The 56,361-nt window shown below is 62.4% G+C and carries 50 protein-coding genes, 1 tRNA gene and 3 pseudogenes (2 of these 54 running past the window's edge); 26 read left to right on the top strand and 28 right to left on the bottom strand.

Going from position 1 to position 56,361, the window contains the following annotated elements; all coding sequences use genetic code 11:
• From RPS27_RS21415 to RPS27_RS21405, 3 genes are all read right to left on the bottom strand, one after another.
• Window positions 1-84, bottom strand: partial view of a hypothetical protein gene (locus RPS27_RS21415; RefSeq protein ID WP_313754274.1) — the start only. The gene continues 336 nt to the left of window position 1, outside the view; the window shows 84 of its 420 coding nt (coding positions 1-84); its start codon is at window positions 82-84; the stop codon falls past the left edge of the window.
• An 88-nt stretch (window positions 85-172) separates the two neighbouring features.
• On the bottom strand, window positions 173-511 hold the full coding sequence (locus tag RPS27_RS21410) for a DUF1236 domain-containing protein (protein ID WP_313754273.1): 339 nt from the start codon (window positions 509-511) through the stop codon (window positions 173-175).
• A 132-nt stretch (window positions 512-643) separates the two neighbouring features.
• Window positions 644-2,023 (bottom strand): carbohydrate porin, encoded by a 1,380-nt coding sequence (locus RPS27_RS21405; protein WP_313754272.1) that lies wholly within the window; start codon window positions 2,021-2,023, stop codon window positions 644-646.
• A 166-nt stretch (window positions 2,024-2,189) separates the two neighbouring features.
• On the opposite strand from RPS27_RS21405, the gene RPS27_RS21400 reads away from it, so the two are divergent.
• Complete coding sequence (locus RPS27_RS21400) at window positions 2,190-3,488, top strand: Nramp family divalent metal transporter (RefSeq protein WP_313754271.1); 1,299 nt, start codon at window positions 2,190-2,192, stop codon at window positions 3,486-3,488.
• 210 nt (window positions 3,489-3,698) lie between these two features.
• On the opposite strand, the gene RPS27_RS21395 is transcribed toward RPS27_RS21400, so the two are convergent.
• Window positions 3,699-5,519, bottom strand: coding sequence for a caspase family protein (locus tag RPS27_RS21395; protein ID WP_313754270.1), 1,821 nt, complete (start codon window positions 5,517-5,519; stop codon window positions 3,699-3,701).
• Window positions 5,520-5,883: 364 nt separating this feature from the next.
• On the opposite strand from RPS27_RS21395, the gene RPS27_RS21390 reads away from it, so the two are divergent.
• Together RPS27_RS21390 and RPS27_RS21385 are read left to right on the top strand one after the other, a co-directional pair.
• On the top strand, window positions 5,884-6,096 hold the full coding sequence (locus tag RPS27_RS21390) for a hypothetical protein (RefSeq protein ID WP_313754269.1): 213 nt from the start codon (window positions 5,884-5,886) through the stop codon (window positions 6,094-6,096).
• A gap of 788 nt (window positions 6,097-6,884) precedes the next feature.
• Window positions 6,885-8,642: an adenylate/guanylate cyclase domain-containing protein gene (locus RPS27_RS21385; RefSeq protein ID WP_313754268.1), complete on the top strand. Its 1,758-nt coding sequence runs from the start codon at window positions 6,885-6,887 to the stop codon at window positions 8,640-8,642.
• Window positions 8,643-9,491: 849 nt separating this feature from the next.
• Here RPS27_RS21385 and RPS27_RS21380 read toward each other — a convergent pair.
• A complete protein-coding gene (locus RPS27_RS21380) occupies window positions 9,492-9,668 on the bottom strand; it encodes a hypothetical protein (RefSeq protein WP_313754267.1) in 177 nt (58 codons plus the stop codon).
• 349 nt (window positions 9,669-10,017) lie between these two features.
• A complete protein-coding gene (locus RPS27_RS21375) occupies window positions 10,018-10,476 on the bottom strand; it encodes a cupin domain-containing protein (protein ID WP_313754266.1) in 459 nt (152 codons plus the stop codon).
• 98 nt (window positions 10,477-10,574) lie between these two features.
• Here RPS27_RS21375 and RPS27_RS21370 point away from each other — a divergent pair, with 98 nt between their 5' ends.
• The 4 genes and pseudogenes from RPS27_RS21370 to RPS27_RS21355 form a co-directional block, all read left to right on the top strand.
• Window positions 10,575-12,125 carry a winged helix-turn-helix domain-containing protein gene (locus tag RPS27_RS21370; protein WP_313754562.1) on the top strand — a complete coding sequence of 517 codons (1,551 nt, stop codon included), beginning with the start codon at window positions 10,575-10,577 and terminating at the stop codon, window positions 12,123-12,125.
• Between the two features lie 720 nt (window positions 12,126-12,845).
• On the top strand, window positions 12,846-13,052 hold the full coding sequence (locus tag RPS27_RS21365) for a GDCCVxC domain-containing (seleno)protein (protein WP_106948334.1): 207 nt from the start codon (window positions 12,846-12,848) through the stop codon (window positions 13,050-13,052).
• A gap of 417 nt (window positions 13,053-13,469) precedes the next feature.
• On the top strand, window positions 13,470-13,781 hold the full coding sequence (locus tag RPS27_RS21360) for a hypothetical protein (protein WP_313754265.1): 312 nt from the start codon (window positions 13,470-13,472) through the stop codon (window positions 13,779-13,781).
• A gap of 89 nt (window positions 13,782-13,870) precedes the next feature.
• A pseudogene (locus RPS27_RS21355) lies at window positions 13,871-14,325 on the top strand (ABC transporter substrate-binding protein); the annotation flags it as partial.
• 136 nt (window positions 14,326-14,461) lie between these two features.
• Here RPS27_RS21355 and RPS27_RS21350 read toward each other — a convergent pair.
• Window positions 14,462-14,655, bottom strand: a pseudogene (locus tag RPS27_RS21350) (CsbD family protein).
• 159 nt (window positions 14,656-14,814) lie between these two features.
• Between RPS27_RS21350 and RPS27_RS21345 the strand changes: the two are divergent.
• Window positions 14,815-15,231 carry a hypothetical protein gene (locus tag RPS27_RS21345; protein ID WP_313754264.1) on the top strand — a complete coding sequence of 139 codons (417 nt, stop codon included), beginning with the start codon at window positions 14,815-14,817 and terminating at the stop codon, window positions 15,229-15,231.
• A 512-nt stretch (window positions 15,232-15,743) separates the two neighbouring features.
• Here RPS27_RS21345 and RPS27_RS21340 read toward each other — a convergent pair.
• From RPS27_RS21340 to RPS27_RS21315, 6 genes and pseudogenes are all read right to left on the bottom strand, one after another.
• On the bottom strand, window positions 15,744-17,618 hold the full coding sequence (locus tag RPS27_RS21340) for an alpha-amylase family glycosyl hydrolase (RefSeq protein WP_313754263.1): 1,875 nt from the start codon (window positions 17,616-17,618) through the stop codon (window positions 15,744-15,746).
• Window positions 17,615-20,083: a family 16 glycoside hydrolase gene (locus tag RPS27_RS21335; protein ID WP_313754262.1), complete on the bottom strand. Its 2,469-nt coding sequence runs from the start codon at window positions 20,081-20,083 to the stop codon at window positions 17,615-17,617. Before RPS27_RS21335 ends, RPS27_RS21340 begins: the two co-directional genes overlap by 4 nt.
• Window positions 20,084-20,258: 175 nt before the next feature.
• A pseudogene (locus RPS27_RS21330) lies at window positions 20,259-20,758 on the bottom strand (GlcG/HbpS family heme-binding protein).
• Window positions 20,759-20,785: 27 nt separating this feature from the next.
• On the bottom strand, window positions 20,786-21,448 hold the full coding sequence (locus RPS27_RS21325; protein WP_313754261.1) for a hypothetical protein: 663 nt from the start codon (window positions 21,446-21,448) through the stop codon (window positions 20,786-20,788).
• 27 nt (window positions 21,449-21,475) lie between these two features.
• Window positions 21,476-22,378 carry a DUF1259 domain-containing protein gene (locus RPS27_RS21320; protein WP_313754260.1) on the bottom strand — a complete coding sequence of 301 codons (903 nt, stop codon included), beginning with the start codon at window positions 22,376-22,378 and terminating at the stop codon, window positions 21,476-21,478.
• Window positions 22,379-22,393: 15 nt separating this feature from the next.
• Window positions 22,394-22,627 (bottom strand): PepSY domain-containing protein, encoded by a 234-nt coding sequence (locus tag RPS27_RS21315; RefSeq protein ID WP_211380963.1) that lies wholly within the window; start codon window positions 22,625-22,627, stop codon window positions 22,394-22,396.
• A gap of 587 nt (window positions 22,628-23,214) precedes the next feature.
• Here RPS27_RS21315 and RPS27_RS21310 point away from each other — a divergent pair.
• The 3 genes from RPS27_RS21310 to RPS27_RS21300 are packed head-to-tail and all read left to right on the top strand — an operon-like array spanning window position 23,215 to window position 25,652.
• Window positions 23,215-24,249: a Cj0069 family protein gene (locus RPS27_RS21310; RefSeq protein WP_313754259.1), complete on the top strand. Its 1,035-nt coding sequence runs from the start codon at window positions 23,215-23,217 to the stop codon at window positions 24,247-24,249.
• Between the two features lie 3 nt (window positions 24,250-24,252).
• Entirely contained in the window at window positions 24,253-24,849 is a 597-nt protein-coding gene (locus RPS27_RS21305) for an ATP-binding cassette domain-containing protein (protein ID WP_313754258.1), read from the top strand.
• Complete coding sequence (locus tag RPS27_RS21300; RefSeq protein ID WP_313754257.1) at window positions 24,846-25,652, top strand: ABC transporter permease; 807 nt, start codon at window positions 24,846-24,848, stop codon at window positions 25,650-25,652. Before RPS27_RS21305 ends, RPS27_RS21300 begins: the two co-directional genes overlap by 4 nt.
• Window positions 25,653-26,941: 1,289 nt before the next feature.
• Here RPS27_RS21300 and RPS27_RS21295 read toward each other — a convergent pair.
• The 4 genes from RPS27_RS21295 to RPS27_RS21280 all read right to left on the bottom strand — a co-directional run bounded on the left by RPS27_RS21295 (window position 26,942) and on the right by RPS27_RS21280 (window position 31,927).
• Window positions 26,942-27,199: a hypothetical protein gene (locus RPS27_RS21295; RefSeq protein ID WP_313754256.1), complete on the bottom strand. Its 258-nt coding sequence runs from the start codon at window positions 27,197-27,199 to the stop codon at window positions 26,942-26,944.
• A 1,106-nt stretch (window positions 27,200-28,305) separates the two neighbouring features.
• Window positions 28,306-28,584: a hypothetical protein gene (locus RPS27_RS21290; protein ID WP_313754255.1), complete on the bottom strand. Its 279-nt coding sequence runs from the start codon at window positions 28,582-28,584 to the stop codon at window positions 28,306-28,308.
• A gap of 356 nt (window positions 28,585-28,940) precedes the next feature.
• Window positions 28,941-31,256, bottom strand: a complete 2,316-nt coding sequence (locus tag RPS27_RS21285; protein WP_313754254.1) for a hypothetical protein — start codon at window positions 31,254-31,256, stop codon at window positions 28,941-28,943.
• Between the two features lie 302 nt (window positions 31,257-31,558).
• Entirely contained in the window at window positions 31,559-31,927 is a 369-nt protein-coding gene (locus tag RPS27_RS21280; RefSeq protein WP_313754253.1) for a ribbon-helix-helix protein, CopG family, read from the bottom strand.
• Between the two features lie 223 nt (window positions 31,928-32,150).
• Between RPS27_RS21280 and RPS27_RS21275 the strand changes: the two genes are divergently transcribed.
• From RPS27_RS21275 to RPS27_RS21255, 5 genes are all read left to right on the top strand, one after another.
• A complete protein-coding gene (locus tag RPS27_RS21275) occupies window positions 32,151-33,542 on the top strand; it encodes an AAA family ATPase (protein ID WP_313754252.1) in 1,392 nt (463 codons plus the stop codon).
• Window positions 33,542-33,868, top strand: coding sequence for a hypothetical protein (locus tag RPS27_RS21270; RefSeq protein ID WP_313754251.1), 327 nt, complete (start codon window positions 33,542-33,544; stop codon window positions 33,866-33,868). The genes RPS27_RS21275 and RPS27_RS21270 overlap by 1 nt, the downstream gene beginning before the upstream one ends.
• 421 nt (window positions 33,869-34,289) lie before the next feature.
• The gene (locus RPS27_RS21265; protein WP_313754250.1) at window positions 34,290-34,787 is read left to right on the top strand and encodes a hypothetical protein; all 498 of its coding nucleotides are present in this window, start codon (window positions 34,290-34,292) and stop codon (window positions 34,785-34,787) included.
• Between the two features lie 150 nt (window positions 34,788-34,937).
• Window positions 34,938-35,354 (top strand): hypothetical protein, encoded by a 417-nt coding sequence (locus RPS27_RS21260; protein ID WP_313754249.1) that lies wholly within the window; start codon window positions 34,938-34,940, stop codon window positions 35,352-35,354.
• A 29-nt stretch (window positions 35,355-35,383) separates the two neighbouring features.
• On the top strand, window positions 35,384-35,593 hold the full coding sequence (locus RPS27_RS21255; RefSeq protein WP_313754248.1) for a hypothetical protein: 210 nt from the start codon (window positions 35,384-35,386) through the stop codon (window positions 35,591-35,593).
• On the opposite strand, the gene RPS27_RS21250 is transcribed toward RPS27_RS21255, so the two are convergent.
• Window positions 35,586-35,855 (bottom strand): hypothetical protein, encoded by a 270-nt coding sequence (locus RPS27_RS21250; RefSeq protein ID WP_313754247.1) that lies wholly within the window; start codon window positions 35,853-35,855, stop codon window positions 35,586-35,588. The genes RPS27_RS21255 and RPS27_RS21250 overlap by 8 nt on opposite strands.
• Before the next feature lie 238 nt (window positions 35,856-36,093).
• On the opposite strand from RPS27_RS21250, the gene RPS27_RS21245 reads away from it, so the two are divergent.
• Window positions 36,094-36,309, top strand: a complete 216-nt coding sequence (locus tag RPS27_RS21245; protein WP_313754246.1) for a hypothetical protein — start codon at window positions 36,094-36,096, stop codon at window positions 36,307-36,309.
• Here the strand turns inward: RPS27_RS21245 and RPS27_RS21240 are convergent.
• The 3 genes from RPS27_RS21240 to RPS27_RS21230 all read right to left on the bottom strand — a co-directional run bounded on the left by RPS27_RS21240 (window position 36,306) and on the right by RPS27_RS21230 (window position 38,124).
• Window positions 36,306-37,124, bottom strand: coding sequence for a metallophosphoesterase (locus RPS27_RS21240; RefSeq protein ID WP_313754245.1), 819 nt, complete (start codon window positions 37,122-37,124; stop codon window positions 36,306-36,308). The two genes, RPS27_RS21245 and RPS27_RS21240, sit on opposite strands and share 4 nt — an antisense overlap.
• A 141-nt stretch (window positions 37,125-37,265) precedes the next feature.
• A tRNA-Lys gene (locus RPS27_RS21235) sits at window positions 37,266-37,341 on the bottom strand.
• A 180-nt stretch (window positions 37,342-37,521) separates the two neighbouring features.
• A complete protein-coding gene (locus RPS27_RS21230) occupies window positions 37,522-38,124 on the bottom strand; it encodes a Spy/CpxP family protein refolding chaperone (RefSeq protein ID WP_313754244.1) in 603 nt (200 codons plus the stop codon).
• A gap of 26 nt (window positions 38,125-38,150) precedes the next feature.
• Here RPS27_RS21230 and RPS27_RS21225 point away from each other — a divergent pair, with 26 nt between their 5' ends.
• Window positions 38,151-38,354: a hypothetical protein gene (locus tag RPS27_RS21225; protein WP_313754243.1), complete on the top strand. Its 204-nt coding sequence runs from the start codon at window positions 38,151-38,153 to the stop codon at window positions 38,352-38,354.
• 12 nt (window positions 38,355-38,366) lie between these two features.
• On the opposite strand, the gene RPS27_RS21220 is transcribed toward RPS27_RS21225, so the two are convergent.
• From RPS27_RS21220 to RPS27_RS21210, 3 genes are all read right to left on the bottom strand, one after another.
• Complete coding sequence (locus RPS27_RS21220; RefSeq protein ID WP_313754242.1) at window positions 38,367-39,371, bottom strand: TRAP transporter substrate-binding protein; 1,005 nt, start codon at window positions 39,369-39,371, stop codon at window positions 38,367-38,369.
• 240 nt (window positions 39,372-39,611) lie between these two features.
• Window positions 39,612-41,174 (bottom strand): 2-isopropylmalate synthase, encoded by a 1,563-nt coding sequence (locus RPS27_RS21215; protein WP_211416387.1) that lies wholly within the window; start codon window positions 41,172-41,174, stop codon window positions 39,612-39,614.
• Between the two features lie 739 nt (window positions 41,175-41,913).
• The gene (locus RPS27_RS21210) at window positions 41,914-42,177 is read right to left on the bottom strand and encodes a hypothetical protein (RefSeq protein ID WP_313754241.1); all 264 of its coding nucleotides are present in this window, start codon (window positions 42,175-42,177) and stop codon (window positions 41,914-41,916) included.
• 324 nt (window positions 42,178-42,501) lie between these two features.
• On the opposite strand from RPS27_RS21210, the gene RPS27_RS21205 reads away from it, so the two are divergent.
• From RPS27_RS21205 to RPS27_RS21190, 4 genes are all read left to right on the top strand, one after another.
• Window positions 42,502-43,719, top strand: a complete 1,218-nt coding sequence (locus RPS27_RS21205) for an SMP-30/gluconolactonase/LRE family protein (protein ID WP_313754240.1) — start codon at window positions 42,502-42,504, stop codon at window positions 43,717-43,719.
• Window positions 43,720-44,051: 332 nt separating this feature from the next.
• Window positions 44,052-45,233 (top strand): hypothetical protein, encoded by a 1,182-nt coding sequence (locus RPS27_RS21200; protein ID WP_313754239.1) that lies wholly within the window; start codon window positions 44,052-44,054, stop codon window positions 45,231-45,233.
• Window positions 45,234-45,489: 256 nt separating this feature from the next.
• Complete coding sequence (gene uvrA, locus RPS27_RS21195) at window positions 45,490-47,997, top strand: excinuclease ABC subunit UvrA (protein ID WP_313754238.1); 2,508 nt, start codon at window positions 45,490-45,492, stop codon at window positions 47,995-47,997.
• Between the two features lie 166 nt (window positions 47,998-48,163).
• Complete coding sequence (locus tag RPS27_RS21190; RefSeq protein WP_313754237.1) at window positions 48,164-49,474, top strand: ABC transporter substrate-binding protein; 1,311 nt, start codon at window positions 48,164-48,166, stop codon at window positions 49,472-49,474.
• 228 nt (window positions 49,475-49,702) lie between these two features.
• Here the strand turns inward: RPS27_RS21190 and RPS27_RS21185 are convergent, their stop codons facing one another.
• From RPS27_RS21185 to RPS27_RS21175, 3 genes are all read right to left on the bottom strand, one after another.
• The gene (locus RPS27_RS21185) at window positions 49,703-50,872 is read right to left on the bottom strand and encodes a Gfo/Idh/MocA family oxidoreductase (RefSeq protein WP_313754236.1); all 1,170 of its coding nucleotides are present in this window, start codon (window positions 50,870-50,872) and stop codon (window positions 49,703-49,705) included.
• Between the two features lie 45 nt (window positions 50,873-50,917).
• A complete protein-coding gene (locus RPS27_RS21180) occupies window positions 50,918-51,232 on the bottom strand; it encodes a septal ring lytic transglycosylase RlpA family protein (protein WP_313754235.1) in 315 nt (104 codons plus the stop codon).
• A gap of 215 nt (window positions 51,233-51,447) precedes the next feature.
• Window positions 51,448-51,876, bottom strand: a complete 429-nt coding sequence (locus RPS27_RS21175; RefSeq protein WP_313754234.1) for a hypothetical protein — start codon at window positions 51,874-51,876, stop codon at window positions 51,448-51,450.
• A 292-nt stretch (window positions 51,877-52,168) separates the two neighbouring features.
• On the opposite strand from RPS27_RS21175, the gene glgC reads away from it, so the two are divergent.
• From glgC to RPS27_RS21160, 3 genes are read left to right on the top strand one after another with little or no spacing between them, the layout of a single operon-like run.
• Window positions 52,169-53,431, top strand: coding sequence for a glucose-1-phosphate adenylyltransferase (gene glgC, locus RPS27_RS21170; RefSeq protein ID WP_194403801.1), 1,263 nt, complete (start codon window positions 52,169-52,171; stop codon window positions 53,429-53,431).
• Window positions 53,428-54,882 carry a glycogen synthase GlgA gene (gene glgA, locus RPS27_RS21165; RefSeq protein WP_313754233.1) on the top strand — a complete coding sequence of 485 codons (1,455 nt, stop codon included), beginning with the start codon at window positions 53,428-53,430 and terminating at the stop codon, window positions 54,880-54,882. Before glgC ends, glgA begins: the two co-directional genes overlap by 4 nt.
• Before the next feature lie 37 nt (window positions 54,883-54,919).
• Entirely contained in the window at window positions 54,920-55,180 is a 261-nt protein-coding gene (locus RPS27_RS21160) for a SemiSWEET transporter (RefSeq protein WP_211416380.1), read from the top strand.
• Between the two features lie 163 nt (window positions 55,181-55,343).
• On the opposite strand, the gene RPS27_RS21155 is transcribed toward RPS27_RS21160, so the two are convergent.
• Window positions 55,344-56,138, bottom strand: a complete 795-nt coding sequence (locus RPS27_RS21155; RefSeq protein WP_313754232.1) for a class III extradiol ring-cleavage dioxygenase — start codon at window positions 56,136-56,138, stop codon at window positions 55,344-55,346.
• 154 nt (window positions 56,139-56,292) lie between these two features.
• Here RPS27_RS21155 and RPS27_RS21150 point away from each other — a divergent pair, with 154 nt between their 5' ends.
• On the top strand, window positions 56,293-56,361 hold the beginning of the coding sequence (locus RPS27_RS21150) for a hypothetical protein (protein WP_194403805.1). Its footprint extends 111 nt past the window's final position; only the first 69 of its 180 coding nucleotides appear in the window; its start codon is at window positions 56,293-56,295; its stop codon lies off the right edge, out of view.

The following is a 56,361-nucleotide window of genomic DNA, read 5'->3' as shown; positions in this document are numbered from 1 at the left end:
CGGAGCGGGCAGGTACCGATCCGCAGCGAAGAGGAGCGCCAGCAAGAACCCGCCGACGAAGACGAAATAACGAATGATCGGCATGGACGGCCGCTCGCAAATGGGAAATCAAGGTGTCGGCGGGGGCCGGATGGGGTGGCGGGCCGCCACGATCAGCGACCCGCCGGGAAGCTCAGTCGATCTCCTGGACGACCGTGCGGGTCCCCGGATCGACCAGCATCACGCGCTCGCCCGAGTAGACATAGCGGTACTTCGTGAGCGAAGGACCCCAATCGGCGGGCACCGCCTCGAGCTCGACTTCGCGCGGCACGGGCTGGCCGACCACGATCTTCTGCTGCACCGGACGAACCTTGTGCTCGGTGACGTAGGTGCGAATCTTGGTGCGGTATTCCGGCTCGATCTGCACGGCGGCCGCGTGACCGGTGCCGGTGGTGGTGACGACCGTCGACTGCGCCATCGCGCCCGTGGAGATCAGCGCGGCCAGGGCCGTCGTCAGTAGAAGCTTGTTCATGTTGCTCTCCTCGCCGCCATATGCGGCATCCGAGAACCCGGGAATGATGGCAAGGTTCCGGGAAAACGGCAGGATGATTGCTTATTTTTCCCGAAATGATGGCGCGAGCCGTGCGGATAGAGCCATGGTGAATCAGAACTTGATGACCGACCGCAATCCGAGGACGGTCGCGTTCTTCAGATGCCTCCCGGCCGATGTGCCAAGGGGATCTGTGGCGCCGCCACCGGGACGGCGGATGAACTGAAAATTTGGCTGAAGGGTCAGCCCGGGTTGAACTTCGTACTGGTAGACGGCCGTCAGGAGCTCTTCTGAAGTCCGCAGCGGCCAACGCAGCCCGGAGATCGACTGGAAGTCCCGATCAAGTGCCTGCGCGCGACGCGACACATGGGCGTAAGCAGCCGCGATGCCGAACTTGTCGTGGGAACGCGCGTCGGACAGCCCGATGAACTCGAGGCCACCGTCGGCGTAGATATCGATCAGATTGCGATCGGACGGTCCATAGGACCCGCGAGCGAATACGCCGATGCCGCGATCGTCGTCGCGGCCGACGCGAAAGAGCTTCTGTTCGAACACGGCGTAGAGGCCGTAGTCGCCTGCGATGCCGGCAGGCGTTCCCGAACTCGCTGGATCCGCCAGCGAAAGGCCTGTCGTATCGAAGCGAAGGTCCGTGAAGCTGCCGAAATGGCGCCATCCCCCAAGCTTGAGCTTGCCGTCGAGTCCGGGATCACCCTTCTTAGCATTCCACTGCAGTTGCGCTTCGTAGAGAACGAGGGGCGGATCATTCACCCTGAAATTGAAGCCGTAGCGATTGCGCAGCTGCGGGTCGTTGGAGCCCGGGCCAGCCGAGTCGCCGTCAAATACGGCGCCCAGCACCGAGAGATTGTCGCTCAAGTCGGCACGCAGACGTGCTCCCATTGCGGCAAGCGGCGGCGAAGGGCCGCCGCTCGGGAGATTGAGCGACAGACCGGCCGGCCAGCCCAGCGAAGCGTTCGTGAAGACGTCCGTGTACTTGGACGTCATGAATTCCGTATCGGCGGCAAGCTGTCCCGCCCTGAGCGCGATCTTCTCGCCCCATTTCTTTTCGAACCAGGCCTCATAGAGACGGGTCGTCGGCAGCGCTTCGATTCCGCTGACATCCATGAAATTGAACAGCGAACCTCGGGACAGTCCGCCGCCGTCGATCTGAAAGACGTTCGCGTGGAAGGTGACCTGCTTAAGCCCGACCAGCTTCTCGAGGTCGGCATCAAAAGCGAAGTTAATGCGATCCTCGTACACGGCGCTCTGTTTTGCGCCTCCGGACGGGTTGCTCAGAACTTCGCCGATGTAAGTGACCGCAAACTTGACGCCCTGTCTCTCGAAGGGATTGGGCAGCAATCCCAGCGTCGTCTCCTGCACGGTACTTTCGCCGGTATCAGGATCGGCGGGCTTGAGGTCGTCGGTCTTCTTGTCCTCTTGAGCGAGTGCGACGCCACAAAGCAGTGATGCCCCAAGCAAAATCAACAGACGACGCATGTGACCCATCCAACCATGACAGCATGATGCAGGTTTTGGACGTGGTTACAACTTTGCCGTCCATGCCGACTTGGTCTGGTGGTCAAAACTGCACACGCCGAACCAATAGGCCTGCACGGACGTTATGAGTTCCGGAATCGAATCCAAGGCAGCGAGGAGCGACTAAGTGGCGAGGAGGGAAACGCGCAAGAAGCCGGTCGAGAATAAAGATCAGGACAGCTTCTTGCAGCGCCTGGGGCCCGGCCTCATCACGGGCGCTTCCGACGACGATCCATCCGGTATCGGCACCTACAGCCAGGCTGGCGCTCAGCTAGGATTCGGCATTGGCTGGACCATGCTGATCACCTATCCGCTGATGGCCGCGATCCAGGAGATCTCGGGTCGTATCGGACGCGTCACTGGTCACGGCATCGCTGGAAATGTCTGCCGAAATTTCCCCGCGCCCGTTACCTGGTCCATGATCGTGCTGCTCTTCGTCGCCAACACGATCAACGTCGCCGCCGACCTTGGGGCGATGGGCGATGCGCTCAAGCTTCTGATCGGCGGACCTGGCACCCTTTACGTCGTGGTCTTCGGCGCGGTGTCCGTCATAGCGCAGATTTTCTTCAAGTATGAGCGTTATGTAGCGATCCTGAAATGGCTGACGCTCGTTTTGCTCGCTTATGTCATCGCCCTATTCCTCGCAAAGGTGCCTTGGGGCGAGGCGCTGAAAGGACTCCTAATTCCGAAAATCGAATGGAATGGGCCCTTTTTGACGACTTTAGTCGCGATCCTCGGCACGACGATTTCGCCCTATCTGTTCATCTGGCAGTCCTCCCAGGAAGCCGAGGAGCAGCGGATCGATCCCGACAAGAAGCCGCTCAAGCGCGAGCCGGAGAAGGAGGACGAGGAGGTCAAAAGAATTCGGATCGATACGCTCGTCGGCATGGCAGTGTCGAACGTCATCGCCATCGCGATCATCATGACTACGGCGGCAACGTTGCACGCGTCCGGCAAGACCGACATCGAATCGTCGGCCCAAGCGGCAGAAGCCCTAAGGCCTGTCGCGGGGGCAATGGCTGAGTTGATCTTTGCGCTCGGCATCATCGGAACGGGCCTGCTTGCGATCCCGGTGCTCGCCGGATCGACAGCATACGCGATCGGAGAAGGTCGCAAGTGGCCGGTCGGCCTGTCAAGAAAGCCGAAGGAGGCCGTCGCGTTCTATGGTGTACTCGCGCTTTCGGTCGCCCTCGGCGTCGGGCTCAACTTCACGGCGCTCGACCCGATCAAGGCGCTCTATTGGAGCGCAGTTATCAACGGTATACTGGCCGCTCCGATCATGACCGTGATGATGCTGCTGGTACGGCGGAAGTCGGTTATGGGCGATCTGATGATTTCGGGGCCGGTCTATTGGCTAGGCTGGACCGGGACCGTCGCGATGTTCCTGTGCATAGTCGGCATGGCTTGCTCGATGATGTGGTCGTAAAATCGCACCGAGACGTCCGCATAGCGCTACCCTGCCACAAAGGTCTGCCAAATGTCGCCGGCTGCTCCGCTCGCTGGTCCTGTCGATCGACGCCAACGACGGCTCCTGATCTTGTTGGCTGCGGGGTTTGTCGCCGATGTCGACTTTGTACATCGTCCCAGCGCCAACTTTTCATCGGTTGACACGCGGTCCGCTCCGGCCAAGTCGCGATTATCTTCTTCCCGCCATCATCCGTCCGAGGCAAGCGTTGAACGACTGAGTGCTCCCTCCGGCGCCATTCCGGCCATACTCCCATTTTCCGGTCGAGGGATCGCAGCGTCCGCCGATCTCCAGTGCACATCGCTGACTGATGCTGACACATCGGCCGCCACTCGGTGAGCGCCGTTCAGCCGAGTTGGCCGGCGCTGCCTCTTGTCTAGAGGCAAGTGGCCGATCCTGTTTTCGCGTTGGCGTCCCGTTGCGATCCTTTGGCACGCAACTGCCCCTCTCATTCAGGGTCTGTCCATCATCGCATGTGCGCTTCACGCATCGATCGTCGATTGGCTCAAAGCCGCTCTCGCAAACCAGGGGGCAGACGCGCTCCTGCTTTGCCTTGATGGCGTCTAGCAGATCGATGCTCGCAGACCTGACCTCGAACTTGGTCCCCGCAAGCTTGTTGAACTTCGAGACCGCTCGGTGAGCAGCACCATTCCAGTCGTCGTCTGATGGCGCGGTGATGCAGCCTACGCGGCGCAGCTCCGTCAGTACCAGCTTATTGATCTCTTTTGGCGTGTGCGCGGGCTCATTTGTGGCCGGCGCAAGTGCGGCGACGTTCTGCTCGGTCCCGCTGCCGATCTGTTTGTCCTTGGGCACCGCTTCAGCTTTCGCGGCTGTTTTCTCCGCTGCAGCTTCAGCTTCCTTTCGTTGTTGCTCGGCTACGGCCGCTTTCGCCTCCGCTATCTGCTTGGACTTTTCGGCAACTATCCGGGCGTCCTCGGCAGCCTTGGCGGCCGCCGCCGCATTCTCCTGTTCGCTCTTCTTAGCTCGATCAGCCGCGAGTCGGAACTTTTCCTGCTCGGCGAGTCTGGCCGTTTCAGCAGCCGTCACACGCGTCTCCTCTGCCGCGATTCGATCCAACTGGCCCTGAGCGAGGCTGGCGTAAAAGCCATAGGGATACTGCGCCAGGAATGCAGTCCAGACCGCTCGGGTCCCGACCTGGAGCGCCAGCTCATAGTCGCGCCGAACCACATCCTGCGGATTAGCCTGCTGCAGTGTAGACGACGGCTTTGTCGGCACCAACGCAATGTCTTCTCCGCCCAAGGAACCATAGACGTAAGGCTCCTGCTTAAAGCCGGTATTCTTCAAGACGTCATCGCGCACAAATCCAAATGCTTTGCGTAGATCAAGGCCAGGCGTTGGCAGCCGCTCTACGATAGCGGTGGCAAAGGGGCTATTTTTGAAATCTCCGTCCGATGCCGTGGACCCCGCTTTTGCCGCAAAAGCAATCATTGTGTTCGGGCTAGTCGGCTCTACCTTGGCGAGGCCGCGCCCGATTGCGCGAGCAGCAACCGTCCGCTTCATGGATTTAGCAAACGGATTATCACGGCAGGCATCAAGGATGACGAGCCGGAGTTGTTTGGCGGGCTCGACAGCGAACAGCGCACGGTCGAGCGCGACCGCCTCGTCCAAAACGTCGCTATCGGTTTCTAGCGAGGCATCCGTTGGGATCAGATAATTGATCCCGTCGAGCTCGATACCATGACCCGCGTAGTAGATGACGGCGACCTCGGCCTCCCGCGCCCGAGCACCGAAATCGCGGAGGGCTTTCCGCATCTCCATGGCATTTAGGTCGGTCCTGATGTCAACAAACTTGAACCCAGCCTTCTTAAACATGTCGCCGACGAGACTAGCGTCGTTCACGGGATTGGTCAGCCGGGGTACACTCTTGTAGGCGGAGTTGCCAAGCACGAGCGCAACCCGATGCTGCGCCTGAGCGCAACTCAAGCCTACAAAGATGAAGAGAAACGAATAAAACAGTCGAACGAGAACCATTTGCCAACCTAGATCGCGAGGCGGCCAGATTACCACGCCCCGGACAAGCGGGGCTACAGGATGGACACATTTCGACAAACGCTAAGCGACATCCGGATAGTGCTGCTGCTCAACCCTCGACAGCTCAGGCTCGATCGTGGCCGCGTTTTAGGTTCAAGGTCTTTCCGTTCCCCTGTTAAGCCTGCCGCTGGTTTGTGAAATAGCTCATATTGCAAGCTACAAGCGCAGCAGTAAGATCATTTCACGGGGGCTGGCTGCATATTTCACTTAGATCTTTTTCACCCGGATTTTTTGACAAGCGCGGGCCGCAGTCTGCCCCCAGGCTGCGGCCTTGCGTTGTTAGCTTCCAAGTCTCGGAGGTCCCATGGGAACTGAAAAATACGTCATTGTCTATGCTGCTGGTAAACAACTGGACTTGTTGCGAAGCGAGGCTTTTCGGATCGCAAAAGCCGCCAAAGCCGGGTGGTGGACCGACCGAGCCGAGGTCGGGACTAAGTTCTGCTTTGAAGACGCGAAGGCGAAGGACACCTTCGCGCACGCTTGCAACAACTTCGGTATCACCTGCCGAGAAGGCTAATCCAAAAACTGCCCGCCATTGCTCATACGGTAAGCTCTCCGCTTCAATAGCCGGAAGAGTAAAGATCCGATGTGGGACTGCTGGGTTCCAGCCCCTAGGCTATCGGCAGCCGATCAATTGCGGATCAGAGCGCCGGCGCATGAAGTGAAGGTCGTAGGAGTGCCACGAGGACTCTCCTGCGACCGACGCCGCGACGTTTCGCACGATCGGCGCCGCATTAGACCTAAGCACATCGCAGGCCAACCTAACCTGAATCTTAGACTGTCATTAGCGAGAACCGGTTAGTGTTGCTTTTGGGATGGACCGTGGGGACATACGCGGTTCTGCTCAGAGGTTGAGGCCCGCCAGCCCGCCAGCCCCGGCGGGTCTCCCTCATGAATCCATGTTAGCATCCTGCAGTTTCATTTTCGGAACCGGCGAAAAATGACTCGCCGTGCCGGTTTTTCCCGAATAGGCTCTGATCACCGGGGCTGGCCTAATACCCTTACTTAAAAATTTTCACCCGGATTTTTTTACAGGCGTGGGCCGCAGCGAGATGAACCTCCGCTGCGGCCTTCGCGTGTGGGCCCGCTGTAAGAAGCCATTTTGCGCCCTCGATGAAGTCATCCTGAAACGGGCCGGTTCTGTCTCAATAGCGGACCCGTCGTAACAGGGTGGCATGGGCAGCTTGTGACCCGAAGCAGACATTTCCGGCTTTTCCGTGCTGGCAAGGGCCTGTTCCCTATGCTTGATTATGGGCAGTATTGGTGCCGGGGGCCGTCGTGGCGGGCGAGCGGATAGAAAGGCGATTGGCGGCGATCCTGGCGGCAGACGTGGCAGGCTATAGCCGGCTGATGGGAACCGATGAAGTCGGCACTCTAGCAGCACTGAAGGCACACCGACGCGAGGTCATCGATCCCGCCATAGCCAGTCATAGGGGCCGAATCGTCAAGACCACCGGCGACGGCATGTTGGTCGAATTCGCCAGCGCGGTGGATGCCGTCACTTGCGCCATGGCCGTGCAGGCGAAGATGGCCGAGCGGAACGGCAGCTTTGGGACAGCGATCACTTTGCGGATCGGTATCAATATCGGCGATATCATCATCGACAGCGACGACATCTTCGGCGACGGCGTCAATGTGGCGGCGCGAGTTGAGAACGAATGCGAGCCGGGCGGTGTCTGCCTATCGGGTAGCGCCTATGAGCAGGTCTGTAGCAAGACCCCGTTCGCCTTCGACGATTTAGGGGAACGGTCGCTGAAAAACATCGACCGACCAGTCCGGCTCTATGGGGTCCGGTCCGCCGCAGCATCGGCCGCCAGCGCCAAGCTGCAGGCCGAAGCCGTGAAGCCGCTCCCTCTTCCTGACCGGCCCTCAATTGCTGTGCTTCCGTTTCAGAACATGAGCGGCGATCCGGAGCAGGAATACTTCGCTGACGGTATGGTGGAAGATATCATTACCGCCCTGTCGCGTTTCAAATCGTTGTTCGTAATCGCACGGAATTCAAGCTTCACGTACAAGGGCAAATCAGCAAACATTAAGCAGGTGGGGCGTGAGCTTGGCGTTCAGTACGTGCTCGAAGGCAGCGTTCGCAAGGCGGGAAGCCGAGTACGGATTACCGGGCAATTGATAGAAGCGACAACGGGCTCGCATCTGTGGGCAGAGAAATTTGATGGTTTGTTGGATGATGTTTTCGAACTGCAAGATAACGTAGCCACCAGCGTCGTCGGAGCTATCGTACCCCAGCTTATGCTGGCGAGTGCGGAGCTTGTAGCCCGCAAGCCTGCAGAAGGCTGGGACAGTTACGATCATTATTTGCGCGGTCTAGCGCTACTGCATCGGAGAACGTTGGAGACGAACAAAGAAGCGCAGTCTGAATTTGAGACCGCAGTCTCTCTCGACCCGAACTTTGCAGTAGCGTACGTGCAGGCCGCATTTTGTCTCCATAACCGTTACTGGAACTACCAACACGCAATAACCGACGAAGAGCGCAGAAAGGCTGTCGAATTCGCATCCCGCGCTATTGAACTCGCTCCAGCAGACGACGGTGTCTTAGGCATCGCCGCCTATGTAATTGGAAATTTCGAAAATGATGTGGAACGCGGTGTCGCCTTGGCCAATAGGTCCATCGCGCTCAACCGGAATTTCGCAATGGCTTGGTCGATCAAGGGATATCTTCTGGCTCTGATGGGCGAAACTGTTGACGCGCGGGAAGCATTGCACCAAGCGGTTCGTTTCAATCCCCTCGACCCCATGAGCGTAGTTGGCGCCATAAGAAGCCACATAGTGACATCGATTGCACTGCGCGAACATGACGTGGTTGCGAGTTGGACCAGGAAGCTACTTGATCTGAACCCGACAGATTTACATGGGCTTGTGACAATGTACGGCGAGTCGGTGAGGGTTGGGGATACGGCCGAGGCGGAGAAACTTCTTGCCCGAATCAAAGAACTTTATCCTCATTTGCGGAAGGTTCATTTGCGGCAAATGTACATGCGCTATCGGAAGCCTGAGCACCAAGCAGCAGTGGTCGAACGGATTGATCTAGCAGTCGGTATACCTGAATGACTAAACGATGCTCCAAGCCAAACCTGTCCTGTCGCCTTCTGGCCCGGGGTTGACCTCAGCCTAGGCGCGGCGATGTCCGCTTCCGAGAGATCACCCGACCAAGGGCATCCTGGCTGTCGACGGCAGCCTCTGACCCAAAGCGGACCTCTGTTCGGCCTTGTGGATTTTACGGTCCGGTATTTTCCGGACTACTCGACGAGCTCTAAAGCTTATACTTTTGTCGTCTCATTGACTGCTTGAGCTTCCACAAAATTTCATGGCGTTGCCGAAATCATACTCCGGGTTTCACTGCGGTATCCACTATGGTGTGAAACGCATCAGCGTTGATCGATGGCAATACTCGTTCGGCTTGGACGGTGTGACAAGAGCCGGCTCGGTAAGGCCCGACTTGGGCTATTGGCAGTGCGCCGAGGGAAGACGCATATTGATTGCTCTAAACGGAACATGTCGGTTGTCCAGGCTGATGTGGGGCAGGGATCCAAGTGAAAACGCAGCTTCCGGACACACCCGATTTAGACTTACTTCATTCCGAAGTTGCGCATTGCAGACGGCAACTCGAAGATCTCAACGCAATGGTAAATTCGCTATTGGTGGCATGCCCGGCTGATAATTCTGCTTTAGAACAAGCGGCTCGCAGGATGCGAGACATTGCTAAGCGCCTCGCGGACACAACGCAAGCGATTGCTAAAGCATCGAAAGCTTTTCCTAGAAAGGCCAATTGAGAGAAAAGGAATCGTCTGACAGCGTATCGGCGGTGGACCAGACGCGGACTCGCGCTTGCTTCAACCGCCATCTTATGCATGACGCGAGCGAATTAGAAAGTTGGGCCTTGGGCCGGCCAAGTGCGTCCTACCGGCTACTTAATAACGGCTTTTGCACTGCCAGTTTGACCGGTTGCGAAGCCACCGTCTCATTAGAACCGGAAAACTCTGCTTGGGCCGCTTCAGATATCCAAGTTGCGACCCGTGCATCGTAAGCAATGAGACCAACGAAGACGACCAGCACAGTGCCGTAGACAACAGACATTGCTGCGAGTTTCCTTAGCGACGGCTGACCGTCAGGCTTCGTTCGTTCCGGTAGAGACGTTGGCATTGGGAGCGGTCCTTCTGTGTCTCGCGGGAAAGCTCGCTAGACAATAGGCCCTGTTAATGGAGCAAGATGTGCACCAGTTCACATGCTTTCGGGGGCAACGAGCCATGGACTATGCCCGGCCGGTCTGACGACGTCTGTTTTGCAAGTTAAACGTAACATCGCGTTTCGGGTTCGTCAGTTCTGACCATCTCCAGCATCGTGCGCTGCGGCTACTTTTGACCGTAAAGAGAGGTTAGACTAGAAGATTGCGCCATGCGGCTTCTGTATCCTGCCGCGGAACTGCCTAGCCTCTAAGTGCCGTTAGCTGATCTGTGTCAAACCGGGCCCGCAGCTCGCCGATCGTCGTGGGATCAGCCGTGCCGCTGCGCGCTACAATCTCGGACAACTCCTCGAAATATCGCTCGTGCCCCGGGGGCGAGACGGTCATGAGGACACGCGCGATTTTGTTTGAGGCATTTGCAATGTTGTGCGGAACGCCTGGCGGCAGGAACAAGTAGGTGCCAGGCGTGGCATGCACGTGGTCATGATCCACTTGCCATTCGCATTCACCTTCCAAGACATAGAATGTTTCTTCCTGAACGCGATGGACATGCAACCCGGTGGCGAAGCCGGGCGGAATCGTCCAATGAAACATCGAGGTATGTCGGGTATCGTTGCCGGTGACCAGAAAGGCCATGGGCTGGCCGGCGAGCCTAACGAACTTGCCTTCGCCTGGTCTGCGGACGATCGCCTTGCCACTCATGTTGAGCCCTCCAACGGGATAATGGGGAGCACTATCCTGTCTTTCCGCCGTCCAAAGATCGTGAAACAACTCCGAAATTGTTGCAAAATGCACCGGAAATGGCCCAAGCCCGACCAGTCACCTACAAATTCGGCTCCTTTGTACTCGATGCCGAGACCGGCGCTTTGATCCGAGGCGACGCGACGGCCGTGCTCGGCCGGCGAGGTGCGGCGCTGCTGCGCCTGCTGCTGGAGCGCGCGCCGGCTCCCGTCGGAAAAGACACGCTGATGGATGCCGCATGGCCCGGGCTCAATGTTGAGGAAAGCAATCTCACGGTTCAGATCGCAGCGCTGCGCCGCGCGCTCGGGCAAGACGGCGGTGAGCGCTGGATCGAAACGCTGCCACGTCGCGGCTATCGCTATGTCGGCCCGATTGCCAACCGGGTTGGTGCAGATGCAGATCAGCGCGAGCATTCGGCCAGGTTGTGGCTGCCGGAAAAGCCCTCCATAGCTGTGCTGCCGTTCGAGCACTCGGGCGAAGCCACCTGGTTCGCAGACGGCATGGTCGACGACATCATCACGGGCTTATCGCGCATCAGTTGGCTGTTCGTGATCGCGCGCAATTCGAGCTTTGTCTGGCGCGAGCGCGTCGCGGACGTGAAGCAGGTTGGCAGCGATCTAGGCGTGCGGTATGTCCTGCAGGGCAGCGTGCGGCGCGCCGACGACCGTATTCGTATCAACGCGCAGCTCGCAGATACAACCAACGGCGGATATGTCTGGGCCGAGCGCTACGACCGCATTGCGGGCGATCTGTTCGCGTTGCAGGATGAGATCGCGCTGGCAGTGGTCGGTGCTATTGAGCCAAGCCTGCGGCGTGCCGAAATCGAGCGGATCCGTCGCAAACGTCCCGACACTCTCGACGCCTATGAACTCGTGCTGCGTGCACAGCCGGACGTCGACTCGGGGATGCCAGATCGTGCCGCGACTGCCCTGGCGCAGCTCCAGCGCGCCTTGGCGCTCGAGCCAACTTACGCCCTAGCCCATGGCCTGGCCGCAATGAGCCACCACAACCGCTTCTTGCGTGCGGGGCTGAAGGAAGAGGATCGAGGGGCGTCGGTGCGCCACGCGCGCCTCGCGATCGAGCACGGACGCGACGACGCCCGCGCCCTCACCTTTGCCGGCTTCTCGCTTGGCATGGACGCTCATGACCGGCAGGCGGCCTTTGCGGCTTTCGAAGCTGCGCTCGCACTGAGTCCTTCAACCGCACTGGCGTGGATTCTCGGCAGCGTCGTGGCGGGCTGGGCCGGGGACGCTGAACGCGCAATCGACTGGAGCGAGCGCGGCATGCGCTTAAGTCCGTTCGATCCGTGGGCCTTTGCGGCCTACAACGCGCAGGCGCTCGGCTATTTTTGTCGCGATCGATATGAGGAGGCTGCAAATGCAGCCTACCGTTCCAACCTGGCCAATCCCTCCCACAGCATCACGTGGGTGCAGCTCGCTGCATCTCTCGCTGCGGTTGGGCGCTTCGAGGAGGCGAAAGCGGCGGCTGCATGCGTCTTGGAACTGCAGCCGACGTTCCGCATCAGCCGCCAGTTCGCCGGCGTCGCCTGCGCGCCCGAACTGGCTATCAAGCTCGGCAAGGCGCTGCGCGCGGCGGGCCTCCCGGACTAAAGTGAGCGCGACTGGCAGGTCAGCTTCTGGCCCGTTGCTGACTTTGCCGAAACGCCCGCGTCAAGTCCGCTCCTAACCGGAAATCGGACCTTCCATGCACGGTCCTGAGAGGGGTGGACTGACTAAGAATCATTGCCGAACCGAGGCGCGCTCTAAAATCGGCGGCCATGACCACTGATACGCCAGCGCTCCCAGAGAAGAGCTGCCCGAGATGCGGCGGCACCGTCCTGCGACTTGTGACGAAGATCCTTGACGTTCGCAATGACAAGACGGTCCGACTCTTTCGTTGCAGCCGATGTGGCGAGCAGGTCTGGAACGACGGGCATTCCTGAGAGCTGCGACGGCAGTCTCTGAGGGAGTGGACGGCGAAGGGCGCGGGTCCACATTGAAGCTGTGCGCGGGTTGTCTAAAATCGAGGAGCCCAGAGGGCCCAAAACGACAGCATCGCTGGCTGTTTATTTCGAGCGACGCCCCAACGCTTTTGGCTGTATCGTTCCTTACCGTTTTTTCCTGACAGCGGATTGGATTGCCATGTACCCCATCTAAAATACGCACATTGCCGCGATGTCCAAATTGGGCGCCTGCCAGCTTGAAGCACTTCGGATCCCCGCAGATATCGCAAAGGAATATTTCAAAATCCTCGTTTTGAGAGAGAAAATAAAACTGGCGACCGATCTGAAGGCAGCTCTTTACTCGGTGCTGCCACGCGCGTGAAGGTAAATGATCCTGAACTCAACGATCACGTGTCCCAAGTGCGGTCACGCTTCTGCCGAGGTCATGCCGACCGACGCTTGCCAGTTCTTCTACGACTGCAAAGGCTGCGGCGAGCGCCTGAAGCCGCTCCTTGGCGACTGCTGCGTGTTCTGTTCCTTCGGCACCATTCCCTGTCCGCCGGTTCAGGAGCACGGCACGGGCTGCTGTAGTTAGCTGCCCCGAGGCAGCTGCGGGAAGTTAGGCAACCGGACGAAACTTATGGTCGTACTTAGGAACGACTTGCCGATTGCCAAGTTTTCCCGTTGCCCATTGCCAAGGGTGGCTGCCTTCCCCAAGGGGCAGCCTAAAGAAGCCCCAGCTTCACCGCCCTGAAGCTGGGGTCCCTCTCGCTATCTCATTGCTGTCTCAATCGCCTCAGGAGTGGACGCCGACGCATGCTGCCTGAAGGGAGTGGACGGGGACTCGAATCCCAGAGGACGCTGGGGCAAACTTTTCTCGGAGGGCGCTTCAAGGGGGCGAAATGACCACCATCCCACTGATCGATTTGAGCCAATCGGCTACGCTGAAAATGGAAATGTCATACTAGTAACTTTTATCGCCCAGCCGGGTGGCGAACAGATTAAGTTTTCGATGCCGATCGCCATGTTCGAAGCCTTGCTTGGGCAAGGCAAGCCCGTCCTGTCGATGGCCGAGTCGGTTCGCTCAGGCCCACCTGTGGGCGAAGAAATCAACATAGAGCTTCAGGCGCACAATGTGGATGTCGTCTACCAAAAGTCAAAGCCTGACACGATGCTCCGTGTTCGGATGCCGCCGCCGGACGTCACGTCCTACTATTTTGTAGTTGGTCCTGAGCTGACGAAGTTTCTGAAGGGTTCCCTCGAACGACGTTTGGAGGCCCTTCCACAAGAACACAAGACGCCAGAGCCCGGTAAGAGAAACTGAGGGGCCGACCCGGGCCACCGACGCCTTCTGGGATCATATTGCTCGCTCATGGAATGCCCGCCGCCGCTTTCAGAGTCGTGATGAGCCGCAGGACCGTCAGGCTTGCCACCCTCACCACCCCAGGAGCGGCCGAATCCCTGGCCCTCATGGGCACTAGCAAAGCCGACTTGGCGGTCGGACGCAGCGACCTTGCGATTCCGGCTGACGCGCAGACGCTCGCCGTACTGCGCAAGAACTACGTCGTAATATGGTCGCCTTCCGGAAGAGCAGGCAAAGACTTCAAAAAGAAGCCTGCCGCGAAGATCGGTGAGATCGCCGATCTCGCGGGACACAAGGTCGGTATCATCGGAAAGACCGGCGCCAACCTCGCGCTCTGCGGACGATTCTTGAGGGATCGGGCGTGCCGCCCGATAAGGTCGCCACGGCTCAGTTCGGGACCGAAGAGATCGAAAAGCTGGCGCAGGACACCACGCTGGATGCGTACCTCGCCGTCGGTCCCCTAGACAGTAAAATCACGGCTGCTGCCATCTCACAGGAAGAGAGATGAGGCTTCCTCGATTGCGTTCCTGACATCGACCTTGACGCGGCCGACCGCAAGGTTCGCATCGGGAGTTCGCCGAACCTCGAATTGAAATAAAGAAAGAGCCGCCCCGACGCGGCTAGTTCAGACCTTCTTCTACTTATTTTTTCTTGAGGGCGTCAGCGGCCTCCCGCGCGGCGTCCTTCACGTCTCCGCAGCGTTGTGGGCGGACCCCTTAGCCTTGTCCATCTTGCCTTCGGCTTGCAGGTCCTTGTCTCCCGTAAGCTTGCCAGCCCCCTCCTTGATCGCGCCTTTTGCCTTGTCGGCGGCGCCTTTCACATGTTCACGGTCCATTATCTTTCCCTTTTGTTCGGAGAACGATCAACGAAACCGACGCGTAGTCGTTCCTGCGAGACGCGAACCGCTCTTGGGCTGGAAGACTTGGCTGTAGCGGCGGACAAAGGATGAAGACTGCGGTCTTCCTGCCAGTTTTCTGCGGGAGAAGCGTCAAGGATGCAGTCGCAAGTTTTCATCAGTTTGGCGGAAATGTTCTGGGATTCGCACGTTGATGAAGCGGCGGGGCCTAGATGGAGAACAGCCATGCGATACTTGTCTGTGGCATTGCTTTTCGCACTTCCAGTCATACCGATAGCTGCTGACGCCCAGCAAACGGAGCCAAAGTCCCAATCCGGTGTTGCTCAAAGCGTGCAGACTGAAGCGGATAAAGGCATAAAAACCCGCAATTCCGGCGAATCTGGCTACGTCGGCAACCAGGACCGGCCTGGCGCTGCTTCCCACGCCCCGGGCGAGACAACCAACACGGTCGGGACGACAACCGGTAGCAGTGCGACAGGCAATCAATCAAACATCAATAGCTCGCAGGCCGATTACGACGCTTCGTTGAAGGATGGCTCTGCGCCGAAGAAATAACGGGTCGACGAACGTCTTAAATGCGCCCGTCTCGACATCTGGAAGATCACCGCCGAAGAGCGGGGCCCTTACCGCGAGCCGCCTGGTTTAGTTAGCCCAGTCGCGGCCCCCCGGCGGCCGCAACGCGGGTTCTGTCCGCGCGATAGCCAACCCATCGCAGCCGGGCCGCGCCCGCGCGGGTTTGCGGAGCATGTCCGAAATATGGGGCGCAGCAGCGGGCCGAACATCGAAAAGCCGTGTGACGGTCGATATGACCTCCCTGGCCTGCGATCGCCGAAATCGCGAGTGTCAAGACAGCCAAGGCGCGCCGCGCCTCTAGGTGAGGCAGAATCACCGTGAGGGAAGCATCGATTGGGTTGATCCGAAATCCGCCTTGCGATTTGAGCGATCCCTATCGTTTCTCAAAGACTTTGTAACGTTCGCCCGTACTATTTTCAGACCAGTTGCCGTTGCGACCGCGTCGATCGGATATTGACCCTGCCGTGAACTGGGCGTAAGGGCGGTCGCCGAGCCTACATCAGCGTCCAGATCCGTCCATAATGAGATGGGATATCTAGATCTACTTGCCGGAGCGAAAGCACGTTCCTCAGGTCGAGAGCGCCGCCATGCAGCTCTTCGACATAGTCTCCGGCCATCGGAAACCAGAAGGGGACGGTCCGGTCGGTGTCGCTGAAATTGACAGCAACCAACGTGTACTGGGCGCCTGCGTAGCGCGCGAACAGCAGAACTCCGAACTGCTGATAGCGATCCCAATCGTTGAAGAAGAAGTACGCCCCCTGACGAATGTGGTCACGTTGCCGCCGGATCCGCAGCAGCCTGCGGATCAGGCTCACGATCGGTCGGCCGGACTCATCGTAGAAGAAATCCCATCGCATGGGCCGCAGCAGCGAGACCCGGCCCATTCCAAAGTCGGGCAGAAAGTAGTTTTCGGCGAATTCCTCGCCTTGCCAGAGCATCGGAATGCCCTTGCTCATCAGCAGGCCAATCAAATAGGGCTGCAGCATGTACCAAAGCGTCCGGTCGCCCTCGGCGAACAGCGGATTGCCGGCTTCGTCGGGATTGGAGGTCCCGAAATTGCAGAGGAAGCGTTCGTGATCATGGTTCTCGACGTATTGAAGCGCAGTCTTGGGGATATCGTCGCCATTGACAGTCTCCCGGTCGGGGTAGCCGAAGAGGCCCAGCTGCAGACCGAGGTCGGCGAGCCGGCCGTGATCCCCATGGGCAACCGCGCGCGCAGCGCCATAGGTGCCGTTCTGCCAGGTGCAGTTGGAATAGGTCGAGCGCAGCACGTCCTCCGGGGCTTCGAGCTGTTCGGCCATTTGCACCAGCGTCAGCGGCTTGCCCGCCCCTGCGTCGAAGCGGCTCCAGTACGGGCGACCTGCCGCGATGTTCGCCTTGGTCAGCTGGTGCGTCTTATAGACGAGGCTCGCATAGCCCACGCCCATCGGCCCGTCCCAGTAGTTCGGGACGCAGTCGTAGCGGAAGCCGTCGACGTGATAGACCTCGAGCCAATGGTGATTGGCCGTATAAAAGAAATCCCGGGTGATCTCGCGAGTGAAATCCGTGCTCTTGCCGAAATTGCTGAAGTAGTCCTTGGCAAACGGCCCCATGAACGGATTGTCGCGGTACCGCAACCGCGTGTAGGCGTCGTAGTACGGGAAATCCACCCCCGTGTGGCCATAGACGACGTCGACAATCACCGCGATCCCATGCTGGTGGCAGATGTCGACCAACTGCTGGAAATCCGACCGCTTGCCGAACCGCTCGTCGACACCATAATAGCCGATCGGCAGATAGCCCCAGTCGACTGAATTGCCGACGTTGGACAGCGGCATGATCTCGATGGCGTTAATCCCGAGGTCGGCGAGGTAGGCCAAGAGCCCACGGGCGCGATCGAGGTCGTTGCCGAACTCGGCGATGTTCACCTCATAGAGGATCAGATCTGCCAGCGCAGGCGTCCGCCATTGCGCCTCGCCGGCGCTCCAGACGTAGGGTTGATAGCCCAGGGTGAAGGCGGATTGCTTGCCGACACCGAACTCGCGCGCAAAGGGGTCGATGATCCAGTCGAGCATTCCGACGTTCGGGTTCGTGATGGTGTAGCGGTAGACATAGCGACCCGGACTGCCCCAGGCCGAGCCCGGCACCGCGGGCGGCGTCCCGGCGACGGGGACCGTGACCGACCAGAAGTCGCCATAGGGAGCACGAACGCTGTGCGCGAGCCGAAACTCCCGGGCCGGCATCTCCTGCAGGAACTGGTCCGCCTCATGGATGATCTTCACGGTGACGACGTTGCCGTCGGCCGCCGACAACCAGGGCATCCAGAGTCCGAACGTCACCGTGCCGTTGGTTTCCACAGCGCCCAACGATCCGAGTGGCATCAGGTTCATGCCACAAGACCCTCCAACGACTTCCACTGAATGTTGCGAAAGAGCACGCGGCCCGTATGCGTCTGCAGGCCGATGAAGCGCGGGTCCTGCGCGGTGGACGGCAGCCCGCGGCGCGGGGACTGCGGATCGCCCGCGAAATGGAAAATGTTCACCGTCTGCCCGTTCAGCGCGACGGTGATGTCGGCACCGTCGACCGTGATCTCATAGCTGTTCCACTCTCCGACCGGATGGACATTCAGCGGACCGTCGGTCGGCCCCTTGAAGGCGTAGACCGCACCCGTCCTGTGGATGGGCGCATTATCCGGCCGGGCCAGTTCGTCGATCTGAATCTCGAACCCGAAGTTGACGCCGACATAAGCCGTGTTGTCGTAGCCCTCGTTCCGAGGGCCCGGGAAGCCGATGAAGACGCCCGAATTGTCGTCCGGCGCCGTCATCATCCATTGCAGCCGCAAGACGTAGCGAGGCGGCGTCGGGCGCTTCAGCCAGAGCAGCCCCAGGTCCGTCCCCGTTCGTGCCTCGAGAACGCCGCGCCGGACCCTAAACGAGCCAGGGTCGTCCCGACCGGGCTGGTTGCTGATCGTCGACATTGTCCAGTCACCGAGAGAGGCGCCATCGAACAGCGTCTCGAAACCCGCGTCGGCGGCGACGGCCGGCGGCGTCATGATAAGGTCGCCGGTGCGGCGCGAGAGCGCTATCCCGGTCAGCATCGGGTTGGGCGAACCGATGCTCGGAAACAGCGCCGGGCCGGCCGCATACAGGTTTTCGGTGTGATGGAAACGTCCGTTGCCGTCCGTGACGCTCGCGGTCGGATCGGTGCCCATCCAAAGCGTCCCGGCTTCATGATGGGTTGTCCCGAGCCCGTCCTGATTGCTCTGGAGCGCCTGCATGGGCTGCCCGTTGGCGAAGATGGCGGCGACCTTCTGCATCGCCGCGTCCATGGCGGCCCAGAGATCCTGATCGCGCTGCGTCGGGGTCAGAGCAACCGATGCGCGACGAACGCCGTATTCGTCGGTGCGCGCGCTCAGATCGACGCGGCTTGGATGAGCGGCGGGATTGGCCGGATCGGCGGGCTCCATCTCGCCGAGTCCTCTGATTGCAATTGCGACATGCGTATCGGTCGAGGTCTTCAGCTGGTCGAAGAAGTCGACATCGGGCACCTTGCGGTAGAGCTCGTCCTCGGCGCCGATGGTGTTGCCGCCGCCGCTGGCGGAGATCTGAAGGTGGAAGTGGCCGATCAGATCACCATTCGGGCGCGTGGCCCGTCCCTTCAAAAACAGGGCCGCGGTCTGCAGCTCGTTCACCGCGGGCGAAAGCCCGGAAATCGCCGACCGCGGCACGCGGATGACAAGGTTCGAGCGAAGGTGCGCAATCAGGTTCTTGCCGATGAGCGGCAGGGTCGGAAGTCCGGTGGCATCGAAAGATGCGAGAGCCAGCCGCGCGTTCTCGATCGTACCGAGCGCGATGACGATGGCACCACCCGGTGCCAGATCTATCGGACCTCGGCTGGTGTCGATGCCCGAGATGCGCCAGGTCCCTGCCGCGGTAGGGACGCTGCGCAGCGTCAGCACATGCGTGTCGGGCAGCACCATGAATTCCTTGACGGAATCATTGCCGTTGGAGTCGCTCGCCGCGGTCCGAGCCGCCTTTATCAGCAGCGGAACGACGCTGAACTTGTTCAGCGGGAAGAACCCCACGTGTGGCGGGCGCGCCTGCACAGCGAGCGGCGCTTCCAGCTTCAGCAGGTTCAGCAGGTCGTTCTGCGAAAGCCCGCCGCTTGACGTCAGACCGAGCAACTGTGCGGGGTCGGCACCCGGCTTCAGCAGCGGAGACGGCGGGAGCGCGTCGAGCGCAAACGCTCCGGGCACGCTGGATAAACTGTCGAAGAGCTGACGACGAAGCGCGTTCTGCAGTTCGCCGAAAATGAAGTCGTTCGCCTCGTCGACACCGATCTGCCGCGAACTCTCGTCGAAATAGCGGCTGTTCAGATCGGCTACGGTATTTGCCGGCCAACCCGACATCTCCTCGTCCAGAAGACGAGGCGACCAACCGCCCCAATAGAGTGATCGGCCTCCGAGTGTATACGCCAGTCCCTTGAAGGGAATGGTCGATTTCCAAGGAATGCCCCAAACCTCGTTGCGTGGCGGCTCCGGCTGCGGCAAGTTTTCGTCCAGAAAGAATGGATTGGCCGGATCGCCGAACCCCTGGATCCCCGTGTTCTGAACGTGCTCAGGAACGGTGAACAGCCCGGCGTCTACGACCAGTGTCCGCAATCCGCCGCCACTCTGCTTCTGTCGGAACCACAGATGCTCGGCGATAGCCGAGCCGAACGTACCGCCTCCCACGATGATGAAATCGAATGGTCGCCCGCCTGTGGATTTCCACGCATCAACCTCGGCCAGGTTGTTGCAGAGGTAGCGGCCTTGAATGTCTTTGGTGAACGAGGTCCTCTCGGTGGTGATCGCCATTGCCCGGCTCCTGGTGCAATCCTCGAACTCGCCTTCCTGTTAGGGCACGATCTCCTTCAACCTAAAATGAGCTAGTTCACAGATTGCTCTCACTTCTAGCGTTGCAGCGGGAGGGGCCTCGCTGGCGATTGGGTCACGTTCCAATCTAGGATACTGGAGCCGCTCCATATCCAGGTCAGAACTCCAGCCTGTCGCGGATGGCGTCGATGCCGTCCCTCGCGCACGCTTCGTCAGCGTCGCCCCCGGAGCTCCGGAGACACCTACCGCTGCGACCAGCGAGCCGGTGGCTTCGACCACCAGTCCCCCTCCTATGATGACTACTCCAGGAAGATGGCGAATGCCCGCCTGCATCATGCCGGGTTGACTGATCGCATTGAGCTCAGTCGTACTGGTCCTGAACGACGCGGCCGTCCAAGCCTTGCCTGCCGCCGTTGGTGGCATGTGAGGACCTGCAAAGCGATCACGCAGCATCACTTGCGTCACGCCGAAACGATCGACCACGGCGACTGCGACTTGGAATCCCCGGGAGCGGCAGCTATTCAACGCGGCGCGTGCAAGATCGAATGCCAACTCTGGAGCTAGTGATTTGTAGGCGACCAAGTTTTCTTCTGCCCGCAGCGGGCAGACGGAAGCGATCACCAAGGCAGTCGCGACCATCAGGGGTCGAGTGTTCATGGTTATCTCCGGCAACGGGACGGGGACCTATTTGACCTCACCATGCGTCAGATCATCAAACAGGGTCACGCTATCCGCCTTGGTCCACAGGCCGATCATGCCCGATTGAGCAATCGTGGCGTCCTCAACGTCGAACAACTGGCGTCCGTCATACGTCACCCTGAACCGCGTTCCTGCGAAATCGCAGCGCAGCACGTGCCACTGGCCGGACGCCACGGGCGCATTGACGCCATATCCGCCCTTGCGACCCACGATATCCAGAGACGTTCGAACGCCTTTGATCGTCTTGTAAAGCACGACATTGTCCTCCAAAGCGTTTGCCCGGACGACGTAGTAGTTGTCGGCATCCTTTGCGCGCCAGATGACCCCCGCAGCGCGATCCTCAGAGCCGGTGATCGCTTTGAATTTTACTTCGACGAAGCCGTCGCGGATGTCGGTATCTCTTTTGAGCGCCACTGGGAAAGTCGCCCTGCCGGATTGCTTGAGGACGTTCGGCTTGCTCGGCGCCGTGTGGTCTGGCTCAACGGTCCAGTTCGCCTCTCCTCGGCCAGTCATCGTAAGGATCCAACCTTCAGGCGACGTTCCCGCGGGAGCGTCATCGAAATTCACGGTCTGAGCCATGGCGGACGCTCCCATCAACGAGATCGACATGAACGCTAGGGCGAGCAGCGGCTTGGCCCGGTAGGACATCGGATCGCCTCCTTTGCGATCTACGCCTTAGTTCTTCGTGCTCGCCGTTTTGTCCAGGGCAGCGCGCAAACCTTCGGCAAGCCGGATCGCGTCGTCATTCGCCCAAAAGTGCATGAAGAACAGCCTCGGCTGCTCATCGAGCATGTGACTGTGTAGCGCCGTCACGTCGATGCTGTGTGTCCGCAGCGCCACGATGACGGGGTTGACCTCGTCGGCCGTCAGCACGAAGTCGCCCGTGATGGCGGCCTTTCCGCCCCCGGTCGGCTGGAAATTGATGCCGATCGCCACGCCCATCGGGCCGACGGGCGTCAACGGCGTGCCGTCTTGCGTGATCGGGTCGAGCCGCTTCACGTTGAACTGGTAGACGCCGCCGTTTGCTTGGCCTTTAACGCCGATGATCTGGTCGAGCTTCGCCGTATCGAGGTCCACGGCGGGCGGTGGGCTCGCGGGGGCCGCGATAGTCAGCGGCGTCGTGCTCTCGGCCAGCGCATCATGGATCGCCGAGGCCAGCTTGAGGGGGTCGCCGTGACCGGCCACGTGCATGTAGAACGTCGCCGGGCTCGCGCGCAGCAGATGATTGTGCACGGCTGTGATTTCGAGACCGCTCGCGATCATCTTCGCCATCACAGGGTTAATTTCGGTCTCGAGCAGCACAAGGTCCCCCATGACCATGGCGCCACCGTGCCCAGGTTTGAAGGCGACCCATCCGCCAAGCGCCAGTGAAGGCTTGATCGTCACGCCGTCCAGGGTCACCGAAAGGTCGCTACGTGGGAAGCCGTAGCGGTGGACGTCATCGGAGACCGCAGCCTTCCGGCCGAGGGTCTCGTCGACCTTTTGCCAATCGATCGCTTGCGCGCGTGCCATGTAGACGAAAGGCAGGTAGGCGAGAACGAGGCCGATCACGATGAGGGGCCAGACTGTGCGTTTCATCGTACTCCCTCCACCTCAGTTTCGTTCTTTGATCTGGCCGCTGCTGTCAATGACGAGCGTCACCGGCTTGCCGTCCTTCACCGCCTTGGCGGTGATGCCTTCGGCGGTCGATTTGACGTCGGTTACCTGCGAGTAGCCGGCCGCCTGGATCTTGGCGACAAGCTCGTCTTGGGTAAGAGCGCGGGAAGGCGCGAGTCCCGCCGCAAGGGTCACGATTATCGCTACCTGATAGATCATCGATGTTCGCATGTCTGATCTCCTGGTTGTCCCAGCCCCAGAAGTAGTCCCGCATCCGGCCACACCTGACCTTGTTGGCCGGACCATCGTGCGATCCCCTGATCGTGTCGCGGCAACCTCGGTCGTGTAGGAAGAGACCTGGGTTCACCCGCTCGATGGCGTCGTCGAACATGCGCGAAGCGCAGCGCGAAGCCGCGAGCCGGCCCAGCGTCGGCGCGGCCCGAGCCTAACGATCGAGATAGTTTGTCGAGTGAAAGGTAGGTGTACAATGCTGACATGCTGCGCCCTTGGTGATCAGGACGCGATTCTTGAGCATGACGCCTCGCGGGGAGATCGCATATCCCCGTCACGCGACTAAAAACTCACTCGGCCAGGCTGTCAACCCGCGATCGCTCGGGCGCGTGAAACCGAACGTCACGAAAATTTCACCGCCGTCCGGAACGGAAGCGACCTCTTCCCTGCGTCAACACGCCAGTCAAGAAAGCCGCCGCTTGAAGGATCCTCGCGATATCAGGTAGACTGCCTGGGCGGGATTAAGCAGACTCCCGGCGAGACTTCGGTCCAAGCTCTGCGCAGCACGCAACACGTGGAGCTTGCGCATGGACACCGAAAAACACTCTTCTGCCCGACGCACGGTAGCCATCCTCTCGCGAGGAGACGCCGACGCGCGTCGAGATGCCACCCCGAAAAGCGGCCGCTTCGTCGACGTCTTCGATGCGCTTGCCGCCGTCGGCGTCAAAGGGCGCCCCGTGATCTACGACGAGAGTTTCGCAGACGCCGTCCGCGAACAGCTGCTCGCGGTTGACGGCGTACTCGTCTGGGTCAACCCGATCCAAGACGGTCGAAACCGCGTCGGTCTGGATGCCATGCTGCGCGACGTCGCCGAACTGGGCGTATGGGTGAGCGCTCATCCAGACGTCATCCTCAAGATGGGCACTAAGGAGGCGCTCTATCGCACCCGCTCGATGGGTTGGGGAAGCGATACGGCGCTCTATCAGACCGCCGCAGCGATGCGCGCCGAGTTGCCGACGCGGCTCGCCACTGGTCCACGCGTGATCAAACGCAACCGCGGTAACGGTGGCCAGGGTGTCTGGAAGGTCGAAAGGTTGTTGACCTCCCCGATGATCAGGGTGCTGGACGCGACCAAGGACACGCCCGAGGAACTGACGCTGGATGATTTTCTCCGTCGCTGTGCGGAGTATTTCGAGAACGGCAGCGTAATCGACCAGGCGTTCCAGCCTCGCCTGAGCGAGGGCGTGGTGCGTTGCTATATGGCAGGCGACCGCTGCGCGGGCTTCGGCCACCACAAGGTCAAGGCCCTGGTCGACTCGCCGGCTGACCGCGCCGAGGCCGGACCGCGGCTCTACTCCTCCAACGCAGACCCGCGCTTCCAGCGGCTGCGTCGGCTGATGGAAGACGAGTGGACGCCGCAGATGACCTCGTTGCTCGATATCGCGCGAGGCGACCTGCCCGCGATCTGGGACGCCGACTTCATGCTGGGACCCCTTCAGGCGGACGGGAGCGATAGCTACGTGCTCGGCGAGATCAACGTCAGCTCTGTGCATCCCTACCCAGCCGAGGCGCCGGCCGAGATCGCTCGACGGGTCGCCGATCAGCTGCAGCTCAAGCTTTGACGCATGCTGACGGTCAGCGGGCTCAAGCGCTTGCACATCTCCGTGTCATTCGACTTGCAGGACGGCGAATGCGTCGCCCTGCAGGGGCCGTCCGGTGTCGGGAAGACCTTGCTGCTTCGCTCCATCGCGGACCTCGACCCCAACGAAGGAACGGCCAAGCTTGACGGAACGCTTAGGGAGGCGATGCCCGCCCCCGCTTGGCGAAAGCAAGTAACCTATCTCGCCGCCGAGCCCGGGTGGTGGTCCGACATCGTGCAAGAGCACTTCACGAACTGGGATGATGCCCTACCGCTCGTCAAGCGCCTAGGGCTTCCGAGCGACTGCGGACCTTGGCCGATCCAGAGACTTTCCACGGGCGAGAGACAACGATTGGGGCTTGTGCGGGCGCTCATGCTGCCTTCGCGCGTGCTGCTGCTGGACGAACCAACCTCGGCGCTCGACTCGGCATCCGCCGCCGCCGTCGAGGCTTTGATTGCCGGACGTGTGGCGGATGGAACGAGCGTCATCTGGAGCACCCATGATGACGCTCAAGCGCGACGTGTCGGATCAAGGATATTCGCGATGAGCCCTGACGGCGGCATCAAGGAAAGCCGGCAGTGACGTACATTCAGCTTTCGTACGGCGATCTGATCCTACCCGCGCTCCTTGTCGTCATGGATGGCGTCCTCTCGCTTGTTCTCCGCCTCAAACTTGAGAAGCAACTGGCCATCGCGACCGTTCGGATGGTCGTTCAGCTCGTTCTCGTCGGATACGTGCTGACGTTCCTGTTTGCCGCGGTCTCGCCGATCTGGACCGCACTCGCCGCGTTCATCATGGTTCTCTTCGCCTCGCGGGAAATCGTCGCGCGGCAGAAGCGGCGTCTTACGGGCGTCTGGAAATACGGCCTGGGAGCGACATGCACGCTAGTCGCCGCCGGCACCGTCACGATATTCGCGCTCCTCACGGAGCTACGCCCCGATCCTTGGTATCACCCGCGCTATGCGCTGCCTCTGCTGGGCATGATGCTGGGCAACACCATGACCGGAATTAGCCTTGGCCTGGACGTGCTGACGAACAGCTTGGTGCGCGAACGGGCCGCCGTAGAAGCTTGTCTGGCGCTAGGCGGCGGCCGACACCAAGCAATGCTGCCGATCATACGGGACGCCTTGAGAAGTGGGTTCATGCCGATCGTGAACAGCATGGCGGCGATCGGCCTCGTTTCTTTGCCCGGGATGATGACCGGCCAGATCCTTGCCGGCGTCGAGCCGGTCGATGCGGTCAAATATCAATTGCTGATCATGTTCCTGATCGCCGGTGGCACCGGCCTGGGAACGCTGGCGGCCGTCCTGGGAGGCGCTCGCCTGCTTACCGACCATAGACACCGGCTACGTCTCGATCGCATAGAGGCCGGGAAGTCCGGATAGAGCAACGGTCAGGGCGTCCGGCGACCTCAAGCGTCTCGAAATCGTCCGAGATTGACGGCCGAAATGGCCGTCGCGGTGGTACAAAGCGGTGGTCACAAAATTCGGCCGGGCTTTTCGGGAATCCTTGTTTTTCGGCTGTTTTTGCGCAATCGCGGCATGGGGGATGGGAGTCCCACTCTCTCCGCCACAGTGCGCTTTATGTGCGCCCTTGGGAATGGCCGAGCCTTTGACAGCGCGTCCCACCGTTTTGGATGAGTAGGCCATTAGATAGGGAGATTCGCGATCGCTTCGTCATCGGCCGCCTCCAATGCGGATGGCGACGGGCGGCCAAATCGACGACAAGTGATCTCGAATTCAGGAATTCTCGATCGCAAATACTCGGCCGCGCTTCGGAACTGTCTTTGGAGGTCGGGATCAAGATCCGAAAGCCACCCTGGCAGATTTTCGATAGCCCGCACGCATCCCTTTGACGATGGCCGGCCCTCCGAGTCCAGACGATAGATCGTTAGACCGTTGCGACGCACCAGCAAGGGAAGATGTCGATTTTCATCGACTGCTTCGAACAAATCGCGACAAAGAAGATGGAGTTGAGATTCAACAAGATCGAACGGCGGCGGGGGCACCTCGCAATTGATTTTGGCCAAATATGTTAGATTATCGCCCATCCGGCCGTCTTCGGATTGGCCCGCCGCGAAAACCTGGCCATGCGCCACAAAGGAACGCAGATTAATTCGTCCAAGTAATGAGCGCGAGCATCGGAAAGCTTGGCCGGGAGTGGGCGTCCAGCCTCCCAGCGCGCGCTCTCCGCGACCACGGTCTTGAAGACGTTCCTTGCTTCCGGAGAACGGATCCGCCCAAGGGCCGCCTCCAGCGGGCAACGGCAGAAGGGTGCGACCTGCACCCCCTGAAAAATCAAATCCCCAGCACAAGGCCGGGGATCTGGGCAGTCTTTCCGCGGTCACTGCCAGCGGAGCTCGTTGATGGCAGGGCTGCTCCCGGCCTTCCACGTCGGCTTACCCGCGCCTATGCACGGAGAAGCTAAAATGAGCGGGCGCGTCGGAAAATCAACACAGGCTTTTGGCTTTGGTTAAAGTATGAATCGCGGTTTAGCACAAAGACCAGCCCTGTCCCTGGCCGTTTAGCTGACGTTAACTTTGCCTGCCTGCACTCCCGGATTCACGGCGCCGAGCAATCGTGCCGTGAGTCAATGATGGCTTACGTGCTACGCTGCGCAAAATCGACAGTTGCGCGCTTCGTCCGCATTCGCCTGTGCGGGCCCTCTGGACGAACTACAGCATCCAGAAGAAGCATTCGCGGCCCTTCGCGTAAGCCGCCTCCATGTTGGCCACGCCGGCCTTGGTCATGACGTAGCCCTCCTCCTGGGCGATGTAACGGCCTCCGAAATGCTCGCAGAGCCGGTTCACGCGAGTCTTAATCCCATGGCCATCTTCCATCGTGCGAACGATGACACGGCGAGAACCCTTCTCGATGATCAAGTAGGGCGCAAACAAATCGAGCTGGACACCGTCAGACTGCGATTGAGACATTACTGATACTCCTCTGCCGCTTCGACGTCGAAGCTATGGCTCAACATGCCGCGACTGCGGCGGGCCCGTCGAGAGCCTTCGCAGAGACGATGAAGGCCATCATGATCCCGGGCTGGAAAACGACTCAGGATGGACCTTCTCGTCGGCGCAAAGCACGATCCTGAGCGCAAGGAGAACCGACTTGGCGGAGGAGTCATCAGCATGGTTAAATTCGTCTCTGAGGCACCAAAGCGCGGACCTGGCGCTGTCCAGCTTTTCCACAACTATCAGCGATGGCCGAGCTCGGACTCGACGGCATCCACCCTCGGCTCACCGTCGGGAACGTGATCCATACAAGCCAATACCGTAACCGCGCGGAACAGCGTCGGCATTGTCACTGCTCCCAATGCAGCAGGTGGCCTGTCCGCCGGTCGCCGGACCCGATTGGTTCGGACTTGACCTCGCGCTTAGCTGCGCCCGGAAGCGCTTGTCGGCGCTCGCCGCCGACATCGAGACGGCGCCCAGGCGTCCGTAGACGTTGGCATCGACCGCCGTAATGGACGTGCGTTACTTGAGCTTCATGCGAGTTCTCCGGCTCAGGTTGCCCGCTACTTGAATCGGTCGAGCACGTGAGCCTTCCTGGCTGAACTTGCCTTGGCCTTGATCGCGGGGCATGCATTGGCGACGACGTACGCCAGGCTTCCGCAAATCCGCGAGACGCGCCCGTACGCCGCTGTCCTGTCCTTGCTGTGCGCTTGCGCGTGCTGTCCATGCGAGCATTGTCACCGGTGACAGCGTCAGCAAGCGATCCGGTCGATCATGTGCGAAAAAGCAAGAAGCGCTCGCGGGGGTCTTCCTGGGGGTGAAGGACGCGAGCGCTTCAGGATGTCAGCCTGGTTGGATCGACCGGCCGAGTGAAACGTACGATCGTCTCCGACTTGAAAAAGGACAACAACCTTCGGACGCGTCGACGAAAAAATTGGGCTCCGAAGCCATCGCGCCGAGCCCAGTTTGTCAACCAAACAGCGCGGGGTCGACCTGCGCTGCCTGGAAACTTCGCGAGACGGACTATCGCCGCGAGACCTACACGGGTCAATCCTAGAATTTCGTCGACGTGCCTCCGGCGCTTAGAACGGCAGCTTGCGCTCGTCTTCCCAGATTGGCGGCCCGCAGGACTCGTCCGCTTCGCCTTGCCGGTCGCCGGGATCGACGAGCTTGATCCTGAGCCTGCGCAACGTCCGCCTCGCCTCGTCGATCGAGAAGCCGCGAGCCTTGAGATCGTCGAGCGCTCTGCGGAGCAGGTCGTAGTCGAGGCTGGTCCACTTGTCAGACCACGACGAGGTCGCCAGCGCCACCGCGAGCGACAGGCCTACCTGTTCGACCGTCGGAGCCTTGCGCCGGTCCATCTCGCTCCGCCATCTTGCTGTCCGCAGCCGCGCCTTGGCTCTGCTGACTTCGATCGGCTGCCGCCGACGAGGTTTCACGAACCTGGAGTCCGGCCTGTCCGGGTCACGCTGGAAATACGTTCCGCACGCGGAGTCCATCTCCGCGATACGGTCGACGTCCTCCGGAGTCAGTCTGCGTCTCATCGTTGCCATGTTGCCTCCTCGTCCCGACCGGCTGACCGATCGGCTGCGCCCGCGGTTATCCGGTGCTGCGCAGCAAGGGTAAACGGATCGAAGGAGGCCTGGGGCCGGAGGCTCCGCATCGGCGCGCCGCAGGCTCTGCTGATCGGGCCCCGGAGGTCGTTCCGATCCGGCTGCTACTGGATAGTGTCGTGGTTGCCGTACTGCAGGCTGTCGGTCTCGACGAGGACACGGTGACCACCGACGCGCAGCCACGGCGACGCATGCTCCGCAGGAAGACCAGTCGTCGAAGTCACGGTTGCCAGAGGCTCCGCAGGACCGCGCAGACGACGTGCCTGCGCCGACGACGGATGCTCCGCAACCCGACAGGAAGGAGGTTTGTGATCATGACCGGGCTTGCCGGGGCTGGTCGCTGCGCTGGCACCGCTGACGATGGACAGGGTCGTGACCACCGGAGCCGAAGGAACGGAGACCTGCAGGGTAGAAGCAGGGATAAGGATCGGGGGTTTTACCGGTGAACAGGGGGTGGCTATATATCTAGAAGCCGCCCGGAAAAGCGAAATCGCGACGTCAACCAGGTCGTAGACCGTTGATTTTCCGAGCTTTCCTCCCTTCCTGATCCAGGCAATGACGGCCGCCCTGTCCTCCAGATCGCCGCCCGACCGCTGGAACAGGCCGATCTGCTCGTCCATGGTCGCCAGCGACTTCTCGCGGAAGCCGCGGTTGGTCTCGATGGCCGCCAAGCTCTTCTTGGCGAGTCCTTGGGCCTTGCGGTCATCGGGGCGCACGGCGCCGACCAGTCCGAGATCCCTCTGGAGTCCGCGGTCGCGGAACCGGTTGTCGCCTTCGTACTGAGCCTTCGACTTCGGCGACGGACGCTTGCCGCTCCAGAACTCGATGTGCTGCGCGAGGAGCCGGCGCACCTCCTTGGTGTCGCCGAGCGCCTGGATCACGCGAGGCGTCGCATGTCGTTTGAGCCACTGCGCGTGCAGGGTCGGCGTCGCCAGCGAGTCCTTGTAGGCACGGTCGTTGGCTTTGCGAGCCTTCGCCCGCACGTCCAAGAAGATGTCCTTGGAGACCTGGAAGCGGTGCTGCGACTCCGACATCTCCTCGACGGTCTTGTTCTGGAGCCTGGCCTGGCGGCGGCGCATCTCGCGCTTGTTCGTGGCGACGGTCGGCAGCTCGCGGATGAAGTCGGCGAGGTCGGGGAAGGTCTCCTCGCATGCGACATGCCACTTCGGGGAGAGCGGGTTTTTGATCTTTCCCGTGTTCTCATGGCCGCAGTCGGCGCCGAGTTCGATCAGAGCCGAGACCACCGCCTGCTGCACCATCTCGAAGGTGCGGATGGGCGCCGCCTTGCTCTGCCCACAGATTCCGACCTCGCTGTTGGGCGGCAGGATCCAGATCAGGTGCGGCCCCTCGATCTCACCCTCGGCGGTGAGCGAATAGACGATCAACGTCGGCATCAGCGCCGGGCCGAGAACGCGCATCAGCTCGCGCCGGAGCACTCGCAGGCTGGTAAAGTTCCTGTCGAGGTCCGCGACGATCTGGCCGCGGACCGTCCACCAGCCGATGGTGACGTAGTCCATATCCCGGACGAAGATTGGCTCCATCAGCGTGGTGCCGACGAAGACGCCGCGCTTGTCCCAGCCCACCAGCGCTTCCTTCGGCAATCGGGAGCTGAAGAGCTGAAGCCCGCGGACCCCGAGACGGGACCTCAAAGCCGTGCCGATGCCGGAGGAGTTGCGGAACGACTCCTTGAAGGGCAGCCGGCGCCGGTCGGAAGAGATGCGGGGGCCGTTGCTGTCGTATTCCTGCAGACGCTTAGCCACCTTCCGGCGGTGCATCTTCGGAGCCTCGAGCTTCGCCATGACGTGATCCGGCATCGGGACCACGTTGCCGTTCTTGTCGAGCTTGACCTTCTTCGGCTTCGGGTTCGCCTTCTTGTCGGCCTCCTCCACCTTGCGGGCTTCGAGGCGCTCCTTCGACGCTGCGGCGGACTCTTCGACGGCTTCGTCATGGTAGAGGAAGTAGGAGTCCCACGCGATCCGCTTGTTTTCGTCGTATGCCGTGCACTGCCAGCGCTCGTCATCCGGCAGCGGCTCCGTGATCAGGCGCTCGCTGCCGTCCTTGTCGATGAGGATGACGGTCGGGCGGTGATCGACGGTCGGAGTGACCGCCTCGCGCCGCCTCGCGTCTTCCTCGCGCGCGGCGCGGAGGTATTCCGGATCCAGCGGGACGCCGTCGTCGAAGGTGCCGTCGTCGAGCGGCACGTCGACCGCAAGAAGGATTCCGCAGCGCTCGCGCAGCTCGGCCTGACGGCGACGATGGTCCTCTTGGAGGTCCGCCAGGCGGATATTGATGCGATCCCAGGCCGTCTGATGCTTGTCGGACTCCCACCGCTTCCAACCGTCCGCCTCGAGATGACGCAACAAATCGCCGCCCGCCGGGGCGTGCGTCAAGGATTCGATATTGGCGGGTTCGATGCTCATGCTGTCTCGGTCGATCCAGCATCCAGTATCCAGCTGACGCCCGCAACATGCAAGCGAATCCTAGGCACCGGCCATCGAATTCGTCCGACGGCGGGTAACAGGTCGGCACCACGTCCAGCGTCGGCGCCCTCGCCGCCGGCGGCGACGTTTCTAGATTCGTAATCTCACGTTTCTAGAGTCGAAATGTCCGTGGCCGCTGTCTGGTGCCGATATGTTGGCAAGGAACAGCGACGGCGCGCGCTGATATCGTTGAGGTATTCCGGCGGAAAATTCGAGTCTTGTAGTATCAAGGAGTCGAATTGTCAGTCCTCTCCGAACCAGTGATCCTGCGGTTCATCGACCCACCGCGCCGGCGCCGACTGACCGAACAGAAGCGCGTAGATCTGATTAAATTTGGCCCATTTGGCGCCGAAAAGCATCGAGTTCTGGTTCATCAGCTCGAGCGGTGACGGGTAGTTTTCCACACGTTTGCCCTTCTGATCGATTTTAGGATTGCGCGGGTCCGATTGCACCCAGGCGACCAGCAGTTGCTCGACGTAGGCCGACCGGGACATGTTCCGCTCGTCGGCGCGACGCTGAAGGATGTCGATCAGGTCGCTGTGAACGCGCAGCGTGAGCCGCTCATGCTTGATGTCCGCCTCGTCGACCTTCGGCCCGGGTTTCACGCGCATCTTTCTTTTCGAATCCTTAACCATGGGGATTGCAAGTCCTTGATTTATGGCGACACTTGTCGCACAAGTATCGTTCAATGATGGCAACTTGGCTGACCATGGATAACACGTCTCAAAAGGATTCGTCGAGGCTGCCGGAGGCCCGTTTCCGCGCATGGTTGCTCGAGCGTATCGCCGAGGACCGGGCCGAGACAGCGCCGCCGCCGGAAGAGGAGGACGACCGATGACGAAGCTGCAGCACCCCGCCCTCAGTCTCCTGTTCTGCGCCCGCTGGGACGACGCCTTTGGCTGGCTGCACCACGTCTCCGAGGAGACCATCGGCGCCGAGCGCGCGCAGCGGCTTCTCGACAAGTGCGGCGACCGCCAGGCCATCCAGGACGAAATCAGGGACGTCGTCGACGCGCTCTATGCACTCGGCACCCACCAAGCTGGAGAGCTGGCTCTGGCCTGGAGCATGATGTGCTGCCGCGCCACCTACCCGCCGTCGTTTAGGGGTCTGCTGCCCCAGCTCCAGTACGCTCTCGACGCCGCCGACCTCGATGCCGACGACGACGGCGACTGCCGCGATCGCCTGCGTATCTGGTGGGCCGCCGGCGCCGGCGACTACGTGAAAGAGAAGCGCTCCATGTTCGCGGTGGCCGTCGCCGTGCTCGCAGGCGCGATCATCAAAGAGCCCGCATTCGGGTCGCCTGCGCATGAGGTCGACGTGGCGGCGTGGTTTCGTTCGGCTTACGAAGGCCCGACGCTGACGGTGATGCCGGCCGAGAAGGCGACGAAGCTGAACTCCGCAAACAAGCAATTCGCCGATATCCTGGATAAGCCCCTGCCGCTCGTCGTCGCCCGCGACCTGGCGGAGGCTCGTCGACGCCTCGGCTACGAATTCCCCCACGCCGCCGCGGCGCTGGACGCGCTGTTCCGCGACCTGCGCGAGGGTGAGCCGATCAAGCTGCGCAACACGATTCTTTTGGGCAGCCCCGGCTGCGGCAAGAGCCGCCTCGTTCGCAAGTGGGCGCAGGCCGTGTCTGGAGGCCAGCAACACGTCCATCGCGTGGATGCCGCCGCGTCGGGAAATGATTCACATTTCGCCGGCGTTTCAAAATCTTGGTCGTCCACCGAGGCGAACGTGCCGGCGCGCGCGGTGCTGGCGTCGCGCACGGCGAATCCTTTGGTGATGATCGACGAGCTCTGCAAGGGTTCGCCGCGCGGGGGTCTGAACGGTACCCTGTGGGAAGCGCTCGCGGGACTGGCCGACAGGGAGACCGCTGCCAGATTTCGTGATCCCTCCTTAGACTGCGAGCTTCGGCTAGACTGGGTCAGCTTCTGCTGCACGGCCAACGAGGTCTCGCATCTTCCCAACTACCTCAAGGATCGATTTCGGATCCTGAAGGTGCCGGCGCCGCGACTCGTCGACCTGCCGCTGCTGGCGGCGTCGATCGTCGACGACATGCTCATCGAGGACGGTGACGAGTGGGCCGGCAGCGTGGCGCCGTTCGCCCCCGACGAGCTGAGGGTCATGGGCAAGGCCTGGGAGGCCCGTAATTTCTCAATGCGGGCGTTGCAGAAGATCGTCGCCGCGACCCTCGAGGCCCGCGACGCCCATGCGATGAGGCACTGATGTCGAACAGCGGTTGGAAGCAAGACCTGGCGCGCGATCTCGAGAGCTTCACCCTCGGAGAGACGCCGAGCGCGTTCGAGATGCTGCGGGCGCCGACCATCGAGAACTGGACGACGCAGGTCCGCCGCGTCGGCAAGGAGTTCAAGCTCGTCGTGATGGGCCAGGCGCGGAAGCACCCTGACTACGACGATGGCGAGGACATCTGCACCGCGGCGATCCACTGGTTCGACCGCAAGGGCCGCTTCGCCCGTTCCGCGCACCGGCTCTACATGCTCGGCGAGCAGGCCGGCGAGGAGATCCCGGTCGACGGGATCGCTACTGAATGACCACCGCATTCAGTGAAAGTTGTTCACTCAGAAGTCGTGAACGGTCAATTGGTTATCGTCGTTCAGCGACGCGGAATGATGCGGAACACGCTGGCTCAGATCGAGCGCGCGGTGTCGGCGCTCGGCGGGGCGCGCGTCGCCGTCCTCACCGAGGCCCAGTGGCAGGCCCCGTAGGATACCGAAGACGGCTTAGCTTCCCAAAAGGCGCGAACTTCATCGGCGGCCTCTGAAAATTTCTAGCGACCCGCGCAGATTGCGCTTCGTCCTTGTAGAGGCGGCTGAGATGATTCCTGCGTGCTGGCCGTGAAGCGTTTGGACGCTCCGATGTCGCGATGCTCGGATGACGCTCTCGAACACGGCGCTGCCGCGACAGCAGCGAGCGGGGTTCGCTCCCGCGCCGGCTACGATGGGAGAGGCAGAGATGGCGATAGACAAGCGCCTGTTCGACAGCTCATCGATGACGCGCCCGCCGACACCGCCCGTGGACGAGGTGACCAGCAATATCGACGAAGGATTCGCGCCGGAGCCCGCATCAATCCTCAAGGCGACGATCGAGGCGCTGAATGAGATGGACCGGATTGGCTCGACGCCGCCAACGGACAGCGTCGATGAGATCCTGCATCACGTCCGGCTGCACGGCGAGGCCTTCATCCGCTTCGCCGGCGACAGCTACCGCGTCACGTTCGACGCTGCCGGCAACGTGCGATCGGAGCGGCTCGCTGACGCCGACCCGTTCGTCGCCAAATATGCAAGCTCGCTGGCGGACAACATGTTGGGAGACGTCGGCTTCAGGCCGAGCTCACCGGCGACCCCAGGCGCGCCTACACCAAGTTCGCGGAGGACCGCACCTGATGCCACTGCATCTGACCAAACGACAGCGTCTCAAGATCCTCAGCTATGTCGCCGACCACTGCGTTGAAGGCGTCTGTCCGGACGAGCCGCCACGGCTCGCTGGCGTGGACTTCGGCTACGCATTGCTGACGATGGGTATCGAAAGGCTGTGCGTCACCGAGGATCCGAACTTCGTGTGGCTGACGCCGGAAGGCGAGAAGTTTTTGGAGAGCGCGTGATGCTGGGCGAGTTCACTAAGACAAATCATATCGACGAGCCGCGCACGCCAGAGCAGGTCCGACGGGACGTCGAGGCCGCGCGCATCTCCGCCTGCCTCCGCTTCCTCGAATTCCTTCAGAGCGACAACCCGATGCAGTTCCTGGTCGGGTACCTCGACGAGACATGCTGGAAGCGGGCGGCTTTCGAAGTCAGGCCGCTCTCCGACATCATCAGCTGTCGCGACGAGAACCTGCTGGAGAAGTTCGACAACAGGTATGCCGAGCTGCGAAACGGCTGGCGCGCAGCGATGAACGACCTCTCCACCTTCCCGGCCGGCATCTCGAAGCCTGACCTGTGGCAGGTCGAATTCGAGGAGTGCGAGGCCGACGCGGTCGGAGCCGTCCAGGTCAAGATGGCCGACGGCAGCGTGCACTGAATGCGGCGCGTCGGCCGGGAGGACGTGTGGTGACTCCGCAGTTCATCTGCACAGGCCACGACACCATCGCTGGCTGTGGCGCAGTCCTCACCGACGAGGAGCGCCGCTACTATCACGTCTGCTGCGAGAAGTGCGAGCAGGAGTGGCTCGCACGCATCGAGGCCTGGCGCGCTGGCGCAGCCGATGCGGAGTTCGATGCGCGCTGGCCGTCTCTCAGTCAGCTGCGTCGGCTCACCTGAAATCAGGCCAGCAGCCGTCTTCTTCGTGACGCCCGGTCCTGATCTCGCAGCGCTCGTTGAGCAGCCGCTGACCGACGCCGCGCCATAGAGCGTCGGCGCCCCAGCGCGCGATCAGGTCGCGTCGATACTCGCGGACGCCGCGCATGCAGCGCAGGCACGACACCGTCAATTCCTTCGCCTGGATCTCGCCGAGCGTCAGCCTGGCCGACGGCCGGTCGATCCTCTCGCGGATCCCGCAGGACCGCGTCCCACCAGGCGTCATCGTCGTCGACGGAAACGCTGCGCCGCTGGTTCTCTGCCAGGCCGCGCGACGTCTCCTCCGTCCTCTGCTGCTTTGGCGTGGGAAACCGCCATTCTGCACAACGTCGTCCGGCCATACGCGAGACTCCAATTGACCGGAGAACGAATAGAGAACAGAATGGTTTCAACGTCAAGGGACGTAAGGATTCAGGGGCATCGCCCGGCTTCTGCCCCTGCGTTCTTACATTCAGGACTCCTTGATGGCCGACCCCGCCGAGCAGCAACCCGTCGACGAAGCCGCCGAGCTCGATACCGCCGTCGCCCAGGCGATCGAGGCCTGCGGCGGCGATCCGGTCGACGCGGTGCGCGCGCTAATCGTCGCGAACTCGATGCTCGAGCAGGAGCTGGCCGACGTCTACGCGAAGGCCTCGCATGGATTCCTGCGCGGGCGGCGGGTGCCGAAGCGCAAGGACTAGCGGAAGCGCGGACGGGGCGCCCAGTCCGGGATCTCGACGACGAGATCCGGAGTGAATCCGGGGTTGATAGCCCACGCGTACCCGTGTGGATTGCAGACTATCCGAGTCCCCGCCCCGTCTCCGCCGACGGTATAATCATGGCTGTCGTGGACGTGCCCATGCACCCAGAGCGATGGCTTGTACTCCTCGAGAATGGCGGACAGGTCGCTGATGAAGCTCGAATTGATCGCTCCGTCGTCGGCGTAGCGTTCGTGCAGCGATCCAGGATGAACCCCGTGATGCGTGATCACCACGGACGGACCGTCATGCTCCTCGGAGAGCCGATTGGTCAGCCAGCGACGCTCCATCAAATGCCTTTTGTAGGCCTCGGCGGGCGTGAACGGTGCCGGGAATTCCGCGCCAGGCGTAGTCCTGATGGACTTATGGTCGTTGATCCACCGGCCGGCCCGGATGCCCTCTGCCTGGCTTTCCGCTTCGAACCGGTAGTCGGTCCAGAGGGTGCAGCCGAGGAAGCGGACGCCGTCGATCACCGGGACAGCGTCGGCGTCCAGGAAGGTCACGTTGGTGGGGCGCGTCCTGTTCCTGATTACAGCGGCAGCATCTTCGAGCACGCTTCCGTAATATTCGTGGTTGCCGGCTACGAACAGTACAGGCTTGCCCCACAGCCCGCGCTGGTTGGTCAGCCAGCTCGTCACTCTGTGGGCGTGGTGCACGTCGCCGGCGAAGATCGCCACGTCGAAGTCGAGGTTCTCCGGAACGGTGTAGCCGTGATCCCAGGCCTCGATGTGCAGGTCGGATGCGATGAAGAGCTTCATGACCGGACGATCGCGCCCGCATCGGCAAGAGGCAAGCTGCGATCTTGGCGCACTTTGCCCCCGGTTCGCCCCCGGCGGCGCCAGGCGACTTCTCGCGAAGGATCGCCAAGCGGTTTAACGTAACGATTTTAGGAGGATGCTTGGTGGGCGCACCAGGGCTCGAACCTGGGACCCGCTGATTAAGAGTCAGCTGCTCTACCAACTGAGCTATGCGCCCGAAAGGCCGGTCAAAGCCTTGCGAGGCCGGTCGTTTAGCAAAGCGATCCGGGTCTGGCAAGCGATCGGACGCAAGTTTTCCAAGGTTCTTCCACAGCGCCGGAAAAGCGAAAAGCCGCTGGATTCCAGCGGCTTCGCCAAGGTTAATTTCGGGGCTGATCCCCGCAAAAGCCCGCTTTGTTCAGAGCCGGCCCTCGCGGTCGCGGCCCTCGCCGCCGTCGCGGTCGAAACGCTCGTGATGGAAGTGCTCCATGCCGCGATCCATCATTCGGCCCATGCCGCGCTCCATGAAGTGGCGCGGGCCGTCCTCGCCGCCGCCGAACGGGCCGCGGTGGCGGGTCAGCACGGCGAGGCGCCGTTTCTGGCCGTCGTCCAGGGTCTTGTAGAGCGGGTCGGCGGCATCGGCGATCTTCTTCAGGGCCGCGGAGCTGGCGCCCATGTCCTCGGCGCGCTGACGCAGGCGGGCGATCGGATCTTCCGGCCTGTCGGCGTCCTTTGCAGCGTCGCCGGGACCATTCATCCGCGCATTGGCGCGATCGATGCGCAGCTTGGCGAAGTCGCGCACGGCCGCCTCGACCGGCGGCCACAGCTTCTCCTGATCGGCGTTGAGCTTCAGCCCGGCATGGACGGCGGCAATCCGCGCGTCGACGAAGGCGGCGCGGTCTTCCGGATTCATGCGCATGTGGCGGACATGCTCCATCCACGGGCGATGATATTGGGCATAGACCGCGCCCGAGCCGGCAATGCTGAGCACGGCGATGGCGGCGATGGTGAACTTCCTCATGACGTAGCTCCTCTGGAAGGATGTCCATGAAGATGGGCGCGGTGCGGCTGACACGCAACTTACAACTTGGACAGGGAGCGCGTCCTTACCAAGATGTAACGACCGATTTTACCTCCGGCCGCAAGCTGGAAATCATTCGCAACAAAAAGGCTTCCGTGCAGGCCGCACGGAAGCCTTCGTTCATCGTTCGGACGGATCAGTTCGCCGTGCCCTCAGTTGGTCGCGCTTAATTTGTGGCGCTCTCAATTTGTGGCGCTCTTGGCCTCTTTCAGGAATTCGTCGATCAGCGGCTGGCCGATGCGGCCCGCGGCGTCCTTGTAGACCGGCTCCATCGCCTTGCGCATCGCCTCGCTCTGCTCCGCCGTGAGCTTGATGATCTCGCTCTTGCCGCTCTTCTTGATCTCGGCGAGCGCGTCGTCGTTCTCCTTCTGCGACTGCGCATTGCCGAAGTCGGTGGCTTCCTTCATCGCCTTGGTAAGGGGATCGCGGATGTCGGCCGGCAGATCGTCCCAGAACTTTTTGTTCACGATCACGACGTAGCCGATGTAGCCGTGATTGGTCTCGGTGATGTACTTCTGCACCTCGTGCATCTTCTGGGTATAGATGTTCGACCAGGTGTTCTCCTGGCCGTCGACCACGCCGGTCTGCAGCGCCTGGTAGACTTCCGAGAACGCCATCACCTGCGGCAGCGAGCCGAGCGCCTTGAACTGGGCCTGCAGCACGCGCGAGGACTGGATGCGGAACTTGACGCCCTGGTAGTCGGCGGGCGTCACCAGCTTCTTGTTGGCGCTCATCTGCTTGAAGCCGTTGTCCCAATAGGCAAGGCCGGTGATGCCCTTGGCGTCCAGCAGCTTGAGCAGCCGCGCGCCGAGCGGCCCTTCCGTCACCTTCCGCAGCGTCTTCAGGTCGGGCAGGATGTAGGGCAGATCGAACACCTCGAACTCGCGGATGCCGAGCGGTCCGAACTTGGAGTTGGACGGTGCCAGCATCTGCACGCTGCCGAGCTGCAACGCCTCGAGCTCTTCCTTGTCCTTGTACAGCGTCGAGTTCGGGTAGACCTCGACCTTGACCTTGCCGGCGGTGTACTTCTCGGCGAGCTCCTTGAACTTCTCCGCAGCCTTGCCCTTCGGCGTGTCGGTGGCGACGACGTGGCTGAATTTGATGATGATCGGCGATTGAGCCGACGCCGGACCGGCCAGCCCGAGTGCCAATGCCGCGATGGACGCGGCGATCGCGAAGGTGCGCATGTTCTCTCCCTGTTATTATCTGGACCGCCCGGCGCGCGGGCGGCCAATCCTCATGCCGACAGAATCAATACAGGCCGTCGGGCTACGCTGCTATTGGCCGTTAGCAGGGCAGGTATCTCTCAGACTGTCATTCCGGGATGGTCCGAAGGACCAGACCCCAGGTGCGCAATAGCGCACCGGGGAATCTCGAGATTCCGGGTTCGATGCTTCGCATCGCCCCGGAATGACCAACTTCGTCCGTCAGCCCGCTGCTGCCGTCGTAACCGTGTCGCGCTGGCGCTTCATGACGATCTTGTTGAGCGCGCCGAGATAGGCTTTTGCGGATGCCACCAGGGTATCCGGATCCGCCGCGCGTGCGGTCATCGAGCGGCCGTCCTGCGACAGCCGTACCGACACTTCCGCCTGCGCGTCGGTGCCCTCGGTGACGGCGTGGACCTGGTACAGCTCCAGCTTGGCCTCGTGCGGCACCAGGCGCTTGATGCAGTTGAACACCGCGTCCACCGGACCGTTGCCCTCGGCTTCCTCGATCTTGATCTGGCCGTCGACGTCCAGCTTCATGGTCGCGCGCTGCGGGCCATGGGTGCCCGCGATCACGGTCAGCGAGGTCAGCTTGATGCGGTCGTGCGAGGCCGCCATCTCCTCGTCGACCAGCGCCTCGATGTCCTCGTCGTAGATGTCCTTCTTGCGGTCGGCCAGCGCCTTCATCCGCGTGAACGCGTCCTCCAGCTGGTTCGGGCCGAGCTTGTAGCCCATCTCCTCCAGCTTGTGCACGAAGGCATGGCGGCCGGAATGCTTGCCGAGCACCAGCGAGGACTGCTTCAAGCCGACCATCTCGGGCCGCATGATCTCGTAGGTCGAAGCGTCCTTCAGCACACCGTCCTGATGGATGCCGCTCTCATGCGCGAACGCGTTCCGGCCGACGATGGCCTTGTTGTACTGGACCGGGAACGAGGTTGCCGCCGACACCACCTTCGAGGCGCGGGTGAGCTGGGTGGTGTCGATCTTGTTCCAGTAGGGGAATTTGTCGTTGCGCACGTTGATCGCCATCACGATCTCCTCGAGCGCAGCGTTGCCGGCGCGCTCGCCGATGCCGTTGATGGTGCACTCGACCTGGCGCGCGCCGCCGACGATGCCGGCCAGCGAGTTCGCGACCGCCATGCCGAGATCATTATGGCAGTGCACGGAGAACACTGCCTTGTCCGAATTCGGCACGCGCTCGATCAGCGTCTTCATGAAGTGGGTGTATTCCTCCGGCACGGTGTAGCCGACGGTGTCGGGGATGTTCACCGTGGTGGCGCCGGCCTTGATCACGGCCTCGACGATGCGGCACAGGAAGTCCATCTCGCTGCGGGTGCCGTCCTCCGCCGACCATTCGACGTCGTCGATCTGGTTGCGGGCGCGCGCGACCATCGCGACCGAGGTCTCGAGCACTTCTTCCGGCGTCTTGTTCAACTTCACCCGCATGTGCAGCGGCGAGGTCGCGATCACGGTGTGGACGCGGCCGCGCTTGGCGAACTTCACGGCCTCGGCGCAGCGGTCGATGTCGGCCGGATGAGCGCGGGACAGGCCGGCGATGACGGAGTTCTTGGAGCGGCGGGCGATCTCGCTCACCGCTTCGAAGTCACCCTGCGAGGTGATCGGGAAGCCGGCTTCGATGACGTCCACGCCCATATCGTCCAGCAACTCGGCGACCTCGATCTTTTCCTCGAAGGTCATGGTGGCGCCGGGGCACTGCTCGCCGTCGCGCAGCGTGGTGTCGAAAATGATGACGCGGTCCTTCTCGGACTTGTTCACGGTGGCCATTTCAAATTTCCTTTTGAGCTTTTGCGCCGTTCAGGCCGTCTTGGTCCCTGGGCTTGAGGTGTCCGGTGATCTCGACCAACCCCTGAGCGCCCAGGCGCATGGCGCCCAGCCGGCCCTCAGGGGCAGCTAAGAAGAAGCCCGCCAATCAGGTGGGTGGGCAGCAGCGCGGCCGGGATCGTGGCGGCGGCCAGAGCCACCTCCCCCGAAATCCCCTCGATTTGGCCGCGAATCAGCATTGCCAGACCCTTTTGAGCCCACAAATCCTCGGCGAAAACCGTTGACGGTTGGTTGCCGGGAGGCTCAGTGGCCTGTTTCTAGACGAGAAATGGCCGCAACTGCAACGCCAAAAGATGGTCAGGGGGATTGACCTGGTTGCCACCCCTCCCCCCGCTTCGTGCCTGGACCCGCTGCAGGCGCGCAAGCGATGCGGCGCAGAGCCCGGACCCAAAAGGCGGCAGGCAATCCGAAATCCCTCCGCGGAGGCAGTCCGGATTGCTTCGCTGCGCACGGGGACTACCCGCCCTGCCCGTCCCATCTCGTGCCGACGCTGCCGCGTCCACCGCAAGCCCGGCTCGCGATCAAGACGACCTCGAGATCGCCCTCCTAGATGAGCCGGGATGGGCGACATATGCGCCATTTCCGAATTTCGGTAAAGTGGCATATTTCTGCGCGAGTGGATTGACAGGGGCCGACACAGGCACGGTCGCGTGGCCCGGGCAATGAGCTCCGATCCTCGCCCCTACCCCGCACGGCGGGCGCGGGCCCTCGTTTCCCAGCGGTTCAGCATCTGGCCGAGCTCGCCGTTGACCACGGGCACTGCCGTGATGGCGCTGGCGATGTCATTGGTGTTGGCGGGTGGGTTGGCGGGAAGCCAATCCGGTTCGCTATATTCCCGCCAGCGGCGAGCTTCCGCGCGTCGCTTGTTGGAGATGGTGTCACGCGTGAAATAGCCGGCCGCGAACGCGACTCCCAGCAACACGATCAATACGACGACGCCAGCCACTCTCAACTCCGTTCATCGCCCCCGCACGGTGTCTGCGTGGCAATCCGCGCGAAATCATGGCTTGAAACGGGCCGAATGCGTGACATGCCGCGCTTTGCCGCAGGGAGATTTTTACTCAAGCCGGCGGAACATTTTCGAGCCTTGCAAACGGCGTAAAACGGACGCGAAGCGCGTCTGCTCCAAACGCATTCGAATATGACGGGATTGCGGCTCCGAGCCATCGTGCGCATCCAATTCCACCCTCGCAACCGGCGCGGGACCGCATTAACCTCCAGTTGCTCGGCCGGATCAACCGGCCAGCCGAACATGACTTGGGAGGACGCGATGACACGCCAGGAACAGCGTGAGCAGGAGCTTGCGCTTTCACGACGAACACTTGTCCGAGGGCTTGCGCTTGGCGCCGCCGCCACCGTCGCCGGCCCTGCGCTGGCCCAGACCGGCCCCGCCGCACCGCCGACCACCATCACGACCCCGCCGCGCGATTTCGGCCCGCACGGCGCGCCGACGACTTATTTCTGGGACCCCGACATCATCGCAGTCGATCCGTCCTTCAACGATCTCGCGCAGCCCAACACCGCGATCAAGCGTCTCTACACCGGCGTGCTGTGGGCCGAAGGCCCGGCCTGGAGCGCGCAAGGACGATATCTGCTGTGGAGCGACATTCCCAACAACCGGCAGATGCGGTGGAGCGAGGACGACGGCCGGGTCAGCGTGTTCCGCACCCCGTCCAACAATTCCAACGGCAACTCTTTCGACTTCCAGGGCCGCCAGCTCTCCTGCGAACATTTGACCCGCCGGGTGACGCGCTACGAGCATGACGGTACCGCCACAGTTCTCTGCGACAATTACAACGGCAAGAAACTGAATTCGCCGAACGACGTCGTCGCGCATCCCGACGGCAGCTACTGGTTCACCGATCCGCCCTATGGCGGCCAGCTCTACGAGGGCGAGCCGGATGCGGCGGGGGGCGCGAGCAATGCCGGCGGCAAGCTCAATCCGCGGATCGGACAGCCAGCCGGCTTCACACCGGGCAAGCGCGAGCTGCCGACCAATTGCTATCGCATCGACCCTTCCGGCCGCATCGACCTCGTCGTCACCGAGGAGCAGGTGCCCGATCCGAACGGCCTCTGCTTCTCGCCGGATTACAAGAAGCTCTACGTCGCCTCGACCGGCAAGGGACCGGGCGATACCGGACCCGGCGGCAAGGGCGAGATCTTCGTGTTCGACGTCGGCAGCGACAACAAGCTGTCGAACCTCAAGAAGTTCAGCGAATGCGTGGTCGACGGCGTGAAGTGCGGGCCGGACGGCGTGCGCTGCGACGTCAACGGCAATGTCTGGGCCTCCAGCAATGCCGGCCGCGCCGTCGGCTATAGCGGCGTGACGGTGTGGTCACCGGAGGGCAAGCTGTTCGGCCGCATCCGCCTGCCGGAGGTGTGCGGCAACATCACCTTCGGCGGCCCCAAGCGCAACCGGCTGTTCATGGCCGCAAGCCAGTCGCTTTACGCGGTGTTCACGGCAACGCAGGGCGCGGGGCCCGGCTGAGGGCGAACCAGCTATCGTCGGGTGGGCAACGGCGCAAAGCGCCGTGCCCACCATCTCCCTTCGTTTCAAAGGGATCGTGGGCACGCTTCCGCCTACGCTTTTCGAGCTGCAGCGGACCAGTCGTTTTGCCCACTCCGCGCGATACCGGGTTTCATGACAGCCTGACGACGCGCGCGCGCCGATGACGTTCCCCGGCCGCAATCAAGCTGCACCGCGGGCCAATCTCCGCCATCAAAGCAAAGATGATGTGCGACGCGGCAGGGCCGCAGCGCGGCGCGCGGGCATGATGCTCGCCGCGCTCCGCGCCGGATATGAACTGGGGAGCCTTCGCGATGCGCCATATGCCAAACGACACGATCATCACCAACGTCGGAAGCCAGGAGCTCGTGCTCGTATTCGGCGATCCCGGTCTGCCGATCGACGGCCGCGGCGGCAACGACACCATGATCGCAACAGTCGATGGCGGGCCCAGCACCCTGCTGCTGGTCGGCGACGATGAGGATCTGCAGGGACGGTCGCACGGCGGCAACGACCATTTCGTCGCCGATGTCGCGGGCTTCGGCGTCTATGTCACCGTCGACGGCGACGCGCGGACGATGTCCGGCCATGCCCATGGCGGCAATGACGTTCTCAACGTCGACGCCACAGATACGATCTATACGACCACCTCTCTGTTCGGCGACGCCGAGATGGCGATGAGCGGAGAAGCGCGCGGAGGCAATGATTTCATCACGGGCACGATGGGAAACAGGGCGTACGGGACGTTCGTCGGCGATGCGGGTACGACCATGAACGACGAGACCCAAGGCGGCAACGACATCATCAACGTCACCCAGGCCGGCGTCTATGGCGCCGCATCGATCTTCGGCGATGCGCCCGACATGCTGGGCGAGGCACGTGGCGGCAACGATATTCTCGTCTACACGGTTGGCACCGAAGCGCGATCCGGGGGTGCGTTCATGGCCGGGGACGCGGACTACATGAGCGGCAACGCCCGCGGCGGCGACGACGTGCTGATCGCAGCCGTCGACGGCAATCCCGATTCGACGTCGATCACCATGTTCGGTGATGCCTCGAACATGTCAGGCAACGCGCATGGCGGCAACGACATCCTCGTGGGCAGCGCACGCGGCGACTGGCTGTATGGCGATGCCAACATCTACGCCCCGGCCGTGGGCAGCTCGATCACGGGCGGCCGCGACCTCCTCAACGGCGGCGGCGGCGATGATCAGCTCTGGGGCGGACCGAACAACGATCTGTTCGTGTTCAACGCAGGCTCGGGCCAGGACGTGATCAACGATTTCGATCAGGGCAACAAGGCCGCCGGCAGCACCGCGCCGGAGCATGACGTGATCGACGTCCACGCTTACGGCTTTGCAGGCTGGGCCGATCTGAAGAGCCTGATCAGCGACGACAGCGCCGGCAATGCGGTGGTTCACCTGACGGCCAGCGACACGATCACGCTGGACGGCGTCCATGCGGCCGATCTCAACGCCAGGGACTTCATCGTCTGAGGCGCGGCTTGCCGCCGGCCGAACGCCTCTTGCAAGGTCCCGCCCTGCCACCGCAGGGCGATCGCCTTTGGCAGCGAGCTCGGCCGCGACCATCCTTCGAGACGCCCGCCGTTGGAGGGCCCTCAGGCTGAGGATCGCCTGCGCGGCACCCGTTTCGACAAGCACCGATGCTGTTTAGCCTCACAGGCGCGCTGGCATCAAAGGACCCATCCTGCGATCCTGCCGTTGTTCCCCCACGGGGGCCGAAGGAGGCGAGATGGACGATCGACCGAGACAATCCGACAGCCTGCTGCAGGACGACGGCTTCGTCCGGGTCCGCGGCGCGCGCGAGCACAACCTGAAGAACCTCGACGTCCGCATTCCCCGCAACGCCCTCGTCGTGTTCACAGGCGTATCGGGCTCCGGCAAATCCTCGCTGGCCTTTGGAACGATCTACGCCGAGGCGCAGCGGCGCTATCTGGAATCGGTGTCGCCCTACGCGCGGCGCCTGTTCCACCAAATGCAGATCCCTGAAGTCGACGACATCGAAGGCCTGCCGCCCGCGGTGGCGCTGCAGCAGCAGCGCGGCGCGCCGACGACGCGATCATCCGTCGGCAGCGTCACCACCATCTCGAACCTGCTGAGGATGCTCTATTCCCGCGCCGGCGACTACCCGCGCGGCCAAGCGATGCTCTATGCGGAGGCGTTTTCGCCGAACACGCCGGAGGGCGCCTGCCCGACCTGCCACGGCATCGGCCGGATGCTCGACGTCACCGAGAAGTCGATGGTGCCCGACGACACCAAGACCATCCGCGAGCGTGCCGTCGCGGCCTGGCCGAGCGCCTGGCAGGGCCAGAACCTGCGCGACATCCTGACGACGCTCGGCTACGACGTCGACAAGCCCTGGCGCGAGCTGTCGAAGAAGGACCGGGACTGGATCCTGTTCACCGAGGAGCAGCCGACCGTTCCTGTCTATGCCGGCTACGATGCCGCCGAGGTCAGGCGCGCCCTGCGCCGCAAGGAAGAGCCGAGCTATCAGGGCACCTTCACCGGCGCGAAGCGCTACGTGATGCAGACCTATGCCAAATCCGAGAGCGCGATGATGAAGCGCCGCGTCGCGCAATTCATGATCACCCAGGACTGCCCGACCTGCCATGGCACGCGGCTGAAGCCCGAGGCCCTCAAGGTGAAATTCGCCGGGCTCGACATCGCCGAGATGTCGCATTTGCCGCTCAAGCAGCTGCACGAGTTGATCAGGCCGTTCGCAAAGGCTTCGGCGGACAAGTCGGAGAAGATCGTCGTCGCCAGGCGCATCTGCGAGGATCTGACGGCGCGCCTCGCCGTGCTGCTCGACCTCGGCCTCGGCTATCTCGCCTGCGAGCGCAGCACGCCAACGCTGTCGCCCGGTGAATTGCAGCGCCTGCGCCTGGCGACGCAGGTCCGCTCCAATTTGTTCGGCGTCGTCTATGTGCTCGACGAGCCGTCCGCCGGCCTGCATCCCGCCGACACCGAGGCGCTGCTGCGGGCGCTGGACCGGCTGAAGCGCGCGGGCAATTCGATCTTCGTGGTCGAACACGAGATCGAGGTGATCAGGCATGCCGACTGGCTGGTGGATGTCGGTCCCGACGCCGGCGACGGCGGCGGGCTCATCCTCTACAGCGGGCCGCCGGCTGGGCTCGGTGACATCGCACAATCGCGAACGGCCCATTATATCTCGCGACCAAGAAAGCCGCTGCCGGCTGATCGCCGCGAGCCGAAGGGGCATCTGAAGATCAGGGGCGTCGTCCGCAACAATCTTCGCGGCCTCGACGTCGACATTCCGCTCGGCGTCATCACTGGCGTCACCGGCGTATCGGGCTCCGGCAAGTCGAGCCTGATCAGCCAGTTCCTGGTCGACACCGTGGCCGCGCATCTCGGCCATACGCTCCCCACTGACGACGACGACAGCCTGGCCCCGACGGTCGAGACCCTCGGTGGCAAGATCGTTGGCGGCCTCGACCAGGTGAGCCGCCTCGTCGTCGTGGATCAGAAGCCGATCGGCCGCACACCGCGCTCCAACCTTGCGACCTATACCGGCCTGTTCGACCACGTGCGAAAACTGTTCGCGGCGACGCCGCAGGCGAAGTCGCGCCGCTACGATGCCGGGCGCTTCTCGTTCAATGTCGCGAAAGGCCGGTGTGCGACCTGCGAGGGCGAGGGCTTCGTCTGCGTCGAGTTGCTGTTCCTGCCGAGCGTCTATGCGCCCTGCCCGACCTGCAAGGGCGCGCGCTACAACGACAAGACGCTGGAGGTGAAGATCCGCGGCAAGTCCATCGCGGATGTGCTGGCGATGCGCGTCGACGAGGCCTTCGCCTTCTTCGAGGGCGATGCCACGCTGAACCGTTCGCTGTCGGTCGTCCGCGAGGTCGGTCTCGGCTATATCCGCCTCGGCCAGTCCGCCACCGAATTGTCCGGCGGCGAAGCCCAGCGCATCAAGCTCGCGACCGAACTGATGCGGCCGCAACGCGGGCACACGCTCTATGTCCTGGACGAGCCAACCACCGGCCTGCACCCGCGCGATGTCGAACGGCTGATTGCCCAGCTCGAGCGGATCGTCGACGCCGGCAGCAGCGTGATCGTGGTCGAGCATGACATGGACGTCGTCGCGCACAGCGACTGGATCATCGATCTCGGCCCCGGCGCCGGCGACGAGGGTGGCCGCATCGTCGCGGCGGGGACGCCCGAGCGGGTCGCCAAAGCCGGCGGCAAGACGGCGCGTTATCTGGCCAGCCGTCTCAGGCAGTGACCACGCGGCGATGGCCGCCGGGCCATCTCGCCGTCATTTCGCAAGTGCGTTCCATAACGCCGCGGACAGACCTCGACTTTCGCCATGTTGACTTTCTTCGATCCGGTTCCCCATACTTCGCGGAACAATAACAACCAAACACAAGACGGTTTTGAGGGAGGATAGGATGCCGACTTCACGCAGGCAGCTGCTGAAGGGTACGGCGGCTGCCGCCGCCACACTCAGCCTCGATTGGACCAGGGCCCAGGCGCAGGCCGAGAATTTGCGCATCGGCCTGATCTACGACCTCACCGGGCCGTTCGCGGCCGGCGGCTCGGTCGCCTCCTCGGTCGGCGCGCAGATCGCCATCGATCTCGTCAACGAAAAGGGCGGCATCGGCGGCAAGACCAAGATCGTGCCCGTTGCGGCGGACTCCCAGAGCAAGGCCGACGTCGCCATCAACGAGGCCGAGCGGCTGATCAGCCAGGAAAAGATCGACATCATCAACGGCGTCTATTCCAGCGCGCACGCGGTGCCGATGGCGGCCAAAGTCGAGCAGCAGAAGAAGATCCTCTGGATCACGACCGCGGTCTCGACCGCCGTGTTCAAGGACAAGAACCTGCAATACGTGTTCCGCGCGCAGATCCATTCCGACCAGTACGGCCAGGCCTTTGCCGGCTTCCTCGCCGAGCACGCGCAAGCCAAGCTCGGCATGGATCCCAAGGAGGTCAAGGTCGCGCTGATCCACGAGGATGGGCCCTACGGCGTCGGCGTCGCCGCCGCCGATGAGGCCTATGCCAAGCAGGCCGGCATCCAGGTCGTGCTGCGCGAGGGCTATTCGGCCTCGGCGCCCGACCTGTCGGTGCTCGTGACGAAGATCAAGCGCGCCAAGGCCGACGTGATCTCGCATGCCGGCTACAACCCCGACATCACCCTGTTCCTGCGCCAGGCGCGCGAGAGCGGATTGCGCTTCAAGATGCTGTTCGGCGCCGGCGCGGGCTACAGCCAGCTCGACAAGCTGCGCGCCACGTTTGGCGCCGACATCGACAATTTCTGCAACATCGACCCGGTGCCGGCGCAATTGCTCGATCCGTCCAAACTCGCGCCGGGCATCGGCGATCTGATCAAGACCATGGTCTCGCGCTACCAGGCCAACACCGGCGCCACCGACGTGCCGCCGCATTGCTCGATGGGCTTCAACCAGACCTGGGTGCTGCTCAACAACGTGCTGCCGGTCGCCAAGGAGAAGTACGGCAGCTTCGAGCCCGAGGCCATCCGCAAAGCCGCGCTCGACGTCGACATTCCCGCCGGCGGCACCATCCAGGGCTACGGCGTGAAATTCTTCCCGCCGGGCAGCCCGCTCTCCGGCCAGAACGAGCGCTCGACGCCTGTCGTGATGCAGAATGCCGGCGAGCACATCTCGGTGGTGTGGCCGACCAACATCCGCACACAAGACCCGGTGTTTCCGCTGCCGAAGGGATCGACCTACGGGACGTAGTATTGAACGCGCTGAAATGGATAGCGAGCATCGGCGCCGTCTTCCCCTCTCCCCTTGTGGGAGAGGGTGGCTCGCCGCGAAGCGGCGAGACGGGTGAGGGGTCTCTCTCCACGCGTGAACCTCTCGCCGTCTGAATTCTCGGGTAGATACCCCTCATCCGGCGCTTCGCGCCACCTTCTCCTACAAGGGGAGAAGGATAGCAGCGTGCCTGTGGTCTCTTCAGCGGCCCTACAACACCACCCGCCGTCCCTCCTCCGCCGCCCAATAGCCAGCGTAATTTACCTTGATCGTCTCGTAGGCCAGCGCGAGGTCCGACAGCGGCTGCCGGCCCGTCGCCACGCATTCCATGAAATCCTGGATCTCCTGCAAATAGCCGCGCGTCCATTCCTCCTCGAGGCAGACATATTGCCAGCCGGTTTTGCGATCGACCTTCTCGGTGATGTAGACGCTGGCGAGCTTCTCCTCGCTGGTCTGGTAGCTCATCAGATGATTGTTGGGGGTGATGTTGGCGAACAGCGAGCCGCCGCTGGTGTAGGTCTCGATCAGGTTGCGCACGCCGCCCATGATCATGTCGCCGGAGAACACGGTCGCCTTGGTGCCGTCGGTGAAGGTGGCGGTGAGCGTGCCCCAGTCTTCGACATCGACGGGATTGGCCTTGATGTAGCCGCGCTCCTCGGGCTTGAGAGACGCCGTGACGTTGCCGACGTCGCCGGTGACGCTGGCGACACGGATGCTCTCGCCGCGCGCCTTGGCCTCGACCTGCTTGAGATAGAGCACGGCCGAGAGCGGATGGCAGCCCATGCGGATCAGCGAGCCGCCGCCGGTCATCGCCCATTGCGCGGCATGGGCCGCGTGCGAGCCGGAATGGCTTTCCTCGCCCTTCATGAACAGGATCTTGTCTTTCGTCGCCCTGATGATCTCCGCCGTCTTGGTCACCGCGGGCGCGTAGACCCAGTCCTCGGCGTACATGAAGAGTTTTCCGGTGCGCTCGATCGCGGCGCGGGTCTTGTCCATTTCCTCGATCACGCGCTGATACATCAGCGCCTTCGGCACGTGCTTGCCGATCGGCTGCGCGTCGCCGTCGCGGCCGAAATAGCCGGCGAACGGCTTTTCGCAGATCACATGCTTGCCGGCCTGCATGGCACCGACGATCATTTCGGCATGAAGATTGGGCGGGGTGCAGATGTCGACGACGTCGATCTCGCCGTCCGCGATCAGCTCTGCAAAGCTGCGATAGACGCGCGGGATATTGTGGTGCTGCGCGAACGCGATGACTTTCTCGCCACGCGCGGCGACCGCTGCGACCTCGACGTCCACGCCATAGACGCGCCGGAACGCATACATATGCAACTCCGACACGAAGCCGCAACCGACGAGTCCCACCCTGATTCCTGCCATCGTGCTCCCCAATGCTTTGGGCAGCACTATAGCGTGCGGGCCGGCCTATTCCACGGAGACTCGCACCACACCCGCGCTCATCATGCCGAGTGCGCGGGCGGCGGACACCGAGAGATCGACGATACGGCCGCGGATGAACGGGCCGCGATCGTTGACACGGCATTGGATCGAGCGGCTGCCATAGGACACCCTGAGCACGCTGCCGAACGGGCGCGTGCGGTGGGCGCAGGTGAGTTCGCCGCCTTTACCGGCTTTTCCATAGCCGTAGTAAGAGGCAAGCCCGCTTTCGGCGCGGGCAACGGAAACGACTGAAAACGAAAACATGGCTAGGCAAAACAATAGCGTCGGCTGCGCTTGCACGGCACCGCTCCCGGTTGGCCCGCCCGGCACTGCAAACGACGATTTGTTCCCTGGAGTTCCAAACCTGCGGCGCGCAACGTGCGGCCGTGCCATCACACATTGTTACTTCCGCGAAAGAGCAGTCCACGCCGGCCGGCTCCATCGCAACGCGATTGTGCGCGCAAACACAGAACGCGTTTGCGCGCAGACCATGCTCATAGCCAGAGCCCGAGGGCTCACCAATAGCGGCGATAATAGTGACGGTGATAAACCCGGTACGGGCGGTAGCCGTAGCCATAGCCGTAGTACGGACGATACGGCCGATAATATCGCGGATAGACCGGGGCGTAACCGTAGCCGCCGTAATAGGCCGGCGCATAACCATAGCCGTAGCCCGGATAGCCATAGCCGCCGTAATACGGACCGCCGTAGTAGCCATAGCCGCCGCTGGCGATGGCGCCGCCGATGATCGCGCCGGCGGCGAGACCGCCAAGGCCCCAGCCCCAGCCGCCGCCGCGCCAATGCACCTGCGTGACGTCATTGCCGGCTGCGGCCTTCATGGTCGCGACGTTGGTCGGCAGCGGGGCCGCCGCCGCCTGCTGAATTTCGCCGGCGACGACCGCGCCGGCCAGCACACAGGCAATTGCCGTTCTCCAGATCCTCATCGTCTTACTCCCTGTCTGACTTGCTTGGAAAAGGATCGCAACACCATGATCGGGCATCCTTGCGCCAAGTCAAAGTCCGGATTCAAAACCCGGATTTGCGTGCGGCGCACAAGTCCCGCGCATGGCGCGCTGCTGGATAGCCAAGTCGAAAGCATTAAGCTTCCCGCGTTCGCAACCAACAACCTACTTCCCGATTTACTATGCGTACCGTTACTATCGGTTCCAGTGGGCGCGGGACCGCGGGGCTTCTGGCGACAAAAAGCCTCGAAATGCCAGAGTTTGGGAGGATGACATGAGTGCCGTCGGTAGTGAACCGCTCGCCCGTCAGGCGTTGGCGTTCGTCCTGGCGGGCGGACGCGGCAGCCGGCTCCTGGAGCTGACTGACCGGCGCGCCAAGCCCGCCGTCTATTTCGGCGGCAAGTCCCGCATCATCGATTTCGCGCTGTCGAATGCCGTCAATTCGGGCATCCGCCGGATTGCGGTCGCGACCCAGTACAAGGCGCACAGCCTGATCCGGCACCTTCAGATGGGCTGGAACTTCTTCCGCCCCGAGCGCAACGAGAGCTTCGACATCCTCCCCGCAAGCCAGCGCGTCTCCGAGAACATGTGGTATGTCGGGACGGCGGATGCGGTCTACCAGAACATCGACATCATCGAATCCCACGCCTGCCGCTTCATCGTCGTGCTGGCCGGCGACCATATCTACAAGATGGATTACGAGGTGATGCTGCGCCAGCATGTCGAGAGCGGCGCCGACGTCACGGTCGGCTGTCTCGAAATGCCGCGCGCGGAATCCAGTGGCTTCGGCATCATGCATATCGACGAGAACGGCTGGATCCAGGAGTTCCTGGAGAAGCCGAAAGATCCGCCGCCGATGCCCGGCAAGCCGGACGTCTCGCTCGCCAGCATGGGCATCTACGTCTTCAACGCCAGATTTCTGTTCGACCAGCTCAGGCGCGACGCCGAGGACCCGAACTCCAACCACGATTTCGGCAAGGACATCATTCCCTATCTCGTCAAGAACGGCCGCGCGATCGCGCACCAGTTCTCGACCTCCTGCGTCCGCTCCAGCCGCAACAACACCGCCTACTGGCGCGACGTCGGCACCGTCGACGCCTACTGGTCCGCCAACATCGATCTCACCGACGTGGTGCCGGAGCTCGATCTGTTCGACCGCGCCTGGCCGATCTGGTCCTATTCGGAAATCACACCGCCGGCCAAATTCGTCCATGACGAGGAAAGCCGGCGCGGCCAGGCGGTGAGCTCGCTGGTCTCAGGTGGCTGCATCATCTCGGGCGCCTCGCTGCGGCGCTCGCTGCTGTTCACCGGCGTGCGCATCAACTCCTACGCCAATGTCGAGAACGCGGTGATCATGCCCTATGTGAATGTCGGCCGCGGTGCGCGGCTGAAGAACGTCGTGATCGACCGCGGCGTCGAGATTCCCGAAGGGCTCGTCGTCGGCGAAGACCCCGAATTCGACGCGAAGCGATTCCGCACCACCGAGCAGGGCATCTCGCTGATCACCCAGCCGATGATCGACGGGCTCAATAAATGACGCCTGTTCGCGTCCTCGCGGTCGCTTCTGAAGTCTATCCCATCGTCAAGACCGGCGGCCTTGCAGATGTCGCCGGCGCGCTGCCGATCGCGCTGAAGGCGCACGGCGTCGAGATGCGCACCTTGATGCCGGGCTATCCCGACGTGATGCGGCTGGTTTCCGGCGCGGCGGAGCTCCGGACCTGGCCCGATTATTTCGGCGGTCCCGGGCGGCTGCTTGCCGGCTCCCACGAAGGGCTCGATCTGTTCGTGCTCGACGTGCCGCATCTCTATGCGCGGCCGGGCAATCCCTACGTCACCTCCGAGGGCGTCGACTGGCCGGACAACGGCGTGCGCTTTGCGGCGCTGTCCCGTGTCGCCGCCGATATCGGTCACGGCCTCGTTCCGACGTTCGTTCCCGATGTCGTGCACGCCCATGACTGGCAGGCCGGGCTCGCACCCGCCTATCTGCATTACGACAATCGGCCGCGGCCCGCGACCGTGATGACCATCCACAACATGGCCTATCAGGGCAAGTTCGCGCCGGAGCTGATCGGGGCGATCGGCCTGCCCTGGGGCGCGTTCAACGTCAACGAGCTCGAATATTTCGGCGGCATCAGCTTCCTGAAGGCCGGCCTGCAATTCGCCGACCGCATTACCACGGTATCGCCGACCTATGCGCGGGAGATCCAGAGCGACGAAGGCGGCATGGGGTTCGGCGGCCTGTTGCGCGCACGCGCAAGCGTGCTCAGCGGCATCCTCAACGGCATCGACATCTCCGTGTGGAATCCGCAGGACGATCCGCACATCGCCTACCGCTACGGCGCGGAGGACCTCACGTTCCGGGCCGCGAACAAGGCGGTGCTGCAGCAGCAGTTCAACCTCGATTCCTCGGATGAGGCGCCGCTGCTCGGCGTCATCAGCCGACTGTCATGGCAGAAGGGTCTCGATCTCCTGCTCGAGGCGATTCCGACCATTTTGCGCGAAGGCATGCAGCTGGCGCTGCTCGGCAGCGGCGACCGCGATCTCCAGGACCGCTATCAGGCCGCCGCCCGCGCCAATCCAGGCCGGATCGGCGTCGTGATCGGCTATGACGAGATTTTGGCGCACCTGCTCCAGGCCGGATCAGACGCGCTGATCGTGCCTTCGCGCTTCGAGCCCTGCGGCCTGACCCAGCTCTGCGCGCTGCGCTATGGCGCCGTCCCGATCGTCTCACGCGTCGGGGGGCTCGAGGACACGATCGTCGATGTCGGCGAGGCCGACGCCTCCGGCCGCGATGCCACCGGCTTCAAGTTCGCACCCGTGACGGCGGAGGCCCTCGCCGGCAGCTTGCGCAAGGCCAACACCGCCTTCCACGACAAGCCGACCTGGCGCCGGCTGCAGCGAAACGGCCTTGCGACCGACGTCTCCTGGCGTGGCCGCGCCGGCGAATATGCCGCGCTGTATCGTGATCTCATGACTTCCCGCGCCTGAAGCATGACCGTCCTCGAATCCATGTTATAGAGCCGGCATGGACCCCTTCGTCATCAAGCTGATCGGCTTTGCCGCCGCTACCTGCACCACCGTGGCCTACGCGCCGCAGGCCATCAAGGTGTGGAAGACCCGCTCCACCGGAGACATCTCGCTCGGCATGTTCCTGGTCATGGTGCTGGGCCTGCTACTCTGGCTGATCTACGGCCTGCTCTCCGGCGACGCCCCGCTCGTCGCCGCCAACGCCATCACCATCGTGCTCGCCGGATGCATTCTGGTGATGAAGCTGCGATACGGGTGAATGTCCCTCTCCCCTTGTGGGAGAGGGTGGCTCGCCGCGTAGCGGCGAGACGGGTGAGGGGTCTCTCTCCGCACATGAACCTCTCGCATTTGAGTTCGCTGAAGCAACCCCTCATCCGGCGCTTCGCGCCACCTTCTCCCACAAGGGGAGAAGGTGGAATCAATCATCCAAACACATAGGACGCCATCGCGACGCTCGCGACTTCGTCGACGAAGACGCGCCGGCCGATGTCGCGGCCGGCGGCGCCGGCGGCCACCATCAGCGGCAGCAGATGGTCTTCGCGCGGATGCGCCAGGCGCGCGCTGGGTGCATTCTCCCAATCCACCAGCATCGCGTTGCGGCGGGCCGGATCCGGATTGCTGATCGCCTCGTTCAGATAGGCCTCGAAATCGTAGGAGACCGGCTTGGACTCCGGCCGGTTGAAGCCGCGCATGTTGTGATAGGTCAGCCCGCTGCCGACGATCAGGATGCCTTCGTCGCGCAGCGATGCGATCGCCTCGCCGACCTTGATGTGCTCGGCCGGATCGTAAGCCGACTTTAGCGAGAGCAGCACGATCGGCATGTCGGCATCGGGATACATCAGTCCGAGCGGCACGAAGGTGCCGTGATCGAAACCCTGATTGGGATCTTCCCGGCAATCGAGACCCGCGTGCGTCAGCAGCGCCTTCACTTGCGCGGCAAGCTCGGGCCTGCCCGGCGCCGGATATTTGATGTGGTAGGTATGCTCGGGGAAACCGTAATAATCGTACACCATCGGCGGATGCGCCGAGGTCGACACGGTGAAGGCGTCGGCCTCCCAATGGCCGGTGATGACGAGCACGGCCTTTGGCCGCGCGGGAAGCAGTTGCGGCAGCCGGCCGAACTCCTGGGCGGTCTTGGCATATTGCATCCGCCTGTCCTCCATGAACGGCCAGGGGCCGCCGCCATGCGACAGAAACAGGGTCGGAAATCGCGTCATGGGGCTCGTCTCAATGGCAACAGGCGCGTGCCAGTGCCCGCGCGACCGGCGGCGAGCATAGGCAAACCGGCATGGTTAGCAAGCCGTTAACGATTTGCCGCCCAAAATCCTGATGTGGCCGAAGCAGTCGGCCTGAAGACAAGTGAGACGTGAGATGAAGAAGTTTGCGCTGGGGGACGTCGTCAACAGTGACAAGGGCCGCCGCGGCATCGTGCGCGCCGCC

Source organism: Bradyrhizobium sp. WYCCWR 12699 (assembly GCF_032144035.1).
Lineage (GTDB): Bacteria > Pseudomonadota > Alphaproteobacteria > Rhizobiales > Xanthobacteraceae > Bradyrhizobium.
This window is presented reverse-complemented; position numbering and strand designations above follow the sequence as displayed.

Excerpts from the sequence above, each read along its gene's own strand:
- RPS27_RS21285 (WP_313754254.1), bottom strand. The coding sequence starts at position 31,256 with ATGAGCATCGAACCCGCCAATATCGAATCCTTGACGCACGCCCCGGCG.
- RPS27_RS21380 (WP_313754267.1), bottom strand. The coding sequence starts at position 9,668 with ATGTCTGTTGTCTACGGCACTGTGCTGGTCGTCTTCGTTGGTCTCATT.
- RPS27_RS21230 (WP_313754244.1), bottom strand. The coding sequence starts at position 38,124 with ATGAGGAAGTTCACCATCGCCGCCATCGCCGTGCTCAGCATTGCCGGC.
- RPS27_RS21275 (WP_313754252.1), top strand. The coding sequence starts at position 32,151 with ATGACGAAGCTGCAGCACCCCGCCCTCAGTCTCCTGTTCTGCGCCCGC.
- RPS27_RS21315 (WP_211380963.1), bottom strand. The coding sequence starts at position 22,627 with ATGCGAACATCGATGATCTATCAGGTAGCGATAATCGTGACCCTTGCG.
- RPS27_RS21190 (WP_313754237.1), top strand. The coding sequence starts at position 48,164 with ATGCCGACTTCACGCAGGCAGCTGCTGAAGGGTACGGCGGCTGCCGCC.
- RPS27_RS21155 (WP_313754232.1), bottom strand. The coding sequence starts at position 56,138 with ATGACGCGATTTCCGACCCTGTTTCTGTCGCATGGCGGCGGCCCCTGG.
- glgC (WP_194403801.1), top strand. The coding sequence starts at position 52,169 with ATGAGTGCCGTCGGTAGTGAACCGCTCGCCCGTCAGGCGTTGGCGTTC.
- RPS27_RS21340 (WP_313754263.1), bottom strand. The coding sequence starts at position 17,618 with ATGAACCTGATGCCACTCGGATCGTTGGGCGCTGTGGAAACCAACGGC.
- RPS27_RS21370 (WP_313754562.1), top strand. The coding sequence starts at position 10,575 with ATGGCCCAAGCCCGACCAGTCACCTACAAATTCGGCTCCTTTGTACTC.
- RPS27_RS21295 (WP_313754256.1), bottom strand. The coding sequence starts at position 27,199 with ATGTCTCAATCGCAGTCTGACGGTGTCCAGCTCGATTTGTTTGCGCCC.
- RPS27_RS21260 (WP_313754249.1), top strand. The coding sequence starts at position 34,938 with ATGCTGGGCGAGTTCACTAAGACAAATCATATCGACGAGCCGCGCACG.
- RPS27_RS21390 (WP_313754269.1), top strand. The coding sequence starts at position 5,884 with ATGGGAACTGAAAAATACGTCATTGTCTATGCTGCTGGTAAACAACTG.
- RPS27_RS21360 (WP_313754265.1), top strand. The coding sequence starts at position 13,470 with ATGCCGATCGCCATGTTCGAAGCCTTGCTTGGGCAAGGCAAGCCCGTC.
- RPS27_RS21405 (WP_313754272.1), bottom strand. The coding sequence starts at position 2,023 with ATGCGTCGTCTGTTGATTTTGCTTGGGGCATCACTGCTTTGTGGCGTC.
- RPS27_RS21240 (WP_313754245.1), bottom strand. The coding sequence starts at position 37,124 with ATGAAGCTCTTCATCGCATCCGACCTGCACATCGAGGCCTGGGATCAC.
- RPS27_RS21220 (WP_313754242.1), bottom strand. The coding sequence starts at position 39,371 with ATGCGCACCTTCGCGATCGCCGCGTCCATCGCGGCATTGGCACTCGGG.
- RPS27_RS21375 (WP_313754266.1), bottom strand. The coding sequence starts at position 10,476 with ATGAGTGGCAAGGCGATCGTCCGCAGACCAGGCGAAGGCAAGTTCGTT.
- RPS27_RS21265 (WP_313754250.1), top strand. The coding sequence starts at position 34,290 with ATGGCGATAGACAAGCGCCTGTTCGACAGCTCATCGATGACGCGCCCG.
- glgA (WP_313754233.1), top strand. The coding sequence starts at position 53,428 with ATGACGCCTGTTCGCGTCCTCGCGGTCGCTTCTGAAGTCTATCCCATC.
- RPS27_RS21410 (WP_313754273.1), bottom strand. The coding sequence starts at position 511 with ATGAACAAGCTTCTACTGACGACGGCCCTGGCCGCGCTGATCTCCACG.
- RPS27_RS21280 (WP_313754253.1), bottom strand. The coding sequence starts at position 31,927 with ATGCGCGTGAAACCCGGGCCGAAGGTCGACGAGGCGGACATCAAGCAT.
- RPS27_RS21305 (WP_313754258.1), top strand. The coding sequence starts at position 24,253 with ATGCTGACGGTCAGCGGGCTCAAGCGCTTGCACATCTCCGTGTCATTC.
- RPS27_RS21185 (WP_313754236.1), bottom strand. The coding sequence starts at position 50,872 with ATGGCAGGAATCAGGGTGGGACTCGTCGGTTGCGGCTTCGTGTCGGAG.
- RPS27_RS21250 (WP_313754247.1), bottom strand. The coding sequence starts at position 35,855 with ATGACGCCTGGTGGGACGCGGTCCTGCGGGATCCGCGAGAGGATCGAC.
- RPS27_RS21205 (WP_313754240.1), top strand. The coding sequence starts at position 42,502 with ATGACACGCCAGGAACAGCGTGAGCAGGAGCTTGCGCTTTCACGACGA.
- RPS27_RS21345 (WP_313754264.1), top strand. The coding sequence starts at position 14,815 with ATGCAGTCGCAAGTTTTCATCAGTTTGGCGGAAATGTTCTGGGATTCG.
- RPS27_RS21160 (WP_211416380.1), top strand. The coding sequence starts at position 54,920 with ATGGACCCCTTCGTCATCAAGCTGATCGGCTTTGCCGCCGCTACCTGC.
- RPS27_RS21290 (WP_313754255.1), bottom strand. The coding sequence starts at position 28,584 with ATGGACCGGCGCAAGGCTCCGACGGTCGAACAGGTAGGCCTGTCGCTC.
- RPS27_RS21310 (WP_313754259.1), top strand. The coding sequence starts at position 23,215 with ATGGACACCGAAAAACACTCTTCTGCCCGACGCACGGTAGCCATCCTC.
- RPS27_RS21365 (WP_106948334.1), top strand. The coding sequence starts at position 12,846 with ATGATCCTGAACTCAACGATCACGTGTCCCAAGTGCGGTCACGCTTCT.
- RPS27_RS21245 (WP_313754246.1), top strand. The coding sequence starts at position 36,094 with ATGGCCGACCCCGCCGAGCAGCAACCCGTCGACGAAGCCGCCGAGCTC.
- RPS27_RS21395 (WP_313754270.1), bottom strand. The coding sequence starts at position 5,519 with ATGGTTCTCGTTCGACTGTTTTATTCGTTTCTCTTCATCTTTGTAGGC.
- uvrA (WP_313754238.1), top strand. The coding sequence starts at position 45,490 with ATGGACGATCGACCGAGACAATCCGACAGCCTGCTGCAGGACGACGGC.
- RPS27_RS21215 (WP_211416387.1), bottom strand. The coding sequence starts at position 41,174 with ATGGCCACCGTGAACAAGTCCGAGAAGGACCGCGTCATCATTTTCGAC.
- RPS27_RS21320 (WP_313754260.1), bottom strand. The coding sequence starts at position 22,378 with ATGAAACGCACAGTCTGGCCCCTCATCGTGATCGGCCTCGTTCTCGCC.
- RPS27_RS21335 (WP_313754262.1), bottom strand. The coding sequence starts at position 20,083 with ATGGCGATCACCACCGAGAGGACCTCGTTCACCAAAGACATTCAAGGC.
- RPS27_RS21325 (WP_313754261.1), bottom strand. The coding sequence starts at position 21,448 with ATGTCCTACCGGGCCAAGCCGCTGCTCGCCCTAGCGTTCATGTCGATC.
- RPS27_RS21225 (WP_313754243.1), top strand. The coding sequence starts at position 38,151 with ATGAAGATGGGCGCGGTGCGGCTGACACGCAACTTACAACTTGGACAG.
- RPS27_RS21200 (WP_313754239.1), top strand. The coding sequence starts at position 44,052 with ATGCGCCATATGCCAAACGACACGATCATCACCAACGTCGGAAGCCAG.
- RPS27_RS21175 (WP_313754234.1), bottom strand. The coding sequence starts at position 51,876 with ATGAGGATCTGGAGAACGGCAATTGCCTGTGTGCTGGCCGGCGCGGTC.
- RPS27_RS21270 (WP_313754251.1), top strand. The coding sequence starts at position 33,542 with ATGTCGAACAGCGGTTGGAAGCAAGACCTGGCGCGCGATCTCGAGAGC.